We start from the raw sequence: 44958 nt of genomic DNA on the forward strand, positions 1-44958 counted from the left end.
ACCGTTCCCTCCCCGAACTGTGAAAATCTTACCCTACGGCAAGAGGGGGCAGGTTTAGAAGGACATATACGGACGTAGGGCGGACAAATTCGGTCATATCTTGCGGTCACTCCCGTGTTTCCGTAGCATGACTGCTTTGGGAGAGGGCATGCATTCTGAATTTGGCCAGTTGGCACCGCCAGAAGTGGCGCAGCATTCAAAGGTTCCACCACACCTGTTGCGCTATCTGTTACAGGAGCTGGAGCAGCGCGGCATCGCCGCAGGAAAGGTGCTGCCTCATACATTCCTGGGCCAGAATACTGACCCTTCGGTGTTTCTGTCTCACGAGGCCCGCCTGACCTATCAGCAAAGCCGCCTCATCATCCTCAAGGCGCTGGCGTTGACGGGAGATGAAAGCCTCGGCCTTGCTGTCGGCTACCGTCAGTCCATCACCTCTCTCGGGCTCGTCAGCCTTGGCGTTATGGCAAGTGCAACGGGAAGAGCTGCGCTCGAGTTCGGCATCAAGTACCACCGCCTGACCGGAAGCATGCTGGAGATAGATTTGGAACCTGCAACCGATAATGCAATCACGATGATTGCGCGCAGCCGGTTCCATGAGCCAGTGTTGCTCACGTTCTTTGTGCAGGAACTGTTTGCCGCCATGGTAGGCGTTGTCCGTTTCACAACTGGAAGCAAGCAAGCCATTCAGCGTATTGAGATGATGCAGGCACCACCAGCAAAGAAAAGTCTCTATCAGGAGGTACTCGGACCATCTGTCAGGTTTGATGCGTCACGAAATGCAATATTTTTTGACGCAGAGCACCTGCAACGTCCACTGGCAACCGCAGACAGGTTTGTTGTGCAGGAAGTTGAAAAACTTCTGACAGGCATGATGCAGGAAGAAAGCAACCGTCTGGGCTTCCTTAAAACCGTGGAGGAAGAAGTCCGCCGTGGCCTGAAAAACAACCCATCTATCGAAGAAATTGCGGGTGGGTTCTCCATGGGTGAACGTAGTTTTCGGCGCAAACTAGCCGCTTTTCAAGTCTCCTTCCGCAATATCCTCTCGCAGATCCGCCAGTCGCAAGCCATGGAGCTGCTCTTATGGTCGCGCTTGTCATCTGAACAGATCGCAGCAGAGCTTGGCTACTCGGATCCGAGGGTGTTTCGAAGGGCATTTAAGCAATGGACAGGTGAGACACCAAGCCAGTTTAGAAAGTCCGCAATTCAACTGTGAATGGTACATACCGCACCAAAAGTCCCATTGGGTATCTCAACGTTATTTTATATTCTCCGAAAATTCCTTATAAAGGCGCAGGAAGCACATGTTGCACTGCGCAATTCTGAAAGACAAAGAGTGGCTTTCGGTGAGGTCGCGCAAAGACATAAGTCTGAAAGCACAGGCACAAATCGAAACCCAATAATAATAAGCGTACTCCGGTTTGGGGATGAACAGGCTGGCAATGAGTGCGCGGGATAACAAAGAATGAAGGCAGTTGGATTGCTCCAGACAAAGAGCCAACTGCTTTGGATGAACGAAACGGGCACCTAAAACAATGTCTCATACATCTGCAACTCGGCGGAAAACCATTAAAGACATCATGAAGGCAAAAGGTCATCACAAGCTGGTCTGCCTTACTGCCTACACTGCGCCAATCGCACAGATGCTGGATGAGCACTGCGATCTGCTGCTGGTGGGAGATAGCGTCGGTATGGTGCTCCACGGCTTGCCAGACACGACAGCTGTCACGCTGGATATGATGATCATGCACGGCAAAGCCGTTATGCGTGGCTCTCAAAATGCGCTTGTTGTCGTTGATATGCCTTTCGGCTCCTTTGAAGAAAGCCCACAAGCTGCATATCGCAACGCATTGCGCGTGATGCAGGAAACCGGCTGTCAGGCAGTCAAGCTGGAGTATAACTCCGCTGCGCCTGAAACCATCCGCTTTCTCGTAGATCGCGGTATTCCCGTGGTGGCTCACATCGGTCTGCGTCCGCAGTACCTGCATGTGGAAGGCGGCTACAAGGTTGCTGGCAAAAGCGAAGAAAGCCGCAAAGAGCAGCTGGAATGCGCACGTCAGGTGGTCGATGCTGGCGCATTCTGCGTTGTGGTTGAAGGGACCAAAGACGCAGTCGCCCGCGAAATCTCTGACAGCGTACCAATCCCGACCATCGGTATCGGTGCTTCCGTTGATTGTGATGGCCAGATTCTCGTCACCGATGACATGCTCGGCATGTTCGACAAGACCCCAAAGTTCGTGCGCAAATACGCTGAGCTGAAGTCTCAGATCGAGCAGGGCGTGAAGTCATTTGCAAACGATGTTCGCCGCGAGCAATTCCCGGCTGAGAACGAAACCTACTAGACCAGATAGGAACCGTCGGGATCCATAGATACCACTAAAACTGCTGAATGATCTTGGCGGTTCAGCTCCCTAAAATTTGGAAATGTCAGCCCCCCTCAACAGTATGATATGGTGTGGGGACTGGCATGACTTGGCTTGGGGGAGCGAACGATGCTTATTCTGGTTTTCGGAGCGTTACTTTGTGTGGCAGCCCTTGCTGTCTATACCTTTTGGGGTGTCCTCAACATTCAAACACCAACCAACGGCCCGTCAATCATGTTTGAAGGCCGCCGAGGCACTGCGTTGTTGGTGATTGATGTTCAAAGTGACTTCACCAAGGAAACAAGCTCTCGGAAATGGGAGCCAGACTACCTGCAGGCCCGCATCAACTACATAAATGCGTTGGGTGAGTTGGCACGGGATAAAGGCTGGTCCGTCATCTCCATTCGCCATGTATATAAGGGATGGTCCACCAACTTGTTGGTCCGGCTCCTTGGAGGAGGCTTGGGGGCAAAGGGCTCTGATGGCCTTCAGATGGATCCACGCCTTACTATTGAGCCTGATCTGGATCTCGTAAAATCAAAGAGCGATGCTTTTGGTGAGCAAGCGTTCTCCGAGTTCCTAAAAAATCACGAAGTTGACCACCTGATTGTGACAGGTCTGGATGGCAATGCCTGCGTCAAGAACACAACAATCGGTGCGCTTAACAGAGGATACCGCGTCGAACTTTGCGACCCCGCCATTCTTGCCCAAAATCAGAACGCATGGAAACTGCAGAAGGAGGCACTGCAGGAAATGGGCGCCGCCGTCTCATGGGATATTGTTGAGAATGAAGCTGATCTTATAACAGAGAAAGACCCAGCTTAATCAATCAGTTTGCCATCCTTATCAAAGAATGGGTGTTGACCACCAAAGTCGCCGATAAAGCTCAGATGGTTGATCAGTTCTCCCTCACTCCAGCGGAAGATACGCACCGCAGGCGGGTCCATAACAAAGCCAGGTTCCCCGTGCGGGTCCAGATCAAGCGTCACCTGATGACCAGAGGCAGGGCAGATGCTCACCGGAATGCCGTTCTTGAAGACCTCGATCGCCCGGTGCACATGGCCACAAGCGATCTGTCGTATTTGCGATTGCCCTGTAATAACAGGCCAGAAATCCTTATCAGCGCGCATCAGCATGATGTTATCCATGTGCTGAATACCAGTCTTGAAAGGCGGGTGATGCATGAACACCAAAGTCGGCTGATCTTTGTGGGCTTGCAGCTCATCGCGCAACCATGCTTGCTTATCAGCATCAAAATGGCCGTCATGCTTGCCCGGAATGGTAGTGTCTAATCCGATAATGCGCAGGCCATCCTTCTCGATGGAAAACTGAAGCGCACCCTCGGATGTTAGGTAGTCATGATCCGCAAACGCATCACGCATTGTATCTCGATGGTCGTGGTTGCCGGGCATCACATAAAACGGCATTTCCAGCTGATCAATCTCTTGCCGGAACAGCTCATACTCATCCGCATTGCCCAAATCCACCAGATCGCCGCTGATCACCACAAAATCCAGTCGCGGATGGAATGCGTTCAGATGCGCAACGGCCTGACGCAAATGAGAGAGTGTATCAACACAGTTATAGGCGAACTTTCCGCCAGCCTTGATGTGAATGTCGGTAAGCTGCGCGAAGATCATGTGTGGTACCTCAAAAATAGGCTGCAAGTCAGAAGAACTCAAAGAGACGAATAAGCCTGCATCAGCGGAAATTGCGCTGCTGACTAATCTTAATTACCTCAAACAACAAGTGAACTTTTCATGACACGAGCATGGTTGCAAGGCATTAGTCTGAACAATCAGAAGGCGTGATCAGGCGAAGAGCGCAGCATGGCCACAAAACTCTCACATATTAGCGTCTGCTTGATTTGCTCATTTTCGCCAGTTTTAGGCAATAAAATCGCCAAACTGCGGGTTTTGACGCATTGAAAGGATTTTTAAAACATATCACAGTACACCCCTGAAATATGAGAGGCGAATTTTCGGGAGATATTCGGCTCAGAACAGTTTCGAGCCGTAGCGGAGGAGGAACCGCGAGCGGTTCATTGGGAGAAGGGCGTGCTATGGGGATAGCACGCCCTTATTTTTTGTCTGGGCCTGTTAAATGATCAGACTTCTCAAGGCGTAAGAGACCACTGCGATGGAGGCAACGCCTGCCACCCAAAGGGCTGCAAACCAAAGCAACCGCTTCCATAAAGGTTGGTCAATTTCGCCGGTTTTATCGAGGCTCATCAGTGATACCCTTCCGTTGATTTGATCTTGCCACGGAACACGTAGTACGCGTAGGCCGTATAGGCGAGGATCATCGGGATGAGGATGACCGCTCCCACAAGCAGGAATTTCAGACTGCTGTCAGGCGCTGCTGCTTCCCAGAGGGTGTAAACATTTGGCACCACATACGGGAAGATGTTGATCCCAAGTCCCACATAGGTCAGCAGGAAGATCACCAGTGATGCGAGGAACGGTGTGTAATCCGCATCGTTCATCAAAGCTCGCCACAGCACCAGCGTGGTGACTGCCACAAGAAGTGGAACCGGGAATGTGTAAAGCAGATACGGGAAGCTGAACCACTTCTCCATAATGCTCTCATTGATGAACGGCATCCACATACTGACCAGCAGAAGGAAGCCAATCAGGATAAGAGCGGCGTACTTTGAGACGCGGCGGAAATGCGCTTGTGGCACGCCTTCCAGCTTCATCACGAGCCATGTGGCCCCCAGCAGGGCATAGCCGGCGATTACGGCAAAACCGGTCATGACAGAAAATGGCGTCAGCCAATCCCACCAGCCGCCGGCATAAGTGCGGTCAACCACATCAATGCCTTGCACAAGCGTGCCAAGCACCAGTCCCTGACAGAACGCTGCAACGATAGACCCCGCAAAGAAGGATATATCCCAGAAAGGCCTGCGCTCAACAGATGACTTGAAGCGGAACTCAAAGGCGACACCTCTGAAGATCAGCCCGATCAACATGCCAATAATCGGTGCGTAGACCGCAGGCATGATGACCGAATAGGCCAGTGGGAACACGGCAAACAACCCACCGCCACCAAGGACGAGCCAGGTTTCATTCCCATCCCAGACAGGTGCAACACTGTTCATCATCAATGTGCGTTCATCAGCATCTTTGGTGGTCGGGTACAAGATCCCGATGCCAAGATCAAAGCCATCCAAAATCACATAGGCGAAGATCGCGACTGCAATCAGAAAACCCCAAATGAGCGGATAATCAAGAATCATGGGAACGATCTCCCTCATGTGGTTGCAGGGCCTGTGCAGGAGTGATGCCAGCGGTTCTGACAGGTACGCCTTCCTCAACGCCCTGGCTTGCATCCGGAGATTTAGCCATGGACCGGAAGATGTAGAAGATACCAACGCCAAAGACGATACAGTACACTGCTACAAAGATGACCAGAGACGCCCAGACAGCTGGTGCTTCAACCGGGGATACGGATTCCGACGTCCTGAGCAGCCCGTACACTGTGTAAGGTTGGCGGCCAACTTCCGTTGTTGTCCAACCAGCTATGACAGCGACGAAACCAGCAGGCCCCATAACGATGGAAGCTCGCTGAAGCCATTCACTCTCATAAAGCCGGCCACGGATCCGAGACCATAGGCCCCATACGCCAACCAGCAACATCAAGACACCAATACCAACCATGATGCGGAAAGACACAAACACGATCGCTGCCGGTGGCCAGTCTTCCCGTGGAAACTCATTCAAACCAGGGACAACACCATCGAGGCTGTGGGTCAGAATAATGCTGGAGAGATAAGGGACTTCAATCTTGTACTTTGTTTCTCCAGCTTCCGTATCCGGCCATCCAAAGAGGATGAGCGGGGCAGGGCCCTGAGAATCAAAGTGACCCTCCATAGCTGCAATCTTGGCAGGCTGATGCTCCAGAGTGTTGAGGCCGTGATAGTCCCCGGCAAGCATCTGGATTGGCGTGACAACAATCATCATCCACATGGCCATGGAGAACATCACCTGCGCCGCCGCATTAAAGCGGTTCTTCAGCAGATGATAGGCACCCACGGCACCAACCACGAAGGCGGTGGTCAGGTAAGCTGCCAGCACCATATGCACGAGCCGATAGGGGAAGGAGGGGTTGAAGATTATCTCCCACCAATCGGCGGGCACAAACTGGCCCACGTCATTCATGGCGTAGCCTGCTGGTGTCTGCATCCAGCTGTTGACGGAAAGAATCCAGAAAGCGGAAAGGGCGGTGCCAATGGCAACAACCACAGTGGCAAAGAAGTGCAGCTTCTTGCCCACGCGGTTCATACCAAACAACATGATACCGAGGAAACCAGCTTCCAGGAAGAAGGCAGTGAGCACCTCATACCCCATGAGCGGCCCAATGACCGATCCGGTTTTGTCTGCAAAGGCAGACCAGTTGGTGCCAAATTGATACGCCATGACGATGCCGGAAACGACACCCATGGCAAAAGATAGTGCAAAGATTACGATCCAGAACTTGAAGACCCGCAAGTATACATCGCGACCTGTCCATAGCCATAAGCCTTCAAGCACGGCAAGAAAACTCGCCAAGCCTATAGTAAAGGCCGGAAATATGATATGGAACGCGATTGTAAAAGCAAATTGGAATCGAGCTAGATCAACTGCTAAACTGTCCATGTGACCACCTGTCGATGGGATGTGCTAATTTTAAATCATGGAATTCCGTAGCGGAACACTGTTAATAATTATGTTTTTTCCGCGATCCATGACCAGTGCACCCCAAAAGATAGGGCACTTGTCTTTGCTGTAGTAACTGTTTCCTTGAAAAAGTGAGTTGCATTAGGAGCTATGCGCTATGCAAAGTGTCGCATAATTTCTGCTTATGCCCGATCCGACATAGCACTATCCAGTTTGTATTAATTCTAATATTTCGTTTTGCCATGGAATGATGGCTGCACAAACCAGTAAAGCAGCAGCAAACCACCTAGAATCGGTATGAAAGCGATCAGCAACCAAAAGCCAGATCGATTGATGTCATGCAGCCGCCGCACGGCCACAGCCAGATTGGGCAGGAAGAGCGCGATGCTCAAGATGGAGCTCAACGGGGCCCCGTCCTGTACACTGCCCGCAGGCAATCCCAGAGTAGGGGCGATCACAAAATTATCGATTAGGTGAGACGCAACCATCACGATGAAAACGAACAGTGCCCACCACCAGTATTCGGATCGCGGTGCGCGGCCTGTGAACTGCACATACTTCTTGAAACAAGTTCTGATAGCTCGTTCAAAGGTCATCGCGTCCTCATATTGTTGCTCTGCTGCGCTCGCAGCCTGAATGCCAGAATGCCAAGGAACACAAACTCTCGGCAATCACTGAGATGTTGCGGAATCACTGATAACGGGCAATCACAACTTCTCGGGATGGCAGGATGTGAAGATAGAGTAAGAACACCCAGCCTATGATTGGCAAGAGCCAGAGAAATAACCAAAACCCGGAATAATTCACATCATGAAGGCGACGAACGCCCACGGCTAACCCCGGCAGGAGCAATATAGCTGAGATGATCAAACCTATTGGCTGCGTGGTGTGCTGATTGCTCTCAGGAATTTGCTGAAAAAGACTTTCAAGGATCAACCCGTCAACACCAGCTGCGAGCATGCTCATAATGACGCTGAAGAGGACCCACCACCAGAACTCAGAGCGGGATGCACGACCATAGAAGTGAGCATACTTCTTGAAACAGGTTCTGACAGCTTGGTTAAAGGTCATCGCATCCTCACGTTAATTGCCAAATCTATGACGGTCCGAAGGTCAGAATGCCAAGCAACGTGTTTCAACTGCAATTACTGAGATGCAAGGGGCCTGTGACTGTGGTTCAATTGAAAGCCCAAATGCAAAACAGGAGAGCAAAGAACCGGTCTTTACTCTCCTGTTTGTGTTTATTTGCTTAAGCAGAGCTTACTGTTTGAGCTGATACTGAACCGTCGGCGCAAAGCTGCATCCCCCACAGGAGCTTGCACAGCTGCTGGAGGCGGAGCTTGAGGAGCATCCCACTTCCTCAATGCGCCCCAATGCTTTGAGTTGAGAAACCATGGCCATGGCAAAATCACTTGGGATGTTCATATCCTGAGCGATCTCGCCAACAGTGGCACCGCCACGCTTTGCCAAAACACCTTCGATTTGCTGCAACATTTTATTCTGCGGCCTCCAGTGCTGCCTGATGCGCAATGGTGCTCTCTGCTTTCTGACGCATGAAGACCAACACACTGGCAATTGCAGCCAGCAGTCCAATGATCCAGAGCGCAGAAGACGTTGGATGGCGAGCAAAGGTGCCAATCTGATAAGCCAGAGAAGCGCCGGAATAGGCCAGCAAGGTGGTCCAGCCTGCCGCAAACAGAGCCCAGTTGCGACCAACCTCACGCCAGATAGTTGCCAGAGCTGCAGTACACGGAATGTAAAGCAGCACAGCAACCATGTAGGCGAATGCACCAACCTTGCCGTCAAAGTGCGCTGCAAGTGCAGTGAACAAGCCAACCTCAACCTCTTGCTCTTCTGCAGCCACATTGAAGCTGGAGGTGTCACCAATATCGATGCCAAGTGGATCAAGCATCTGCGAAGTCAAGTCCACAATGCTGGTCGTGAAGGTATTGATGGCCTCTTGCGCGGTTTCCAGCGGTGCAGGAGCTCCACCTTCTTCATCAGTGGTGACGTAGAGTGTCTGCAAGGTACCAACCACAGCTTCCTTCGCAAAGATGCCAGTGACTAGACCGACTGTGGCTGGCCAGTCATCTTCACTCAGCCCCATAGGAGCGAAGATTGGTGTTACTTGCTTGGAAACCACTGCTAGAACAGAGTTGCCATTGGCCTCGTTGCCAACGTTTCCTTTGAAGTCCACGGAGTTCAAAATGGTCAGAACAGCGACCACCGTGACAATGATCTTACCAGCGCCAAACAGGAAAATCTTCAGACGCGTCCAGACCAACTTCATCACCTGCGCAAACTGTGGCATCTGATAGGTTGGCAGCTCAATCGCAAGACTGGTGGATTGCCCTTTATAGAAGGATTTGGACAGCGCCCAGCCTGTAAAGACAGCAACGCCAACGCCCAGTAGATAAAGCGCGAACACGATGTTTTGGCCATTGACTGGGAAGAACGCAGCAGCAAACAGCGCATAAACCGGCAGACGTGCACCACAAGACATGAACGGCGCCATCATGGATGTCACCACCCGCTCACGCTCCGTCTCAAGCGTACGGGTCGCCACAACAGCAGGTACAGTGCAACCAAAGCCCAGAATAAGCGGCAGGAAGGCACGACCGGGCAGTCCGATCCGGCGCATCAGGCCATCTGCAACCACTGCGGCACGAGCCATATACCCGCTCTGCTCAAGGAAAATCTGACAGAGGAAAAGCAAACCGACGATAGGGGCGAACGTACCGACAGTCTGTAAACCTCCGCCAAGTGCTGTGATCAGCATTTCCAGTGCACCACCTTCAAGCCCAACTGCATAAAGCAGGCTCAACGGCGCCTGAATAAACAAGGCGTCTCCCAATCCATCAAACAGATCGATGAAGTAGGAGGAAACATTAATCGCGATGAAGAACATCGCATACATCGCACCAAGGAACACAAACGGGCCAGCCCACTTGGAAAGCACAAAGCGGTCAATCTTATCTGAGAAGCTGCGCACATCCTGTGGCTCAGGCAGTTCCATCAATTGCGCGAGGGAATAAGCACGATTGAAGTAACTCGTCGCCATCACCAGCTCAGTTGGATCTTGCAGGCGAAGCTCACATCTATTGGAAACAGCTTGAGCCTTCTCCAGCACAGCAGCAGGCACCATCTCACGCGCCAGCTTGTCTCCTTCCATCAACCGATGCGCCAATGGCATGGATTGATCTGACAAGGCCGGAGCCAGTTTGGTGATCTCATTTGCTAGCTCTTTGACAGGCTCAATCAGATCAAACGGGTCTGTCAATAAACGGGAAGGGACATCTGGTGAGCGAACGGCAGTCGACAATTCATCACGCAAACCAGCCAGAGAATGTTCGTCGTGTACTGAAGTTGCGATCACCGGCATAGCAAGTGCAGCTGAGAGGCGATCAGCAGCTGACTGCAAAACACCTGCAGGCCAAAGATCTGCTTTGGTCATCACTGCAACGATTGGCACATCAAATGCGAGGGCCTGCAGCAAAATAGCGAGAGAACGCTCCAGCGCAATCGGATCAAGCACAACGGCCAGTGCAGCCGGGCGATCAGACAAAAGCGCCTGACGGGTAATACGCTCGTCAATTCGGTCATCTTCAGGGGAGGAAAGTGTCGCAACACCCGGCAGGTCCAGCAGGGCGAGCGTGGTGGTCTGAGTCTGGCAAATGCCAGTCTTACGATCAACAGTAACACCGGGCCAATTGCCGATAACCTGACTGCGGCCAGTCAACTTGTTGAACAGGCTGGATTTGCCGGAGTTGGCAGTTCCAAGCAAATGAACTTGGGGTTTGTCTTCACAGCGACAAGAGCCGGTGTCGTGGCAGCTCATTGGCTAACCTCTTCCACCAAAATGGTGTCAGCCAGATCAACGCCAACTGCCACGCGCTGAGAGCCGATGGAAAGGATACGTGCCCGCTTGCCGCTGCCTTCAAAAATAGAAAGTGGACGGTCACTCGTCAGGCCAAGAGAGCGCAACTTCAGGGCATCTGCCCGGTTTCGCCCAAGGCGAACAACTTTCAACTCAACACCTGCACGCGCTTCTGTCAGCGGCTTGGCCTGTACAGGTGGAACGAATGTTTCGCGGTAAGGCGCGAAGACTTCTTTATGGGGTGCTTGCTCGAATGTTTCTCTGGCTAGCAAAGACATCAACGTCTCCAAAATCTTATTTCTTGAAGACATAAAACTGCAATTGCGAATGACTTGCAATGACGGGAATCAAACAAAAAGGGAAGATTCCCGCATAATAGAGTGCTGCTATCACTTTGGAATTATTATAAAAAATGGAATATTACTGTAATTGAGGCAGCCTTGTCACTCTACGCGCTTGTTCTAAAACAGCTTCTTTGGATTTAGCACTATCCAGCCTAACCCAGTGAATCTCGCCCAGGTCGTAACTTTGCTGCAGCCGCACCACCTCAGAGTCTGCATCTGATGCGTCGCCGTGTCGCGCATCAACACGGTTGATAAGCGTCTCCACATCAGCTTCCAGCCAGATCCCCTGAAATTCTGCACCCGTCTTTATGGCAAGTTGCTCAACTGAGTCTCTTTCTGCCGGCTTGCTATAAACCCCATCGATAATGACGGAGTGCCCGGCTGCCAACACCACTTCAGCCCGATGCAGCAACTCAGCATAGACCGTGGCTGAAAACTCTGGTGTGTAGGTTTCCTTGCCAGCAGTCTCCACCTCACCGATCTCCAGCATCTCCTTACGCAAAACATCCGTACGCAGATGTATGGCTCCCGGCATGCGCCCAAGTAAGGGGGCCAGCCCTTGAGCAAGCGTGGTTTTACCAGTGCCGGAAAGACCGCCAATCACACAAAGCACGGGTGGAGTCGGCTCAAGTGCTCTCTGGCAAATCTCAAAATACTCTTGTGCCTGATACTCTGTCTTCCGCCGTGTTTCACCTTCTTGGTGCAATGACGCCGCTGCCCCGATCTTGGCGCGGATCGCAGCTCGCATCATCAGGTAGAACCTTAAGACGCGGATGTCCTCCAGATGCTTTGGCTGTCGCGCCAGCTGGAGATAGGTGTATAGCACCACATTAGCTGCTTCGGGCTCTTTTCGCTCACATAGGTCTAGTAGTAAAAAGGCGAGATCATAAAGAACATCTCCCGTCGCGATCGCATCATCAAACTCAACCGCATCAAACAGAAGCGGCTTCCCGTCATGCATAACGATATTGGCAAGGTGAGCATCGCCATGATTGAGACGCACGAGCCCCAACTCGCCGCGGTCCCGGATCATGCCCTCGATATGCTGGTGCTCTTTGCGTGCAGCTTCGTCCAGTGCCAACACTTGGTCACTGGGAAAAAACTGCGGGAACTCTTGAAATGCCTCAAGGTTTTGGTTGGTGTAATTGAGCAGATCATCAATCCACGGCTGGGCTTCCCGCTGTGTTGTCCGGCTATGGGCATCTACCATCAGTTTCGCTAAGTCTACCGCCAGCTCTCTGCTGATACCCTTTTCCTCAGCAACCCTGTCCAGCCCGAGGTGCTCGTTAAAGCGGTTCATATGGACCACCCATTCAACGACAGCGCCATGACCGGCCAGCTCCAAAGAGCCATCCTGCTCCAACGTGATCGGCAGAGTGCTGCGGTAAATCTGCGGGGCATACTGACTGTTGAGTTTGATCTCGGCTTCACAAGCCGTTTTCCGCTTCTCTAAAGTGGAATAGTCAAGGAACGGAAACTTCACATCCCGCTTCATCTTGTAGGCATCATTTCCAACAAGAAAGGCAATATTGGCATGTGTGTCGATGCGCTTGACCTCTTGCCCCCGGTGCGCCTCCGGAGAGGTGAAAAAGCTGATGATGTCGCTTTGGGTCAGAGTATCCACGTCAAAACTGTCAGCGGTCATGAGTCCATCCATCAAAACTACGCGAAAGCAAACTCTCTGGAGGTGTTGTGCACCTTCAGGCTGCAATTGCCAATCTATCAATCGAGCTTAGGAGGTATTCTAGGGCCATAGATTTATTGTGAAAGTGAAAAACAGGGGTAACTCAACAAACTACTCAATCTGTCATGCAGGCTTCATCATTCACACTGTGTTTTGCCCAGTTCATTCCATCTAGGAATAATAAAGAGAAATACTGCAGATTTTCACGAGAGCATAATCCGCGTATCTTCGCCTCAATCGAATTAGGACTGGAGTGAGGGATGAGCCAGACAATGCGGACCGGTGGTCAGTTAATCGTGGATGCGCTGGAAGATCAGGGCGCCGAGCGTGTCTTCTGTGTGCCGGGTGAGAGCTATCTTGCTGTTCTGGATGCGCTGTATGATGCCTCCGTTCCAATAACCCTGTGCCGTCAGGAAGGCGGCGCGGCCATGATGGCAGAGGCTTGGGGTAAAATGACCGGCAAGCCGGGCATTTGCATGGTGACACGCGGTCCGGGTGCAACCAACGCATCTGCTGGCGTGCACATTGCGCAGCAGGATTCTACTCCGATGATCCTGTTTGTCGGCCAGATTGCTCGCGATATGCGCGAGCGTGATGCCTTTCAGGAAGTCAATTACCGTCAAATGTTTGGCAGCATCGCCAAATGGGTTGCTGAGATTGATCAAGCGGACCGCATCCCGGAAATGATCTCTCGCGCTTACCATGTCGCAACATCAGGCCGTCCCGGTCCTGTCGTTTTGGCCTTGCCAGAAGATATGCTGATCGAACTGGCCGAAGCACAACGTGTTCCGGCTATGCGCCCAATTGAGACTTATCCGTCCAATCATCAGATGGAAGAGTTTCAACAACTGCTGGAAGGGGCCGAGCGTCCATTCTTCATTCTCGGCGGTTCCCGCTGGTCAGAAGAGACCTGTGACACCTTTAAGGCTTTTGCTGAAAAGCCCAGTTTGCCGGTTGGCGTATCGTTCCGCCGCCAAATGCTCTTTGACAACGGCCATACCTGCTACGCTGGTGATGTGGGCATTGGCATCAACCCGAAGCTCAAAGCTCGCATCGAGAACTCAGATCTCATTGTTCTGCTCGGCGATATCCTCTCCGAGATGCCAAGCCAGTCTTATTCCATGCTGAACATTCCAGTACCGGCACAAAAGGTCGTTCACATCCATCCGGGTGCAGAGGAACTTGGGCGCATGTACATGCCAACGCTGGGTATCAACGCCAGCCCTGCAGGCTTCTGCGAAGCTCTGGCAGAGTTAGACATAAAGCAGCAAGCTGGCTGGAAAGCACAGGTTGAAGAAGCGCATGCGGATTATCTGGCATGGTCAGGTGCTCGCCCAACGGTGACGGGTGATCTGCAAATGGCTGAGGTGATGGAGTGGATTGAGAACAACCTCGATGACTCCACCATCTTCACCAATGGTGCGGGCAACTACGCCACTTGGGTGCATCGCTTCCATCGCTTCCGCAAATATAACACGCAGCTGGCTCCAACCTCCGGCTCAATGGGCTATGGCCTACCAGCAGCCGTAGCAGCCAAGCTCAAGTTCCCTGAGCGTGATGTGGTCTGTTTTGCGGGTGACGGATGTCTGCAGATGACCATTCAGGAGCTGGGTACTGCAGCGCAGGAGGGTGCAAACATTATTGTAGTTGTTGTCGACAACGGCATCTACGGCACAATCCGCATGCATCAGGAACGTGAGTATCCAGGGCGCATCAGCGCAACCACACTGCACAATCCAAACTTTGCTGATGTTGCAAAAGCCTATGGCTTCCACTCAAGCACAGTGAAAACGGCTGATGAGTTCGGTCCCGCCTTTGAAGCTGCAAAAGCAAGCGGCAAGCCAGCTCTGTTGCATCTGCATCTGGACCCAGAAGCGATCACGCCAATCCGTTCGCTGTCGCAGATCCGCGAAGCCTCTATGGCGACCAGTTAATCTGAAAATATCGGAGACGGTGATCTAACTCATCGTCTCCCGATCAAGCGTAGTGACGTCCAGAACAACATCCGCAAGCGCATCATCATCAGGAGAGCGCTTTACGCGGAAGCCGAGACTGCGGCACATATCCAGCATGGTGGTGTTCTCGCGTAAAACCTCGCCTTTGACGGTCTGGATACCATCCACTTTCGCATAACGAATAATCAACTTCATCAAAACCCAACCAAGGCCCATGCCTTTGAGGTTGGACTGAACCATCACCGCATACTCGCCCTCAGTATGGTCTGGGTTTGCATGAAGCCGGACTACTCCCAAAATATCGCCCGTTTCAGGATCAATAGCCGAAAATGCCATAGCCCGCGCATAGTCCAACTGCACGAGACGAGCTAGAAACGTGTGCGAGAATTCTTTGACTGGAGCAAAGAAACGCAGGCGCAAGTCTTCAACCGAAACCTTCTCAAAGAAGTTCTTCAGTTTGCCTTGGTCTTCAGGTCGGATTGGCCGGATCAGGATCGTCTTACCGTCCTTCAGCTTGTGTGTGTGTTCCCATTCAACAGGGTATGGCACGATAGACAGGCGAGATGCGCCTTGTCGTCCCGGACGTTTTTCCGGAGCACTGATCGCGACACGCGCATCAAGGACAACAATGCCATTCTCATCGACCACAACTGGGTTCAGATCCAGCTCCCGCACTTCCGGGAAATCAACGGCGATTTGAGAGAGCTTCACCAAAAGGTGCTCCACCGCTGCAACGTTGGCAGACGGTCGATTACGGAATCCCTTCAACAGCTTGGCTGTGCTCGTACGGGAAATCATTGCCTTGGCGAGGTTAAGGTCAATCGGCACTAGATCAATCGCCCGGTCACCAACCACCTCAACGGATGTGCCGCCTTTGCCAAACACGACCACAGGACCAAACACCGGATCATCTGCAAGGCCAGCATAGGTTTCTAATCCAAACCTGCGTGTCACCATTGGTTGGATTTCAACACCGGTAATGTCAGCATGCGGGTAGGAGTGCTTCACATTGCCAAGGATCTTCTCAAAAGTTGCTTTCACGCCAGCAACGCTGTCAACGCCAAGATGCACGCCGCCAACATCAGATTTGAAGGTTAAATCAGGGCTGCTGACTTTAAGAACAAGCTGATCATGTTTGTCGAACAAAACCTCAGCAACCTTGGCAGCTTCCTCAACGGTTTTGACCAGATGCAACTCTACCTGATTGACTGAATAGGCTCGCAGAAGTTCCCGCGTCTGCAAAGGTGTAAGCCACTTCTGTCCATTCTCCAGCGCAACGCGGATAGTCTCTTTCGCCAGCCGCAAGTTGGGCTTATAATCGCTGGGCAGGCTGTCTGGGACAGCAGAAAGATGATCCTTTGCTTCCTTGTATCGAACCAGATGCATAAAGGAACGAATTGCGCCAGACGGGCTTGGATAACAAGGCACACGCGCTTCATCCAGAACCTGCCGCGGAATATTGGCACCACCAGCCAGCGTAGTCACAAAAGCCTGATGCTTGCCAAGCCGTTTGCGATCTTCTTGACCGGCCTCAGCAAAGGCTTTTGCAACCTTAGAGAAATCTTCAAATGCTGTTGGTGCAGCTATCGCCAGCACACCGTCAGAGTTCGGGTCTTTCAAAAGAGCGCTGATACCCTCTTTGAACTCTTCAGGGCTTGCTGCTTCAGGCAAGACCATCGGATTGTCCGGCCGCGCGTCAGTCCGTGTCAAAGAGCACAGCTTCTCTTTGGTTTCCTCACTGATAGGAGCCAGCTTGCCACCAACCTTCGCAAGGCGATCAGCAGCCAGCGTTGCCAGACTACGACCATTCGCGATGATAGAAAGACGCCGCCCCGCTGATGGAGCAACACGGGTGACAGTCTCTGCTGCTTCAAACATCTCATCTAGGTCGTAAACACGAAGCACGCCAGCACGCTGCAAAGCGGCATCATAAACAGAATCGCGCGTTGCCAGACGGCTGGAGTGGGCGGTACCTGAAATGTGTTGGTCACGGCTCGCACCACTGCGAATAACGATTACTGGTTTAGACCGGGCTGCCGCCCGTGCAGCTGACATAAACTTGCGCGGGTTTGCAATGGTTTCAAGGTGCACAAGGATCGCTTTGGTCCGATAATCCTGCGCGTACCAGTTCAGCAAGTCAGAGACGTCTACATCCAAACGGCGGCCAAGAGAAACAACGCCGGAGAACCCGATGGAGTTAGCTTTGGCCCAGGACAATGTGGTGTTGAAGATGGTGCCGGAGCGGGAAATAAGCGCCAGCTCCCCCTTCAAAGCTTGCTCGCTTGTCAGGAGCGTAGAGAGCTTGGAATGCGGGGAGGCGATCCCGAGGCTACCCGGACCGAGAATTCGAATATTGTATGGATGTGCCGCTTTCAAAAGCGCATCAAGATGTTCATCGCGCCAGCTGTCAAAGCCGCTTGCGGGAATAACCACTGCGCGTGTGCCTTGCTCGCCGAGAAGCCTGATGTCATCTGCTGCTGTAGTATGATCTCCCAGTAAAATGGCAAGATCTGCTTTGCCATCCACCTCTGGAATAGAAGCGATACTCCTAAATCCATCTGCCGAAGTTCCGGACAAGCCAATAAACGCTCTTGGACCAGAAAAACCGCAACCGACAAGGCTGTCGATGAGACGCTGCAGGACCACCTCCTGCTTGCTGTTTGGGCCAACAATGGCAATAGAGCGTGGAGAGGTCAAACCCTCTAGATTGCAGATCGTCATAGCGCATTTCCCGTCAAACTCTGTAGAGTTTTAGGTGCTGTTACTCGGGTATTCAGTTCAGACCAATGTCCCTCATAATGGAGTTGAAGGGCGTTTGATCTTCAAAATAGAAGAGAGGTGCGACAGCAAAGCGACACCTCTCTCCCTTTCAAAATGAGCAAGGATCGGGAGACAAAATGGGATGTCCCCCGACTAAATTAGTGAGCCATCAGAACTGGAATAGTCATAGAATGCAGAATGTCACGGGTCGCTCCACCTACGAGATATTCACGCATACGGCTGTGACCGTAACCACCCATAACAAGCAGATCTGTTCCACTTTCTGAGACATAGTTGAGAAGCGCATCACCAACAGCGATTGGTGGGTTGTTGATCACATCAACATTGATCTCCAGATCGTGGCGAGCAAGATACGTTGCAATGTCGGATCCTGGTTCACCTTCAAGAGGCAGACCTTTGTTCACGATCACGATTGTAACGTGCTCTGCCATTTCCAGAATTGGAAGCGCTGCATGCACTGCACGTGCTGCCGTTGCGCTGCCATCCCAAGCCAAAACAACTTTCTTCGGCTTAAAATCACCTTTGGAGATGAATGGAACGATGAGCGTCGGCACGCCAGATTCAAACAGCAGACCTTCGATCAGCATTTCGCGCATTGGTTCAGGTGCTTCAGGGTTGTCCTGACCAATCACAACCATGTCGCTCAAGCGGCAATGACCCATGATGGATTCAAGGCTTCCACCGGTGACGATCTCTTCCACACGAGTTTCAGTGGAGATGCCAGCGAGTTCTGCATAGCCTTTGAACTTCTCAGTAGAAGTCTTGGCAGCATCGATGGCCTGATTTTTAGCAACCTGCAAATAATCGGTTGGCATTGGTGCAGCCAGAAAACCGGGCACGATTGGCTCGAATGCCAGCGCAAGCCCCGTCGCATGTGCACCTGCCTGACGGGCAAATTCAACAGCAACCTTAGATGCTGTTTGATCGCCGTTCAGGTCTGTAATGGTGAGAATGTCCTTGATTGCCATAAGCCTTGTCTCCTTGCCCTCTATTTCTTAGCGGTACGGGAGGTTGTCCCTCACCTGAAATATTAGGTCAGCATTGCAATAGCTGCTTTGATCCTTGTCAACCTTAATCATTGGGATAAGGTTTTGAAAAATAATGCAGTTTCACTATTATTATAAGTAAGGGAGTGTAAGGTAGCCTAGTTTCGCTCCAAATAGGTATACTTAAAGTCTTTATACTTTAGACAAAGAATAACTCATTGGCTGAATAAAAGCAGAGTTTTTATACACTTGCACCCTGCAAAGATATTTTGAACGAATGAACCTTGGGGCATGTGAATAGTCATTAAATCTTCGAATTACTAAGGTTTATTACTGAGAAAATTGTGATATTTCTATATCTGACGGAATTCAGGGAGGGGCTGGATTTGCGCCTATTGCAAGGACGGCCAATTTATTTTTGGGAGTTTATAAATGAAAAATCTTAAGGTTGCGACAGCTGCGCTCGCAGTAACAATGGGCTCCGCATTTGTAGGCGAAGCTCTGGCTGCGGATGTGACCTGGAATGTCTCATTATGGGGCAAACGACGTGCATTTACCGAGCACGTTGAAAAGCTAGCTGAAGAAGTGGCAGTACGCACAAACGGCAAATTCGAAATCAAGCTGCATTACGGTGGAGCACTCTCCAAATCTCGCGAAAACCTTGATGGCATCTCCATCGGTGCGTTCGAGATGGCACAGTTCTGTGCATCTTACCATGCAGACAAAAACCCGACATTGACCACCACCGATCTGCCATTCCTCGGCGTGCCGGATCTGGAAACTCAGGTAAAGGTAGATTTTGCGCTCTACAGTCACCCTGCAGTTCAAAAGGACCTGGGTCGTTGGAATGCAAAACTACTGATGCCATCTCCAATGCCGCAGTACAACCTGCTGGGTAAAGGCGATGCACCTGCAAAGCTGGCCGACTTTGAAGGCATGCGTGTGCGTGCTCTTGGCGGCGTTGGTAATGCGATGAAGACCATTGGCGCTGTTCCAACAACCGTAACAGCTTCTGAGGCGTATCAGGCGATCGATTCTGGTACCGTGCAGGCCGTTGCTTTTGCACCTCACGCACATCTGTCATTCAAAACGGTTGAAGCTGGCAGCTGGTGGACCAACAACCTGAACCCAGGCACTGTGAGTTGCCCGGTTGTCGTCAGCAAAGACGCCTACGACATGCTGTCACCTGAATTCCAGAAGGCTCTGGATGAAAGTGTAGTCCCTGCAGTTCAGCACTACCTGGACACCTATACAAAGGTCTACGATAAGTTCTATCCAGCTCTGGAAGCAAACGGTGTAAACCAAATATCCTTTACGGAAGAAGAGCTTGAGGCTTTCAAAGCTATTGCCGGTAAGCCAATCTGGGACACGTGGGTTGAAGACATGTCTGCAAAGGGTCTTCCAGCAGCAGAACTGCTCACGCTCGTACAAAACACAATTGCAGGTAAGTAATTACCTATCAAAAGGCGCACCCTGTTTGGTGCGCCTTTTTTGTTCCGATGGGGCTGCTCATCGGAGGATTATTTAAGGGCCTGCTCGAATGTACTCGCTCAGAGCAGGGCACAACATTTCTCTTAAAATCGGGCTGATAATATGTCCAAATCAAACGGCCCCGCATATCCCAAGTCGGATATGGCCTATCTCCGCTTTAATGGTGTATTGGGGAAAATCGAAAACCTGTTCAATCTCATTGCTGCGACGTCCATCCTCGTCTTGATGTTGCTGGCTGTCGTTCAAGTCGCTGGACGCAACTTGTTCAACCAGCCCGTACCCGGTTTTATTGATATTACAGAGCAAGCCATGGCCGTATTCGCGTTCATGGGCATCGCTTATTGCCAGCGTGTTGGCGGCCACATCCGTATGGAGTTGGTAATCGGCGTCTTCAAAGGCCGTACTCAGTGGATTGCAGAGTTCCTTGGCGTGCTGGCAATTCTGCTCGTTGTATCGGTATTGATGTATGGCTCCTTCCTGCACTTTGATCGTGCATGGACCTTTGGGGACAGCACGATGGATATTTCCATCCCGACCTGGCCGTCCAAGTTTATTGTTCCACTTGCATTGTCATTGTTGTGGCTTCGTCTCGTTCTTCAGCTGTTTGGCTACTCCCGCCTGATCATCAACCCGTCAGCCTCAGTATTGGATTTGCCACACGTGATGGATGCTGCTCAGCATGCAAAAGCTGAGATTGAGGAGACATTCCATTCTGCTGAAAACGGAGAAGAAGGGCCTGAAATGAGAACACCTGCCCATGGAGGTGCATCATGACCCCGTTTGATATCGGTCTCATCATGACCGGGATGCTCTTGCTTCTCGTCATCATTGGTGTTCGCGTTGCCTTTGCGGCAGCGTTCGTCGGCATTATGGGCATGGTCGCGATCTTTTCCATGCGCCTCGGGTTTGAACGCGGTGTCATGACCGCTGCAAAAATGGCTGGCACGATCCCGCATTCCAAGTCTGTGACCTATGCACTGTCCGTTTTGCCCACCTTCATCCTGATCGGCTTTCTGGCCTATTACGCTGGCCTGACAAAGCAGCTGTTTGAAGCCTCAAAACGCTGGCTGGGCTGGCTTCCGGGCGGTTTGGCAATCGGAACTGTCTTCGCCACAGCAGGTTTTGCGGCTGTATCAGGCGCATCAACCGCAACTTCCGCTGTGTTCGCCCGTGTTGCGATCCCTGAAATGCTGGAGGCAGGCTATTCCAAACGCCTCTCTGCAGCAGTGGTTGCAGCTGGTGGAACATTGGCCTCGCTTATCCCGCCAAGTGCGATCCTCGTGATCTACGCCATTTTGGTGGAAGAGAGTGTTGGTAAACTCCTCATGGCAGGTTTCTTGCCCGGTGTTGTTTCCGTTCTCATCTATGCAGCCATCATTTACGTCATCGCTGCATGGCAGGGCGGAGCACCCGCCATTGGTGGCTACAGCTGGAAAGAGCGCTTTGAATCTGTACCTGGCACGTTCCCTATCATTGGCGTGATCCTGATCATTTTCAGCAGCCTCTATTTTGGCTTTGCGACACCAACAGAAGCTGGTGCATGTGGCGCGTTCGTGGTGTTGTTGGCTGCGTTTTACAAAGGCATGCGTACCAAGCAGCTTTTCCTGGCCCTTCACGAGACAGCAAAGCTGACGGTGATGATCTTCACGCTCATCTGGGGCGTACTCGTCTATGTCCGTTTCCTCGGCTTCGCAGGCCTTCCGGATGCATTCCGTGAGTTCATTGTTGCACTCGATTATCCACCAATGATGATCATTGTTTGCATTCTGCTTGGGTATGCTGTGCTTGGAATGTTCATGGATGCAATCGGTATGCTGGTTCTCACTCTTCCAGTAGTCTTCCCGGCGATCATGGCACTGAATGGTGGTCTCGATGTCAGCGCGGCAGAAAGCACACTCGGCATGTCCGGTGCAGCCTGTGCAATCTGGTTCGGCATCATCGTTGTGAAGATGGCAGAGCTCTGCTTGATTACACCGCCCATTGGCTTGAACTGTTTCGTGGTCTCCGGTGTGCGTCCAGACATTCCGGTTCAGGAAGTCTTCCGCGGCGCGACACCGTTCTTTGTAGCGGATGTGGTGACCGTAGCTGTCTTGGTGGCCTTTCCGGCAATCATCACCTTCTTGCCATCCTTGATGTAAAATGGATGATCAATTGAGATAATGGGAAACCCCGGTCGGTGGACCGGGGTTTTTTATTGCGCCATACTCTGTGGTTTCCAACAAAGAGCATTGCCATGAAAATCAAAAAATTATCCAATCAACATCAAGAGGTAGTCTGGTCGTTCTTGATGAACCACGTCTACAGCTCAATGTTTTTGCTCAACAACATCGAAAAAGCGGGCCTTGAGTACACGAGTGAGCTCTACTCGGGAGAGTATTGGGGCGCTTATGATGAAGCCGACGAGTTAAAGGGTGTTTTGGCACAGTTCTGGAACGGTAACTTGATGTCTCAGGCACCTGACTTGAACGCTCTGGAAACTCTCACCACGTACTTCCGTGAAGTTGTTAATCGCCCGGTTGCCGGAATGGTTGCTGATGGTGAGCAAGCCAGTTTTGTGTTGAACAAACTGAACTTTCCCGCAAATGCCTATAATACCAACCGCAGTGAAGGCCTCTATCAACTGGCCTTGGAGGACCTGCAACTCTCTGAGAAATCAACTAGTGATCAATTCAGTCTGATTGCAACATCAGAAGCTGATGCGTCATTACTGTTCGATTGGCTAAAAGCGTATGAGCTGGAAGCCTTTGACGGTGAAGCCAGCGAAGAGCATGACAAACACATCACAAATCGCGTAATGGAAATGCAAAAAAGCGGCAATGCATGGGTCTTGCTGGACAGAGAGCAACCTGTTGCGCTGAGTGGGTTTAATGCAACCCTCGCAGAAATCGTGCAAGTTGGCCCTGTCTGGACACCACCAGAACATCGCAACAATGGATATGCCAGAGCCGTCGTTGCACTCACACTGGATCTTGTGAAGAAGCAAGGTGTACGGAGATCGGTTCTGTTCACCGATAATCCCGCGGCAGCAAAAGCTTATGAGGCTATCGGTTTCAAGCAAAACGGAAGCTTCCATCTTGCCTTGCTTAAGGAGCCTGTTGAGTTATCGAGTGTCTCAGCCTGATCTTCTTTAGGGGCGCTCGAAGTGACGCATACCCCAACTCTCTCGGATATTGATTTCTACCGAGGTTCGATAGCATCCAGAAACCCATCTCCTTTGCAAAGCAGCAGCGTGAGCCAGTCCACGCAATCGGAGAAATTAGGCACTCCGATTGTAGCAATGCCTGGTGAAGGAGGTGGTAGCTGGATGAAGCTTGAATTTAAGTTCAAAATAAAAAAAGCACGGAACAGACTGGTACTCTAGTTCCGTGCAATTCTAAAATAAGCCATCGGGAAAGGGGGCGGTAGCTCCCTTTCTCTTCCTCAATATAGTCCTGATCTCTTAATCACGCAATAATGAGGATATAGTGGGTATTCCACCGTAATAACTTCTAAAACAAGCTGCCTTGTGCGTCTGGATCAACCACACTTTTCTTCTTTCTCGGAGCGGGTTTAGCCTGCTTTGCTTTCGTCTGAGCCACGTGTTCCTCTAAGTTCTTTGGAGGAGAAGTTGGCTTCGCAGTAGCCTCCACGACAGGTTCTGACACCGGCTTTACTGCTCGTGGTGGTGTTGGTGTTACACCACCTCCATCAGCCACAGCTCCAACAGTACCGCCCTTCATCTCCAGCTTCAGGGCTTGCCCTGCCTGAACCTCTTGAGCGCCGGCCAGTGGAACATCATTCTCATCACGCACCACAGCGTAACCACGTTCGATCACTCGTTCATAGCTTAGTGATCCTAAAAGTCCGGCAGAGTTGGTGAGACGTAAACGCTGTCGATGCACCTGGTTGGAAAATGCTGCAATGGCTCGACCTTTCAAGACCTGCAGCCGCTCGCGGCCTTGCGCAACTTGCCGTTCGAGTGTGATTGGACGCAATCCGGAAGAAACTGCTGTCAAAGAGTTCCGGTGGATTTGCGTGTTCATCTTCAGGCCGTGCTCAAGACGACCTGCCACCATATCAAAGCGCTGGCGTGGAAGAGCGAGAAGGTCTCGTGGAGCAGGAAGTGCAGCACTTGCCGCCCGCAGTTCTGTTCGGCGCGTTTGGATCAAGCGTAACAGACCCGTTGAAAGACGGCGAGATAAATCATCTACCTGAGCCGTCATCTCAGCCTTTACCGGAACTGCAAACTCAGCCGCACCAGTTGGTGTTGGTGCGCGCACATCGGCGGCCAAATCAATCAGTGTCCAATCTGTCTCGTGGCCAACAGCTGAAATCAGTGGGATTTGAGAGTCTGCTGCCGCACGAACCACAGCTTCATCATTAAAGCCCCAGAGGTCTTCAATCGAGCCACCACCACGCGCAACGATCAGAACGTCAGGGCGTGGGATCGCTCCGTTTGCCTCAAGTGCGTTAAAACCACGAATACCAGCAGCAACTTCGGAGCCGCAGCTCTCACCCTGAACGCGAACTGGCCAAACCAAAACATGCAGAGGAAAACGGTCACTGATGCGGTGCAAAATATCGCGAATAACCGCGCCAGTTGGGGACGTAACAACACCAATCACGCGTGGCATACGTGGTAAGGCAACCTTGCGCTCTTCTGCAAACAAACCTTCTGCCGCCAGTTTGCGCTTGCGTTCTTCCAGCAGTGCCATCAACGCTCCAGCGCCAGCTGGTTCAAGGCTATCAATCACCATCTGGTACTTGGATTGCCCGGGAAAGGTGGTGATTTTACCCGTTGCAATGACTTCAAGACCTTGCTCTGGCTGAACTTTGAGCCGTGAAGCATTACCACGCCAGATAATGCCGGAAAGCACGGACTTGTCGTCTTTTACATCAAGATAGATATGCCCTGAAGCTGGTTTGCTCACACGACCCAACTCGCCCCGCACACGGATATAACCAAACTTGTCCTCAAGCTCGCGTTTGATATCACCGGAAATCTCGGAGACGGTATATTCAGCAATGTTGGAGCGCTCAGACAATGTCAGACTTCTTTCATATGCGGCAAAAAGTAAACCATTCTCTCTTAGTGTAGCCCGCGACAATTGCAAAGGGGAACCGTGAGAAGCGCTTCCACCTGTTGAGACATTGAGTTCTCACCAGCAAATCTTTAAGCGCAAAGTGGCATCTGCCGTGTGCTTGGCATATGGTGCCCCCATGTCCCGCTATGAGTTTCGCATGCAACGCTTATTTGTCGATCAAGATCTCCGCGCAGGCCTTCAATTGGAGGCAGACCGCGCACAGGCCAACTACCTTCTGAATGTCCTTCGCATGAAGGAGGGAGGCGATGTGCTCGTCTTCAACGGCAAGCATGGAGAGTGGCGGGCTCAGATACTGCCGACGGGGCGTAAGTCCTGTCAGCTGATTGTGACTGAGCAGCTGCGTGAGCAGACACCAATGCCAGACTTGGACTATCTGTTTGCACCGCTGAAACTGGCGCGTCTGGATTACATGGTTCAAAAGGCCGTGGAGATGGGAGCAGGGCGCTTACGCCCGGTGCTCACCCAGTTCACCCAAAACCCAAAGGTGAAGCTGGAGCGCATGGAATCCAATGCGCTTGAAGCCTGTGAACAGTGCGGCGTGCTTTCAATCCCCTCCGTATTGGAGCCGCAGCAACTTAAGAAACTTCTTTCTGCGTGGGAGCAAGAAGAAGGTGATCGTCAGATTATCTTCTGTGACGAAGGCCATGGGACGCACAATCCGTTGGAGGCACTGAAAGATGTTCCTAAAGGACCTCTGGCCGTATTAATCGGCCCGGAAGGCGGTTTCTCTGAGGAAGAGCGTGCGCTTTTGCATAGCAAACCATTTGTACATGCTATCCCGCTTGGCCCACGGATTTTAAGAGCAGACACAGCTGCCGTCGCGGCTTTGGCCGTTGTTCAGGCAAAATTGGGAGATTGGTTCTAAGGTACCTCTAAATGGAGGCCTGAATGGACCTGAACAACAAGACTGCTAACGCTGAAAAGCAGCCCCAAAAAGAGAGCTCAAAAAAGAAAGACCGCAAGAGATGGCGCCTGTCCATCTCCGCCGTCTTCAGCATTGGTGCGGCGATGCTGCTGGCCTTAATTGGCGGTTCCATGCTCCTTTATGTATCTGATGCCACAAACCGTCAGACAACCGTCATTATGCGCGAAACTGGGGCTCTCATTGTCGAACGTGGTCTTGAGGTTGTTGAAGATTTCTTCCGTAACGAAGAACGGATGGGGCTGCTGGCAGCTGAAGTCTTGTCAGACCCACTGATCTACAACGCGCCTGTTGCTTTGCGTGAGCAGTTGATTTCCATCCTGTCCCGCCAGACCAACATTAAGCGGATTTCCTACACCTTCCCGACGGGGCGTCAGATTTCAGTACAGCTGGATCATGCGGACCAACCGGTTCAGCAAGCGATGGTCATGCCTCCTAATGAACAGGATATGGAAGTTGGCAATCATCGCTGGGCTCCGCCGTATTATGATGAGGGCATAGGCGAAACGTTTATGCAGTTTGCCGTCTACATTAGAAATCCAGTCGACAATACAATCTCTAAACTCACGTTGGATTATCCAATATCTCTACTCGGTCAACTGATGGCTCGTATCAAATGGCGGGCTTCTCAGATTCCGTTTATCCTTTATGGGCGAGATCAAGTGTTGGCGAGCTCAGAACAAGCGTTTCTGAGCTTCAAGCCGAGCAAGGCAAAGCCGATCCCATTAATCTCAGATCTGCAGGACACACCTCTGAGCAATATCTGGTCCGAAAATGCCAATCGCAGGTCTCTCAACACCAATTATAAAGCCCACATCGACACAACCACCCATGGCACCTATCTGTATCTTTATGACGACCTGAGAAACGGAAATCGGTTCCCTATAATCATCGGAAGCTATGTATTAGCGTCTGAGTTCAGTGTTCCGTTCGAGAACTTGCACAAAATCTTTGTTGCAGCCACTGCTTTTCTGGCTGTCGGTGTGCTTCTTATGTTTTTGATTGGTCGAAGACTTGCAGGACCATTTGTGGCTCTTGGAACGCAAGCAAATGCAATCAGAAAATTGAACATGGAAGGGTTGAATGCATTACCTAGGTCGCGTCTTAAAGAGGTGGATCAGGCAAACCAGGCTTTTAACTCAGCAGCTGTAGCCCTCAGCGCCTTCTCAAGATATGTACCAAAAGACCTTGTAAGAGTGTTGTTAGAGCGAGAGTTCGAAGGCCTCAACAGCACCGAGCTGCGTGAAATGACAATCCTTTTCTCTGACATAGCCGGGTTCACAGGCGTTGCCTCCAAGCTGACAGCGGAGGAAACTACGTCCTTACTTAATACCCATTTTCAGGAGCTTGCGGATTGCATCAGCCAAACCCATGGAACCATCGATAAATACATCGGTGATGGATGCATGGCATTTTGGGGTGCACCGGAAACTATGGAAAACCACGCGCAATCAGCCATTGATGCGGTACGCCTCATTGCGCAAAGGTTGGAGACAGAGCTTGAAAGCGAAGAAGGGGCGATTGAGAAGCCGCGATTGCGCATTGGCGTTCACACAGGAACGGTGGTTGTCGGCAACATCGGCGCGATTGAGCGGATGAACTATACTGTGGTCGGAGATGCCGTGAATGTGGCCGCGCGCCTTCAGGAGCTTGGAAAGAAGGTTGATCCGGAGGCCAGAGTGATCGCCCTTGCCAGCAACGCGACTGTGGACCATCTCAGTGATAAATCTCATACGAACCATTTGGGAGACTATCAGTTGCGTGGGCGTGAGGAGGCAGTTGATGTCTACCGGATTGTTTAGTGCGGGTACCACTATTGAACCCAGTTCAATCAAATTTCGTCTCTTAGACATAATAATTGCAGAATACTACATCCAAAATTAGGGAACTGACGTTACGTCTGTTGAGTGATTAAATAGCCGTGAGAAGCTTACGAGGGGAAAACCTCATGTTACGAAACCCCAATAACAATATGTTTTCCCTTATGGAAATGTTCAGCCAAAATTATGCAAAAGCCTATAGGGACTATTGCGAAACCAGCCACGGCTTAATGCCCTTTATGCAGACAGAGAGAACGCCCTCTGGAAAGTCGGGAACAACATCTGCTGGTGTAGCCGAGTTTCCATACATGAATTGGGCTGATCCGTCTAAGTGGCAAGGGATGACCGGGTTGCCACAACAGGCAATGCTCTCTCAAATCATGAGCATGTTCTCAGGTGATAAGAACATCAGTGCAGCCATGCAACGTCATCTCAACCGCAAAGATGCCATGAATGTCGAAAGCTGGATGGAGTTGATGCCGATTCTGTTGATGCTATCCTACGGCAACATGCTGAAGAATTATCTGGCAGGGCCGCAGCGCACTATGATGGAGGCCTACTTGCAAGGCTTCGCAAAAGGGTGTCCAGAGTTACATCAGGACACGGATGCTGCTCGTAACCCAATCTTGGATGCACAGGAAGCTCTCTGGTCGCAGATGATGCCCTTAGAAAATCCGATGCTCGAATTTTGGACAAATGCTCTGCAGGGCACAAGCTCAGCTTCAGGTGACCAAAATGAGGCACCAGAAGAATCTAAAGCGCAAAACACGCGAGCCAAGAAGTCATCATCTCCGGAAAATGGATCAGGTCCTCGGGCCCACCAATCTAATGTGAAGGAATCGCCTGTATCATCCTTGTCCGGAGGTTTGGCAGCAATGCAACAAGCCCAGGGCGAAGCTTGGCAGCAATATTGCAACGTTTTTTGGCCAACTCGCTCACATAGGTAACAATTTATCACATATACCTGAGGATAACTTTTTGTGATAAAGATCACGAATTGAGGAAGTTGTTTACTGCAATTTCCTCCGTTTCCGTTCAGGCCGAGAGTTCAGAACTAGCCTGATCGTCCAAGCTAACAAAAAATTACATGAATTAATCTAGCATAACTCTCTATCCTAGAGAGAATTACTAGATATTTTTTATATCGTAACTCCAGATTGATTGTTCTCTTTCGGTTTTTATTTTGACTATTGGATTCTTTCGAGAGTCTAATCGAATATAAGAGCAAGTTTGATTATATTAATTATTGTTATGAGTCACTCTAAGCTCCCTAAGAGAGGGAAAAGACTGCGATAATAAAGTATTATATTCCAACTCTCGGTTTTCTTTCCACCAGTTTGCTGTATATTCATATCAAATTGTTATGGATTGGGGACATGACAGCACTATTAGACTTAGATTCTCTGCGAACTCTGGTAATGATTGCGGATACTGGGAGCTTCACACGAGCAGCAGAAGAACTTGATAAAACGCAATCAGCGATTTCCATGCAAATGCGTCGCATGGAAGATAAGCTTGAGCGCACGGTCTTCCGGAGAGAAGGGCGGCACTCAAAACTGACAGAGGATGGTGAGCTATTGTTGCGCCATGCCCGTCAGATGCTGCGTTTGAATGACGAGACTTTAGCTATGTTCTCGGAGCGTGAAGTGACCGGTAAGGTTCGTCTTGGTCTTGCGGAAGGCATTGACGAAACCAGAACTGCAAAGATCATTTTCGAGTTCTCTAAGAACAATCCAAAAGCTGAAGCATCCATCGTCTGCGCACCGGCAGCAGATCTTCGTAAGGCTTTGGGAGAAGGCAAACTGGATCTTGCCATCATCGGCAGCCTTGCAGACGAAGCTGAAGCTGGTGAGGGGAGTGTTCTTTCCAGCGAGCGTCTCGTCTGGGCAGCTGGTAGCAATTTCAAACTTGCCAGTGAAAGAGAACTGCCATTGGCTGTTGGCTTGGAACAATGTCGAATTCGAAAAGCAGCTGTTGAAGCGCTTGAGGATGACGAACGCGCATTCCGTATCCAATACAGTTCAAGCAACCCAGGTCTTGTTGAAATGACAGCAGCAAGCGGTATGGCGATCACAATTCAGCCGCGCTCATCTCTTGTTGCATCTGATGCTGGGCTGCTGGAACTGGAAGGCCTGCCGCAGCTACCAAACTACGTGGTCAAGCTGGTTCGCGGTAAGGAAAGCCATTTCAAAGCAGCAAACGCTTTGAGTGATTATCTGGCGAAGTCCTTTGAGAAAACCGCAGCCTCTGCCTGAGTGGCTTGCTAAGAATATGTTCCGTTTATTGGAAAAGAAAAAGGGCCTGCGCAATGCAGGCCCTTTTCATATGTGGGTGATGAATTTTTGGCGGTTCAATTAGGGGTAGAGCCGCCAATTGAGGCTCCCACAAAAATTATGCGCGCTGGCGGCGCTTTTCCATTTCGGCGCAGCGGCGTTCACTGGCGCGAATACGCAGATGCCAACTTGGGTCTTTGCCATCACCTGCAGAAAGCGCGCTGAAAACGTCATCACGGGTAATGCCGATGTCGTCCAGCATACGGTCTTCCAAGCGTGCAAGCTCAACCATTGCGCGACGATCCTGGTAGTGTTTCCAGAGCTTTAGAGGCAAAGCTGTCAGCAGGTGCAACGTGTGAGCCAACGTCAGTGGTTCAAAGGTGCCTGAATTAGCGCGATTTGGGTTGCGATATTCAGAAGGGGTAGGGAATGCAAGCGTCATGGTATTACTCTCCCGTTTGGATAGGCTGCTCTGGCCATCCATTGGAACTGGTATAGGGGGTTAAAAAAAGAGGGAACGGTGTCGTTCGATGCGTCAAATATCACCGAAAAGTTGTAGACAAACAAGAGAATGTTTTCGATTGAAATCCATTCAAGATCGTGATTGATTGATCATCGTTAAATGGGAGGGAGCCCATGCCTTATTCGATCGATGTTGATCAATTGAGAACATTTCTGGCCGTCGCAGAATTGGGAAGTTTTACCAAGGCTGGCGATGCCGTACATAAAACTCAGTCCGCTGTTTCCATGCAAATGAAGAAGCTTGAAGAGCGTATCGGACAACCAATATTTGTGAAAGACGGACGTAACTCTAGGATAACAGAACACGGAAGACGTCTTGTCGAATATGCGCGGCGCATGGTTGCTTTAAATGATGAAACGCTCTCTGCGTTTCATGAACCTGAGATCGCCGGGCGAATCCGGTTAGGTTTACCTGATGACTACGCAGAACGACTGTTGCCACAAGTACTTGCAGCATTTAATCGGCTGAACCCTTGCATCAATTTGGATGTGGAATGTTCCAGCTCTAACGAAATTGGGCGACGAATCCAAAAGGGTGACCTGGATGTGGGAATCGTCACAAGCGGTGACTGTACCAGTGTGCCGGGACAGATTGTGCGCCGTGAGCCTCTTCAATGGATTGGCTCTCGTGAGCATATCGTCCATGACCAGCGCCCATTGCGCCTTGCGGTTGGTCCAACAACTTGCTCATGGAGACAGGCAGGCGTTGCTGCGCTTGATCATCTGAACGTTCAGCATCAGGTGGTTTATACCAGCGCCAGCGCCGCAGCTCTTGCTGGTGCTGTGAATGCCGGACTGGCCATCGCGATCCTGCCAGCCAGTGCGTTGCGTCAGGGACAGCGTATTCTTGGAGAAAAAGAAGGCCTGCCACCACTGCCACCTTGCGACATCACCATCATCAGATCTCAAATGGCAATTGAGCCGGTTCATGATGCGCTTTGCCATCACATCGTGGCGTCCATTGGTAACGTCACGATGGAGTATAACGGAATGGAAACAGAAGCCGCTGAATAAGCGACTTCTCTACTGAAGTGCTTTAAGTCCGGTGGTTCAACACCCCGGGCTTATTTTTTGGCAGAACGACTGAGCACGATCCAGTTCCCACCCAAAGCAAACAACAAGCCAAGAATGGATGTTGCAGTCCAGGTGTAACCTTCCATCGCGGTGGAAACGCCAAGCGCCACAATCGGGAACATCACTGTCGCATAGCCTGCGCGTGCAGAACCGATCCGGCCGAGCAATGTCAGATAAGCCCCAAAGGCAACGATGGAACCGATGACCACCATATAAAGGAAGCTCCAGATAAACTCCGGCGTAAACGGAACCTCAAAGCTGGCACCTTGTAGCAGGCCGTTCACACCAAGAAGGACAGTGCCGTACACCATACCCCATGCACTGGCTGAGATAACCGAGATCTTTTTGGCAGTCGCACGTGCAGAAACGATGTTGCCAAAACAGAAGCTTAAGGTCCCCAAAGCACATAGACCAAGCCCACCCAACGCTGCGATGTTCCAGGTACTGCCTGCAATCTCTTGATAAAACATCAGACAAATACCCGAGAAACCAAGAACAGCCCCAACCACAAGCGCACGGCTTACCTTCTGTTTGAACAGAACGAAGCCAAGTACGATGTTGAACACGGATGCAAGCGAAAACACCACCGACAGCAAACCTGATGGCAGCTCTCGTGAGCCATGATAAAACAAAAGGAAGTTGGTTGAAAACAGCAGCAGACCAAGCCCTGCAAAGCTCAGGTGAGCCCGCAGCGGAAAGGCCATCTTATGGCCACCAAAGATGGCCCAGCCCCACATTAAGACTGTTGCAAACAGAAACCGCCAGAAAAGTGCAATCTCAGGGGTAATGACCGCCTGCAACTTCAAGGCGTACCAGCTGAAACCCCACGCAAATACGGTTGTGCCATAAAGGGCGAGATCGAACATACTAAGTGCTTGAGGCTTTTGAGAAATAGCAATGCCTGCATCAACGTCGCTAGCACTTGTCATGAAATATTCCTGCCAATTCAAAGTGTTCCAAGCAACTTCCTGCATGAAATCGCGAGATGAAACAAATGAATAAACGTCATCTATTCATTTGAAAAGCGAATGATTTAGAGGTCTATAGGTCAGTATTAGAGATTAAAGATGCCCCATTTCGGGCTGTAGCCATCTCTCAGGATCGCAATGATCTGCGGCGGCGTAATAAGAGTAACGTCCTCGGGTAACTTTCGGTCAGCCGCCGTATATCCCTCAAAGCTCCAGCTCCACCATTTACGGTTCCTCAGAGCATAAAACCTGTCGCCACAATGAACCACAGTACCTTCCGGCCAATCCTCGTGCGGATTGATCTGCGGAAGGGAAACAGGCGATTTCTTGTGCCCGCACCGTTGGGAATGCAAAACCAGATCCATTTCGTCAGAACTTGGCGGCACCTCTAATCCTTCGCAGCATTTCCAATGCTCAGCAAAGCGCCGTGCATCCTCTTTGCGGCAAAAGAAACAAGGCCGATGGCCTGCTGCCAGCGCAGTCACCTCGTCAAAGAAGAAGAGTTCCGTATAAAACTTGCCCCAGACATCGCGGTGCCAGTCTTTATAGGTGGTAGAGCAACACAGCCACCTGCGAGAGGCATGCGTTCGGCCAGTCAGTTTCTGCGTCTCTGGATCATGAATGCGGCCACCACGATTGCCCATGAACATGCCACGGGCAGGGACAGCACACAGCTCACCATTGGGAGCAACACGGTTTTGCAAAGGCATAACAACAAGCTCATGTAAATAGAGAGCAGCTTTTGGCACACGAAAGAGCACAGCGCTGCAATAAGGAAAGATGACTGGAGCTAGGTTATCTGCTCAGTAGGAAGATGCCAAGAGCGGGGATCAAAAAGAAAATGCCGACCACATAGCTCGCAGCCACCACAAATCGGCGTGCACCCAAGTCACCAACAAACTCAGCAAGGCGTACAGGCAGATAACGCGTGAATGGCAAACTGTAGATCAGCACAACACCCAGTACATTGTAAACCAGATGAACAATCGCGATCTCAAACGCCAGCTCTCGCTGACCAGTCACAGCAAATGCAGCCAGAATTGCCGTTAAACAAGTGCCAATATTTGCGCCAAGTGTGAACGGATAAACCTGCTTGGTTGTCAGAACGCCGGAACCCGCCAGCGGAACAATCAAGCTGGTTGTTGCTGAAGAAGACTGCAGCAGCAGAGTAGCGACCAGTCCGGTGAAAATGCCGGAGGATGGAGCGACAGACGTCATCGTCTCAGCCAGACGACTTGCATGTCCGGCAAGCAGCAGCTTGAGCAGTTGACTTACAAACGTGATGCTGACAACAATCATCACAAAACCAATTGCCGCAATCACGAGGCCGTTCCACGGTTGCGCCAGCCCATAGGCCAGCTCACGGATTTCTCCAATGAGAGGTTCAGTTAAATAATTGACGAAGTTGAAGTTTGCGGTAATCAGATTGTCGGCAGGATCGAGCGCCGTAAAGAAATCACCAACAGCCATAGCAATCTTCTGCAAAAAGCCAAAGGCCAGCTCCAGCGGTAGAAAGATCAGCAGGCAAATCAGGTTGAACGCATCGTGAACCGTCGCCGCACTAAAGGCGCGCCGGAAATCTGCACGGTCCCGTGCGTAGCCAAGGCTTACGAATGTGTTGGTGAGTGTCGTTCCAAAGTTGGCTCCAATCACAATAGGAATGGCAATGGAGATTGGCATTCCTGCCGCAACCAAGCCAACCACAATGGACGTGGTGACAGAAGAACTCTGCACTAAAGATGTGGTGAGAACGCCAACCAGCACGCCTGCAATTGGATTGGTAGCATAGGAAAAAATCTGCTCGGCTGTCTGATGACCAATAGCAACAAAGCCCGCTTCAATAAGGCCAACAGCACAAAGAAGAAAATAGATCAGGAATCCAACAGAGATCCAGTTGAGCAAACTTATGCCCAGTGGCATGTGGTGCTCATCCTCAAGATAGGGCTCGTCGTTGTTCAGGGGATCTTTTTGCACCGACATATCCGTCTATAAAAGTTCACCACGACATTTAGCCGTATCTTCTAACACCAGTAGCACAACCTAGGAAATCACCAAGGCTTTCGTTGACCGCCTCTGCATTTGCAGGGTAAATACTCAAGCTAACTACGGTATTTTACAGGTCAATCACCTGCATCCTATTGCTCACAGATCGGCTAACTGTCAACATCTGCCGGGTGTGATTCTGCCAGATTTTTCTACGTGGTGGCCAAATTTTCCTTGGAGGGGACATACCCGATGATGAAGAAATTTAAACTAGCATTAGCAACTCTTGCTCTATCTGTCGGTTTCGGAGCAGCAGCTTCCGCTACGGATCTGCCAGATCTGAAGGGCCGCACCGTTGTTGCAGTGACTGAAAATGCATACACACCTTTGAACTTTGCAGATCCCAAGACCGGTGAAGGCATCGGTTGGGAATATGACGCGTTCAATGAAATTGCAAAACGCCTCAACATGAAGGTCGACTGGCGCTTGGCCTCATGGGACAGCATGATTGAAGCTGTTCGTCAGGGTCAGTTTGATGTGGGCATGGATGGTATCACCATCAACGAAGAGCGTGAAAAGCAGATCGACTTCACCGATCCTTACATGACCTCCGAGATGTTCATGCTGGTGCGGGCGAATGAAGACCGCTTCGACAACTCAAAAGCTTTTGCTGACGATCCAGGCTTGTTGGTTGGCGCGCAGCCGGGCACCACAAACTTCTACACCGCTGTTTATGCTGTGTTGGATGGCGATGAAAATAACAAGCGCATCCAACTGTTCGAAACCTTTGGCGCTTCTGTTCAGGCATTGCGTGCTGATGATGTCGACATGGTGCTGATGGATGCAACTGCAGCAGCAGGCTACATGGGTGCATCGCCAGACAGCTTTAAAGTGGTTGGCGGTCCAATCGGCTCTGAAGACTTTGGCTTCATTCTGACACCAGGTTCTGATCTGCGCGAGCCGATCAACGCAGCACTCAACTCGATGCGCGAAGACGGCACTATGGATGCCTTGAACCAAAAATGGTTCTTTGACTATAAGTCCAAGAACTAACAAGAGCTTAGTTGATTTGGCGTGCGGGCGGCGCTCGCCATTTCTATTAAAGGCATTACAAAAGATTTCTGGACCTCATCAAGAAATCCAAAAACGAGATTTAAAGGAAACGCGATGGGCATGCGTTCTGCCACAAGATCCCGGTTGAACAAGCTTCCATGGTGGTTGCTCGCATCATTTGTTCTCGCAGTTTTCTTTCTCTGGCTCATCGCCGCAAATGGTGATTATCGCCAGATCTTTGAGACCCTTCTCAGAGGTGTTGGCATCACCCTGTTCGTCACCTTTGTCTCATTCATCATCGCGAGCATCGTAGGGCTCGTCATCGCGTTAGGGCGTGGTTCCAAACACCGTGCCATTCGCGAGTTGTGCTCGTTCTACACCGAGATCATGCGCGGTGTACCCATGTTGGTGCTGCTCTTCTACATTGCTTTTGTCGGTGCCCCGCAAATGGTTGCAGCTTACAACTGGATCATGGGGCCGTTGATTGAATGGGAGATCGTCGACAAGCTGCGTGTCCGCGACCTCTCCATGCTGTGGCGTGCGATCATTGCACTATCCATCGGCTACTCTGCCTTCATTGCGGAGATTTTTCGCGCAGGTATTGAGAGCGTGGATGACGGTCAACTGGAAGCAGGCCGGGCACTTGGCCTTTCCAGATGGCATACGTTCCGCTTCATCATCTGGCCGCAAGCATTCAAGAACATCCTGCCGCCACTTGGAAATGACTTCATCGCACTCATCAAGGAAAGTGCGTTGGTTTCCGTGCTTGGTGTGCAAGATATCACCCAGCTTGGCAAAATCTATTCTGCCTCCACATTTCAGTTTTTCGAAACTTACAATGTGGTTGCGTATCTCTACCTCATCATGACAGTCTCGCTGTCTCTGGTCGTTCGCGGTTTGGAACAACGCATGAAGCGAGCCTTTGAAAACGAAGCTTAGAACCCGTCCTTAAGAAGCCCACAGAGGCTTTAGGTCGGATTTCTACAAAACAATGATAAATGCGGCATGCCCAACAAAGAAAGCACAGCTGCTTATGACAGGAAGTTGGAATGACCGTTCTCGTTATTGAAAACTGCGAAAACGTAACGCTTGGCCTGTTGGGACAGGCGCTGGATCACGCGAAAATGCCCATTGATCTGCGTGTCATGACACAAAATGATCCGCTTCCCACTGACATCTCAAAGTTCAACGGACTGGTTGTTCTGGGCGGCTTGCAACATGCCAGAGCGGATGAAGAGTTCCCATTCCTGAAAGATGTGTGTGACACGATCCTTGCATTTCACGAAGCCGATAAACCAGTGATGGGCATCTGCCTCGGGAGCCAGTTGATCGCACGCGCATTCGGCGGTGAGAACATTTTGGGCAATCCGGTGGAAGCTGGCTGGCTACCACTGCAAGTCTCAGAGCAAGGCAAACAAGATCCCGTCATCTCCGCCTTCGAGGAAGACGACCACATCTTCATTCTGCACACAGACACTTACACTCTGCCAAAAGACGCCGTACATCTGGCATCCAGCGAGATGACACCCAATCAGGCCTTCAAAATGGGCCGCGCCACATACGCCATCCAGTTCCATTTCGAATGCTCTGTCGATCAGGTGAACCATTGGAACGGCTGCTTCCATGGCCCAATCAACGAACTGGTGCCGCACTGGAACGAAATTCTGGAAGAGCAGGGCCCAAAGTTCGGCCCAAGAACCGACGCGTTGGGACTGGAAATCTCCCGCCGCTGGATTGCTCTGCTGTAAGAAGAGCGAGTAGAAAGAAACGTACTTGTGCCTGAGTAAGCTCAATTAGAAAACAATGACAGGAAAGCCCCCGCAGAAAACTGCGAGGGCTTGAAGCCTTCGATTATTCAGCAGGCCATTTCATCTCGCCCATCACCACCTTGGCTCCAAGAGCAAGGTCACTGGTTCTGCGCTCTTCCAGTGCAGGAAACTCTGCTTTCATCAATGTCACCAGTTCTTCAGAGTTTTTCGCAAGAGCTGCATTCTTCTCAACCGCAGCGATATAGGCTTTTGTGAACGCAATAGAACCCACCGTCTGGCTGTTGGTCTTGCCCATAAAATGACCTGGGATCACACGTTTCGGATTCAGAGCAAGAAGATCATCAAGGCTCTTCTGCCAGTCTTCGCGTTTCTCTGATGTTGGGTTATCAGCCTGCCAGATATGAGAGTTGTCAAAGACAAGTACCCCACCCAGAACAGTGCGTTCTGAAGGAACCCAAAGGCTGGTGTGAGATGGATCATGTCCCTCAAGACCAAAGATCTCAATTGGTGTTCCATCCACTTTGAGCTCGTTACCGCCAATCGCTTCTGGAATGACCAAATCCTGAGGTGCATCTTCTTTCAGGATCGGCCCCCAAAAAGCAAACTTGCCTTCAATAGTGGCTTTGATCTTCTCGACAGTAGGCTGCGTGGCAATAATCTTGGCATCAGGAAATGCTGCGCGCAGCACATCCAACCCGAAGTAGTAATCAGGATCACCATGGCTGATATAAATGGACGTCAGTGTTTTACCGCTCTCCTTGATGATTGAAATCAGGTTTTGAGCATCACCGCGTTGAAACTGCGCATCTACCAGAACAGCTTCGCTTGGGCCTTCAATCAATGTGGAGGTAACAGGGAAAAGACCTTCATCACCCGGGTTGTAGACCTCAAAAGTTAGGGCGGTCGTATCCTGAGCATAGGTTGCAACAGGCGCAAGAGTAGCGGTTGCTGCAAGGCTTGCAGCAAGAGCAAGAGATTTAATCATTTGTTTTCCTTGGGGTTAAAGAGCAGGAAAATCCTGCTGAATGCTGTGAGAGAAGCTGTTCAAAGCCCCCATTAGCTGTTCATGAGAGCCGAAAAGCAGATCAGAGGGCAGCAGCATGCGTTCGCCGTGTGCGTCTGCAATAAGTGCTGGTGCACCACGCCCACCCATCTGGTTCAAAACCATCTGGCCATGAGCAACACGCCGTGCGGTCTCTGCTTCAACAGACGTCATATGGCTTTGAAGCAGGGCAGCTGCATCTGCAAAGTCTGAACCGGAGAGCAGGCCTACCAGCAATGAAAGATCAGTGATGTCTTCACCAGCCACATACCGCGCTTTTTGGATGAGTTTCAGCGCCTCTGGCCCTCGTGCTGGTTCTACGATCGAGTATGCGGTCATAGCGAGTGTCGCAAATGTTGAATCTAGTGCTTGCCCGTCACCATTCAGGGCCTGACTTTGATAAGCACTGCTGAAAGTCTGCCCTGTCAACTTTGCAATCTTCTGGTCAGAAGCCCATGCATAAGAGGCAAAAGAACGATCCAGAGGCCGAGCACCAGCACCGCTAAACAGGCCCGCTGGTAACATCTCAACCTCATAGTCCTTGGCCAGATCCGTCAGTCTGGGAGCTGCACCGTAGCACCACCCACCTAGCGGGTCATAGATGTAGAGGAATGAGTGCGTCATAGGTTTCTCCTTGTTGCAGAGGAACCTAGGGCAACTTGACTATCGGTAGAATGCAGATAATTTTGACATACTGTATGAAAAATAGAGACAATTAAATGAGCCTCTACAATCTCAACCGCCTCCGCCACTTTGTTGAAGTCGTCGAAAGTGGCTCCTTCACTGCAGCGGCGAAAAAGCTCGGTCTGGGAAAAGCCATCGTCAGTCACCAAGTCGCAAAACTGGAAGAAGAGCTCGGTGCAGCCCTATTGGTGCGCACCACACGCTCTCTTCAAATGACAGAAGCAGGGCAGCGGTTTTATGAAAACGCCGCAGAAATTCTTGCTCAGGCGGAACGTGCGGTACAGGAACTCCAGCAGGAGCAGGAGATTCCCAGCGGCTTGCTCACGGTCACAGCGCCAGAAGATTACGGCCAGTGCGTCGTCGCCAGAGCGCTCATGCGATTGAGGGTGAAATATCCAAAAATCAGGGTCAATGCGGTCTTTACGGACGAAAAACTGGATCAGCTTAAAGAGAAAATAGATGTCTCTATTCGTGTTGGTTGGTTAGAAGACAGTTCTGTTATTGCAAGAAAAATTGGCAATTTTCAGCAATATACTGTGGCATCGCCGCAATATGTCGAAGGAATGGGACCAATCACAACACCAATGGATCTGCAAGATAAAGACTGGATCTACCACTGCAAGCTGCCAGCAGGAGTGTCATGGCGGTCAGATAAAGGGGAGGAGGTGCAGTTTGTGCTCCAAAACCCGCCAATCACAGTCTGGAACACACTGACTTCGCATGCATGTGCCCTCAGTCACGGTGGCCTGTGTCTCCTCCCATCCTTTCAGATCCGCGAAGATCTGGCATCAGGCCGCTTGCAACGCGTGTTGCCCGACTGGCACCATAAAGAAGGTGGCATTTACGCGCTCTTCCCAAACAGCCGCTTTCGTCCAGCCAAGACCAAGGTGTTTGTAGAAGAATTGATAAAGGCGCACAAAGAAGTTCGCGATGTATTCTAAGACGAGCGCTGGCGCTAAACCCAGGTCTTCTGATGCAGTTGGCACATCCGGTTGATCAACCACTTACAGGCAGGCGCTTGCGCCTGTTGCTTGCCCCAGACAAGAGAGACCTTGTTGAGAATAGCATTCTGCTGAAAGTCATAGGAAAGCTCTTTCAACTCACCAGCCTTCACCTCATCATCCACCATCTGCGCTGGCAACTCTGCCCAACCCACGCCGCCATGCACCATATTGTGCGCCACGCGCGGGTTGTCCGTAATCAGCAGATGCGGTCCTTTCTGGCGAGAAAACTCAGGTGAGTTCCGATCAATCTCTGTCTCAGAAATAATCTGTCGGTATCCCCGTAAGTCCACCAGTCGGACTTCTTCCAACTCCGCCAGAGGATGGTCCTTGTGGCAAACTGAAATCCGGTGCTCAAAACCAAGTCCGCGGAAGTGGTAGCCTTCCTTATAAGGGTGCCGTTCGATGATAATCCCCAGTTGAGCGCTCTCTTCCGTCAGCCTGGAAAACACATCGCCAAAAGAGGCGGTCTGAACGTGCAGTTCCACCTTCGGAAACTGCTTGTCGAAATCATGAAAAACATCTTTAATTTCAGATACATAAGTTCCATATTCAAACACGACTTTGAGGCTGCCTTCCGCTCCCTCACAAAGGGCGCCCGCCTTCACAAGCAAGTCCTGCCTGCTCTGCAAAATGGATCTTGCATAGTCCAGCAATGAAACGCCGGAAACTGTCAGCTCTGCACGGTAGCTGCTGCGATCAAATAGGTTTGATCCGAGGTCGATCTCCAAATTGGAAATAGCAGCACTTACAGCAGATTGTGCCTTACCCAACCGCCGTGCCGCAGCAGAAAATGATCCTAACTCCGCGGCAGTCACAAACGCTTCCGATTGGTCAATACTGGGCATCTAACCTCAACATGATCTGAAATTATGATGGAGTTCAACTTTACTGCATAGATCAAACTGATCTTTATGTCACCCAAATTTGCGAACAGAAAGGATTGACCATGCGAAGAATAATCGGGCTGGCAACGGCAACAATGATTGGCTCACTCATGACTGCAGGCCTTGCCATGGCACAATCAGCGCCATGTGAGACCAAACTGCCAATCGATATTCCATCCAACTGCGATGCCATCGAGATTATTAAACCAATCGAGAAACTGGAGAACTTCCGGTCTCTGACTACCTCAAAAGATGGCCCGGTTTTGAAGCCTCAGCTGATCTTCCGCTCTGACCAGTTGGACAACTTGACTGAAGCTGATCAGGAAAAGTTGAGCGCATTGGGCATCGAAACCATCATTGACCTGCGCGCTCTGGATGAGTTGGACAAGCACCCCAATAAGCATATCTCCTCCGTTGATTTTAACATCAACCTACCAATCGGTTCAGATCCGGCAGACATCGCCAAAATCATGCCGCTGGACGTGGCCTCTCAAATCCGTCCGCTCTGGTTCAGTGGTAAGTTTGAGGAGATTGACCAGCTTCTCAAAGACCACGATATAGACATCTACCACATTCGGATTGACCGCTATAAGGACTTCGCCCGCAAGTTCACGCCGCAGATCTCACGTTTCATGCACGTGCTCTTGGAAGAGCAGAACTACCCGCTCATGTTCCACTGCGCTGGTGGCAAAGACCGCACCGGTTATGTTGCAGCAGTACTGATGTTGTCTCTCGGCTTTTCCGAGGAAGATGTCATGCGTGACTACCTCACCACCAATCTCTACACCTTTGATGAACTCAGCAAACTGGTCGCAAACGGCCCACATTCCCTGCGCCCAACCTTTGGTGCTCACAAAGAGCAGATCACTGCTGCGCTGGCAGCGATGAAAGAAGACTACGGCAGCTTTGAGAACTATCGCCGCGATGCGTTGGGCATTTCTGACGAGGAACTGGCCCATATCAAAAAGAACCTGCTGGCAGACCCAATCTAAGGCCTCCCAGCACCCCTCGTGCTGCCTTCCTCTAACGCTGGCGGCACGAGGTTCTTCAGGCCCATTCCACTAAGGGCTTATTTGCGTCAGAAGGCATATCCAGCTTAGACTTTCCTTATGTTTTTAAAGGGAATTTCATGACTATATTATCCTCATTGATTGAACGTGGATACTTGGGTTTTGCTTCTAATGAAGCCAAAGATAATTCACCTATTTATGAAGAATGGGCGACACATATAGCCGGCTCGCCAATCTTCCACGATTTCCTGATGCTTTTGCCGGAAGCCAAACAGCAACCCAACCTCCTTTTTGCGGCTATAAGATGGGTTACAGGACGCATTCCTGAAGTGGCAGAGCTGGATGAAATTCTGCAACGACATAGCGCTGCCATCAAACAAGAGATGATGAAGCGCAGCACGCAGACCAACGAAGCTGGCCGTTGCGCTGTTCTTCTTCCACTCCTCGCCCGCCTCCCACAACCACTTTCATTGATCGAAGTCGGTGCGTCCGCGGGTCTCTGCTTGCTGCCCGACCGCTATGCCTATGACTACAACAACGGCGCACACACACTGGCGCCTGAGACGAATTCACCCGATACACCAGTGTTGCATTGCCAGGCGGCTGGTAATGTCCCTCTGCCAACCAAACTACCAGAAGTCGCCTGGCGTGCAGGGGTGGAGTTGAACCCGTTGAACCTTCAGGATGAGGACACCTCAGCATGGCTCCAAACGCTCATCTGGCCGGGGCAGGAGGACCGCTTACACCGCCTACAAAAAGCAACCGTAGTGGCAAAGCAGCAGAAAATCCAACTCGTTAAAGGAGATCTTCTCGCTGATCTGCCAGCCTTGCTGGAGCAAATCCCAGCAGGCACTACATCAGTGGTCTTCCATAGCGCCGTCCTCTACTACATCCGAGACACGAGCAAGCGGGATGCTTTTGTCGATCTGATGCTCAACTCCAACGCTCACTGGATTTCTAACGAGGCCCCCGGTGTCCTTCCTCAACTCGCCGACAAAGTCTCCGGCCCGCGCCCTTCAGGCCGCTTCCTCCTCTGCGAAAACGGCACACCCCGTGCCTGGACTGGGCCGCACGGGCAGTCAGTAGAGTGGATCGAGTAGAGGCTTGCTAAAAGCCTCTGCACACCATCACAGCATTTAGCTCCAGTTTGAGGGAAAATACGTAAATTCTGGAAATCATTCGTTTGAGAGGGCGTAGTACTTTACTGAAAGCGTGAAAAATACTGGTGTTCGCCTCATTAAATAGTTGGTGGGAGGCAAACACTCATGCTTTGGAGTTGATGGATGCCCCCGCAAACACTGAGCAAACAAGAGCATAAATGGGCCAACGACATGGCTCGTCACTTGAACCTGACCTTTGCTGAAGAGGGGGGCGAGCAGGTCGGACAACATCACCAAGCCGACGTTGTGAACGCTCCTACAAGTCTACTGGAAAAACTCGCTTCTATGGAGAAAGCGGCAGATGCTCTGTACGCAAACACGGAGTTGATCAAGAACCAAAGCGCTGTTTTCTCACCTTTCAAAAAAGCAGGTCAGTCTGCACGCTCGGGTATTGCAGCTGCACGAAAAGAGCTGAAAGGCCGAAAGCCCCAAAACGCGGAGGCGAGGCTTTCCAAAATTCAAGAGAATGTTTCCTCTATGGAGCAGCTCATTGCTGTTGCTCAGTCCAACCATAAAGGTTTGGAAGCGCAGATCCCCTGGGTGAAGGAAGACCTCGCTCAGCTGGCGATTGAATTACCTATTGTTGATAGCCTTGCCATTGCTAAGAAGATCCCGAGCAAAAGGCACAAGAAATTCCTCAGTCTTGATCAAGAAGCCAACGGCTTGATCAGTGAAGCAGAGACGCTTTGTGAGAACTTTCAGGTGGATTCTGCGAACAAGATCCTGAAGAAACTCAATAAAACGCTTCAGAACTATCAAAAGGAAGTCAATTGGCTGCACGCTCTGCCCGAAGTTACCGGCGTCGGAGCTAGCGAAAGTCCACATGTGTCCAAACTCGACAAACTCGGCGCAGTATTTATGCGAAAAAAGTCCCAAGAGCATAAAGTTGAGCTGGTCAAAGCCGAGCCGGACGAGAAGACGAAGGCCTTTCTCGAAACTTGGGAACGAGAGAACTTCACTGACCCCGCTGCAAGACCAGACCTGCAAAAGCGAGGTGGTTGTGCTGCGCCATTCAAGTTTATTGTGCGTACTGGTTCCATGGATGATTTTATCAATCAAAAAGGCTGCTTTTCAGCTCAGGGAACCGAATATCTAGACAATAAAGATGGGATTTGCACCTCTGTTGTGAGTGACGAAAAGTGTTTTGTATATGGCGCTTTTGGTGTGGTTCTGGATGTAGCACCGCAAAACGTTCTGGTCTCCAGCCCTGATGATCTCATGAGTGAGCTCAACATTGGCCGCAAAGACAAAAAAGACCGAATGGTCAACGTGACACAAGAGGAGAATGAGAAGCTTCTTGATGTGCCTGATCATGTGCGTAACGGTTATCTCAGAAAAGAACTGGACAGATACCAACACGATAAGCGACAGCTGGACTGACCTAAAGAAAATGGAGAGCCTCTGTCTCACTATTTCTTTTCTGTCTCTCGAACGCGATTGGCAATTGATAGCCTAACGACGAGTGTCGCCTGATTGGATTGTAAAAGCCCTCAATGTAAAGGCCAAGTGCCTTTTCTGCCTTCTGACGAGTCTGAAAGGTAGTTCGCCACAACATTTCAGACTTAATGGT

The 44958-nt window shown here is 50.9% G+C and carries 42 protein-coding genes (1 of these 42 running past the window's edge); 20 read left to right on the forward strand and 22 right to left on the reverse strand.

The window, feature by feature from the left end; translation table 11 throughout:
- Window positions 1–2: a 2-nt sliver of an NAD(P)/FAD-dependent oxidoreductase gene (locus PsAD37_RS06110; RefSeq protein WP_063295393.1), read on the reverse strand. It extends 1381 nt beyond the left edge of the window; only 2 of the gene's 1383 nt are visible here; its start codon straddles the left edge of the window (only 2 of its three bases are visible, at window positions 1–2); the stop codon falls past the left edge of the window.
- 146 nt (window positions 3–148) lie between these two features.
- Between PsAD37_RS06110 and PsAD37_RS06115 the strand changes: the two genes are divergently transcribed.
- The 3 genes from PsAD37_RS06115 (at window position 149) to PsAD37_RS06125 (ending at window position 3185) form a co-directional block, all read left to right on the forward strand.
- Window positions 149–1213, forward strand: coding sequence for an AraC family transcriptional regulator (locus PsAD37_RS06115; protein ID WP_084407668.1), 1065 nt, complete (start codon window positions 149–151; stop codon window positions 1211–1213).
- Window positions 1214–1532: 319 nt separating this feature from the next.
- Complete coding sequence (panB, locus tag PsAD37_RS06120; RefSeq protein WP_063295395.1) at window positions 1533–2339, forward strand: 3-methyl-2-oxobutanoate hydroxymethyltransferase; 807 nt, start codon at window positions 1533–1535, stop codon at window positions 2337–2339.
- 150 nt (window positions 2340–2489) lie between these two features.
- Window positions 2490–3185, forward strand: a complete 696-nt coding sequence (locus PsAD37_RS06125) for a cysteine hydrolase family protein (RefSeq protein ID WP_063295396.1) — start codon at window positions 2490–2492, stop codon at window positions 3183–3185.
- Here the strand turns inward: PsAD37_RS06125 and PsAD37_RS06130 are convergent.
- From PsAD37_RS06130 to PsAD37_RS06170, 10 genes are all read right to left on the reverse strand, one after another.
- Window positions 3182–4000, reverse strand: a complete 819-nt coding sequence (locus PsAD37_RS06130) for a phosphodiesterase (RefSeq protein ID WP_063295397.1) — start codon at window positions 3998–4000, stop codon at window positions 3182–3184. The two genes, PsAD37_RS06125 and PsAD37_RS06130, sit on opposite strands and share 4 nt — an antisense overlap.
- A 459-nt stretch (window positions 4001–4459) precedes the next feature.
- Window positions 4460–4591, reverse strand: a complete 132-nt coding sequence (locus PsAD37_RS27985) for a DUF2474 family protein (protein WP_152986720.1) — start codon at window positions 4589–4591, stop codon at window positions 4460–4462.
- Complete coding sequence (gene cydB, locus PsAD37_RS06135; protein WP_063295398.1) at window positions 4591–5598, reverse strand: cytochrome d ubiquinol oxidase subunit II; 1008 nt, start codon at window positions 5596–5598, stop codon at window positions 4591–4593. The genes PsAD37_RS27985 and cydB overlap by 1 nt, the downstream gene beginning before the upstream one ends.
- Window positions 5588–6997 (reverse strand): cytochrome ubiquinol oxidase subunit I, encoded by a 1410-nt coding sequence (locus PsAD37_RS06140; protein ID WP_082826948.1) that lies wholly within the window; start codon window positions 6995–6997, stop codon window positions 5588–5590. Before PsAD37_RS06140 ends, cydB begins: the two co-directional genes overlap by 11 nt.
- 245 nt (window positions 6998–7242) lie before the next feature.
- Complete coding sequence (locus PsAD37_RS06145) at window positions 7243–7614, reverse strand: DUF805 domain-containing protein (protein ID WP_063295399.1); 372 nt, start codon at window positions 7612–7614, stop codon at window positions 7243–7245.
- A 94-nt stretch (window positions 7615–7708) separates the two neighbouring features.
- The gene (locus PsAD37_RS06150; protein WP_063295400.1) at window positions 7709–8089 is read right to left on the reverse strand and encodes a DUF805 domain-containing protein; all 381 of its coding nucleotides are present in this window, start codon (window positions 8087–8089) and stop codon (window positions 7709–7711) included.
- A 189-nt stretch (window positions 8090–8278) separates the two neighbouring features.
- Window positions 8279–8512, reverse strand: coding sequence for a FeoC-like transcriptional regulator (locus tag PsAD37_RS06155; protein WP_063287111.1), 234 nt, complete (start codon window positions 8510–8512; stop codon window positions 8279–8281).
- 1 nt (window position 8513) lies between these two features.
- Complete coding sequence (gene feoB / locus PsAD37_RS06160) at window positions 8514–10856, reverse strand: ferrous iron transport protein B (RefSeq protein WP_063295401.1); 2343 nt, start codon at window positions 10854–10856, stop codon at window positions 8514–8516.
- Complete coding sequence (locus tag PsAD37_RS06165; protein WP_063295402.1) at window positions 10853–11173, reverse strand: FeoA domain-containing protein; 321 nt, start codon at window positions 11171–11173, stop codon at window positions 10853–10855. The genes feoB and PsAD37_RS06165 overlap by 4 nt, the downstream gene beginning before the upstream one ends.
- A gap of 142 nt (window positions 11174–11315) precedes the next feature.
- Window positions 11316–12884, reverse strand: coding sequence for a bifunctional aminoglycoside phosphotransferase/ATP-binding protein (locus tag PsAD37_RS06170; protein ID WP_208991726.1), 1569 nt, complete (start codon window positions 12882–12884; stop codon window positions 11316–11318).
- A 299-nt stretch (window positions 12885–13183) separates the two neighbouring features.
- On the opposite strand from PsAD37_RS06170, the gene PsAD37_RS06175 reads away from it, so the two are divergent.
- On the forward strand, window positions 13184–14857 hold the full coding sequence (locus tag PsAD37_RS06175) for a thiamine pyrophosphate-binding protein (protein WP_063295404.1): 1674 nt from the start codon (window positions 13184–13186) through the stop codon (window positions 14855–14857).
- 24 nt (window positions 14858–14881) lie between these two features.
- Here the strand turns inward: PsAD37_RS06175 and PsAD37_RS06180 are convergent, their stop codons facing one another.
- Both PsAD37_RS06180 and PsAD37_RS06185 read right to left on the reverse strand, forming a co-directional pair.
- Window positions 14882–17599, reverse strand: a complete 2718-nt coding sequence (locus tag PsAD37_RS06180; RefSeq protein WP_063295405.1) for a GNAT family N-acetyltransferase — start codon at window positions 17597–17599, stop codon at window positions 14882–14884.
- A 197-nt stretch (window positions 17600–17796) separates the two neighbouring features.
- A complete protein-coding gene (locus PsAD37_RS06185; protein WP_063295406.1) occupies window positions 17797–18627 on the reverse strand; it encodes a universal stress protein in 831 nt (276 codons plus the stop codon).
- A gap of 450 nt (window positions 18628–19077) precedes the next feature.
- Here PsAD37_RS06185 and PsAD37_RS06190 point away from each other — a divergent pair, with 450 nt between their 5' ends.
- From PsAD37_RS06190 to PsAD37_RS06205, 4 genes are all read left to right on the forward strand, one after another.
- Entirely contained in the window at window positions 19078–20097 is a 1020-nt protein-coding gene (locus PsAD37_RS06190; protein WP_063295407.1) for a C4-dicarboxylate TRAP transporter substrate-binding protein, read from the forward strand.
- A gap of 141 nt (window positions 20098–20238) precedes the next feature.
- Entirely contained in the window at window positions 20239–20910 is a 672-nt protein-coding gene (locus tag PsAD37_RS06195; protein ID WP_063295408.1) for a TRAP transporter small permease subunit, read from the forward strand.
- Entirely contained in the window at window positions 20907–22274 is a 1368-nt protein-coding gene (locus PsAD37_RS06200) for a TRAP transporter large permease (RefSeq protein WP_057463773.1), read from the forward strand. Before PsAD37_RS06195 ends, PsAD37_RS06200 begins: the two co-directional genes overlap by 4 nt.
- A gap of 95 nt (window positions 22275–22369) precedes the next feature.
- Window positions 22370–23257 (forward strand): GNAT family N-acetyltransferase, encoded by an 888-nt coding sequence (locus PsAD37_RS06205; protein ID WP_063295429.1) that lies wholly within the window; start codon window positions 22370–22372, stop codon window positions 23255–23257.
- Window positions 23258–23624: 367 nt separating this feature from the next.
- Here PsAD37_RS06205 and xseA read toward each other — a convergent pair whose 3' ends face one another.
- The gene (xseA, locus tag PsAD37_RS06210; protein WP_063295409.1) at window positions 23625–25160 is read right to left on the reverse strand and encodes an exodeoxyribonuclease VII large subunit; all 1536 of its coding nucleotides are present in this window, start codon (window positions 25158–25160) and stop codon (window positions 23625–23627) included.
- 196 nt (window positions 25161–25356) lie between these two features.
- Between xseA and PsAD37_RS06215 the strand changes: the two genes are divergently transcribed.
- The 4 genes from PsAD37_RS06215 to PsAD37_RS06230 all read left to right on the forward strand — a co-directional run bounded on the left by PsAD37_RS06215 (window position 25357) and on the right by PsAD37_RS06230 (window position 30217).
- Window positions 25357–26085 (forward strand): 16S rRNA (uracil(1498)-N(3))-methyltransferase, encoded by a 729-nt coding sequence (locus tag PsAD37_RS06215; protein WP_084407673.1) that lies wholly within the window; start codon window positions 25357–25359, stop codon window positions 26083–26085.
- Window positions 26086–26108: 23 nt separating this feature from the next.
- Complete coding sequence (locus tag PsAD37_RS06220; RefSeq protein ID WP_063295410.1) at window positions 26109–27944, forward strand: adenylate/guanylate cyclase domain-containing protein; 1836 nt, start codon at window positions 26109–26111, stop codon at window positions 27942–27944.
- A gap of 146 nt (window positions 27945–28090) precedes the next feature.
- Window positions 28091–28909 carry a hypothetical protein gene (locus PsAD37_RS06225; RefSeq protein ID WP_208991727.1) on the forward strand — a complete coding sequence of 273 codons (819 nt, stop codon included), beginning with the start codon at window positions 28091–28093 and terminating at the stop codon, window positions 28907–28909.
- Window positions 28910–29338: 429 nt separating this feature from the next.
- Window positions 29339–30217, forward strand: coding sequence for a LysR family transcriptional regulator (locus PsAD37_RS06230; protein WP_063287123.1), 879 nt, complete (start codon window positions 29339–29341; stop codon window positions 30215–30217).
- Window positions 30218–30353: 136 nt separating this feature from the next.
- Here the strand turns inward: PsAD37_RS06230 and PsAD37_RS06235 are convergent, their stop codons facing one another.
- Window positions 30354–30677, reverse strand: coding sequence for a DUF1127 domain-containing protein (locus PsAD37_RS06235; protein ID WP_063295412.1), 324 nt, complete (start codon window positions 30675–30677; stop codon window positions 30354–30356).
- Between the two features lie 194 nt (window positions 30678–30871).
- On the opposite strand from PsAD37_RS06235, the gene PsAD37_RS06240 reads away from it, so the two are divergent.
- Window positions 30872–31771 (forward strand): LysR substrate-binding domain-containing protein, encoded by a 900-nt coding sequence (locus PsAD37_RS06240; RefSeq protein WP_057463767.1) that lies wholly within the window; start codon window positions 30872–30874, stop codon window positions 31769–31771.
- 50 nt (window positions 31772–31821) lie between these two features.
- On the opposite strand, the gene PsAD37_RS06245 is transcribed toward PsAD37_RS06240, so the two are convergent.
- The 3 genes from PsAD37_RS06245 to PsAD37_RS06255 form a co-directional block, all read right to left on the reverse strand.
- On the reverse strand, window positions 31822–32760 hold the full coding sequence (locus tag PsAD37_RS06245; protein WP_063295413.1) for a DMT family transporter: 939 nt from the start codon (window positions 32758–32760) through the stop codon (window positions 31822–31824).
- A 125-nt stretch (window positions 32761–32885) separates the two neighbouring features.
- Window positions 32886–33509: a hypothetical protein gene (locus tag PsAD37_RS06250; protein ID WP_063295431.1), complete on the reverse strand. Its 624-nt coding sequence runs from the start codon at window positions 33507–33509 to the stop codon at window positions 32886–32888.
- Between the two features lie 85 nt (window positions 33510–33594).
- A complete protein-coding gene (locus tag PsAD37_RS06255; protein ID WP_193778223.1) occupies window positions 33595–34779 on the reverse strand; it encodes a Na/Pi symporter in 1185 nt (394 codons plus the stop codon).
- A gap of 258 nt (window positions 34780–35037) precedes the next feature.
- Here PsAD37_RS06255 and PsAD37_RS06260 point away from each other — a divergent pair, with 258 nt between their 5' ends.
- The 3 genes from PsAD37_RS06260 (at window position 35038) to PsAD37_RS06270 (ending at window position 37583) form a co-directional block, all read left to right on the forward strand.
- A complete protein-coding gene (locus tag PsAD37_RS06260) occupies window positions 35038–35835 on the forward strand; it encodes a transporter substrate-binding domain-containing protein (RefSeq protein ID WP_208980525.1) in 798 nt (265 codons plus the stop codon).
- Window positions 35836–35949: 114 nt separating this feature from the next.
- Window positions 35950–36774, forward strand: coding sequence for an amino acid ABC transporter permease (locus PsAD37_RS06265; RefSeq protein ID WP_063295415.1), 825 nt, complete (start codon window positions 35950–35952; stop codon window positions 36772–36774).
- A gap of 110 nt (window positions 36775–36884) precedes the next feature.
- Window positions 36885–37583, forward strand: a complete 699-nt coding sequence (locus PsAD37_RS06270; protein ID WP_063295416.1) for a type 1 glutamine amidotransferase — start codon at window positions 36885–36887, stop codon at window positions 37581–37583.
- Window positions 37584–37686: 103 nt separating this feature from the next.
- Here PsAD37_RS06270 and PsAD37_RS06275 read toward each other — a convergent pair whose 3' ends face one another.
- Both PsAD37_RS06275 and PsAD37_RS06280 read right to left on the reverse strand, forming a co-directional pair.
- Window positions 37687–38589: an MBL fold metallo-hydrolase gene (locus PsAD37_RS06275; protein ID WP_063295417.1), complete on the reverse strand. Its 903-nt coding sequence runs from the start codon at window positions 38587–38589 to the stop codon at window positions 37687–37689.
- Between the two features lie 15 nt (window positions 38590–38604).
- Complete coding sequence (locus tag PsAD37_RS06280; RefSeq protein WP_063295418.1) at window positions 38605–39270, reverse strand: DsbA family protein; 666 nt, start codon at window positions 39268–39270, stop codon at window positions 38605–38607.
- Between the two features lie 95 nt (window positions 39271–39365).
- Here PsAD37_RS06280 and PsAD37_RS06285 point away from each other — a divergent pair, with 95 nt between their 5' ends.
- Window positions 39366–40271, forward strand: coding sequence for a LysR family transcriptional regulator (locus PsAD37_RS06285; RefSeq protein WP_063295419.1), 906 nt, complete (start codon window positions 39366–39368; stop codon window positions 40269–40271).
- Window positions 40272–40285: 14 nt separating this feature from the next.
- On the opposite strand, the gene PsAD37_RS06290 is transcribed toward PsAD37_RS06285, so the two are convergent.
- Window positions 40286–41179 carry a LysR family transcriptional regulator gene (locus PsAD37_RS06290; protein WP_063295420.1) on the reverse strand — a complete coding sequence of 298 codons (894 nt, stop codon included), beginning with the start codon at window positions 41177–41179 and terminating at the stop codon, window positions 40286–40288.
- 101 nt (window positions 41180–41280) lie between these two features.
- Here PsAD37_RS06290 and PsAD37_RS06295 point away from each other — a divergent pair, with 101 nt between their 5' ends.
- The 3 genes from PsAD37_RS06295 (at window position 41281) to PsAD37_RS06305 (ending at window position 44768) form a co-directional block, all read left to right on the forward strand.
- On the forward strand, window positions 41281–42210 hold the full coding sequence (locus PsAD37_RS06295) for a tyrosine-protein phosphatase (protein WP_063295421.1): 930 nt from the start codon (window positions 41281–41283) through the stop codon (window positions 42208–42210).
- A 137-nt stretch (window positions 42211–42347) separates the two neighbouring features.
- Window positions 42348–43328: a DUF2332 domain-containing protein gene (locus PsAD37_RS06300; protein WP_063295422.1), complete on the forward strand. Its 981-nt coding sequence runs from the start codon at window positions 42348–42350 to the stop codon at window positions 43326–43328.
- A 183-nt stretch (window positions 43329–43511) separates the two neighbouring features.
- Window positions 43512–44768, forward strand: a complete 1257-nt coding sequence (locus tag PsAD37_RS06305) for a hypothetical protein (protein WP_063295423.1) — start codon at window positions 43512–43514, stop codon at window positions 44766–44768.
- Between the two features lies 1 nt (window position 44769).
- On the opposite strand, the gene PsAD37_RS27405 is transcribed toward PsAD37_RS06305, so the two are convergent.
- Window positions 44770–44958 (reverse strand): IS3 family transposase (locus PsAD37_RS27405; protein WP_153039681.1); only part of this gene is annotated, 189 nt, incomplete at its 5' end.

The organism is Pseudovibrio sp. Ad37, from assembly GCF_001623075.1.
Taxonomy (GTDB): domain Bacteria; phylum Pseudomonadota; class Alphaproteobacteria; order Rhizobiales; family Stappiaceae; genus Pseudovibrio.

Bases quoted from the DNA above. Each gene is read 5' to 3' on its own strand.
- PsAD37_RS06115 (WP_084407668.1), top strand. From the start codon at position 149: ATGCATTCTGAATTTGGCCAGTTGGCACCGCCAGAAGTGGCGCAGCAT.
- panB (WP_063295395.1), top strand. From the start codon at position 1,533: ATGTCTCATACATCTGCAACTCGGCGGAAAACCATTAAAGACATCATG.
- PsAD37_RS06125 (WP_063295396.1), top strand. From the start codon at position 2,490: ATGCTTATTCTGGTTTTCGGAGCGTTACTTTGTGTGGCAGCCCTTGCT.
- PsAD37_RS06130 (WP_063295397.1), bottom strand. From the start codon at position 4,000: ATGATCTTCGCGCAGCTTACCGACATTCACATCAAGGCTGGCGGAAAG.
- PsAD37_RS27985 (WP_152986720.1), bottom strand. From the start codon at position 4,591: ATGAGCCTCGATAAAACCGGCGAAATTGACCAACCTTTATGGAAGCGG.
- cydB (WP_063295398.1), bottom strand. From the start codon at position 5,598: ATGATTCTTGATTATCCGCTCATTTGGGGTTTTCTGATTGCAGTCGCG.
- PsAD37_RS06140 (WP_082826948.1), bottom strand. From the start codon at position 6,997: ATGGACAGTTTAGCAGTTGATCTAGCTCGATTCCAATTTGCTTTTACA.
- PsAD37_RS06145 (WP_063295399.1), bottom strand. From the start codon at position 7,614: ATGACCTTTGAACGAGCTATCAGAACTTGTTTCAAGAAGTATGTGCAG.
- PsAD37_RS06150 (WP_063295400.1), bottom strand. From the start codon at position 8,089: ATGACCTTTAACCAAGCTGTCAGAACCTGTTTCAAGAAGTATGCTCAC.
- PsAD37_RS06155 (WP_063287111.1), bottom strand. From the start codon at position 8,512: ATGTTGCAGCAAATCGAAGGTGTTTTGGCAAAGCGTGGCGGTGCCACT.
- feoB (WP_063295401.1), bottom strand. From the start codon at position 10,856: ATGAGCTGCCACGACACCGGCTCTTGTCGCTGTGAAGACAAACCCCAA.
- PsAD37_RS06165 (WP_063295402.1), bottom strand. From the start codon at position 11,173: ATGTCTTTGCTAGCCAGAGAAACATTCGAGCAAGCACCCCATAAAGAA.
- PsAD37_RS06170 (WP_208991726.1), bottom strand. From the start codon at position 12,884: ATGACCGCTGACAGTTTTGACGTGGATACTCTGACCCAAAGCGACATC.
- PsAD37_RS06175 (WP_063295404.1), top strand. From the start codon at position 13,184: ATGAGCCAGACAATGCGGACCGGTGGTCAGTTAATCGTGGATGCGCTG.
- PsAD37_RS06180 (WP_063295405.1), bottom strand. From the start codon at position 17,599: ATGACGATCTGCAATCTAGAGGGTTTGACCTCTCCACGCTCTATTGCC.
- PsAD37_RS06185 (WP_063295406.1), bottom strand. From the start codon at position 18,627: ATGGCAATCAAGGACATTCTCACCATTACAGACCTGAACGGCGATCAA.
- PsAD37_RS06190 (WP_063295407.1), top strand. From the start codon at position 19,078: ATGAAAAATCTTAAGGTTGCGACAGCTGCGCTCGCAGTAACAATGGGC.
- PsAD37_RS06195 (WP_063295408.1), top strand. From the start codon at position 20,239: ATGTCCAAATCAAACGGCCCCGCATATCCCAAGTCGGATATGGCCTAT.
- PsAD37_RS06200 (WP_057463773.1), top strand. From the start codon at position 20,907: ATGACCCCGTTTGATATCGGTCTCATCATGACCGGGATGCTCTTGCTT.
- PsAD37_RS06205 (WP_063295429.1), top strand. From the start codon at position 22,370: ATGAAAATCAAAAAATTATCCAATCAACATCAAGAGGTAGTCTGGTCG.
- PsAD37_RS06215 (WP_084407673.1), top strand. From the start codon at position 25,357: ATGCAACGCTTATTTGTCGATCAAGATCTCCGCGCAGGCCTTCAATTG.
- PsAD37_RS06220 (WP_063295410.1), top strand. From the start codon at position 26,109: ATGGACCTGAACAACAAGACTGCTAACGCTGAAAAGCAGCCCCAAAAA.
- PsAD37_RS06225 (WP_208991727.1), top strand. From the start codon at position 28,091: ATGTTACGAAACCCCAATAACAATATGTTTTCCCTTATGGAAATGTTC.
- PsAD37_RS06230 (WP_063287123.1), top strand. From the start codon at position 29,339: ATGACAGCACTATTAGACTTAGATTCTCTGCGAACTCTGGTAATGATT.
- PsAD37_RS06235 (WP_063295412.1), bottom strand. From the start codon at position 30,677: ATGACGCTTGCATTCCCTACCCCTTCTGAATATCGCAACCCAAATCGC.
- PsAD37_RS06240 (WP_057463767.1), top strand. From the start codon at position 30,872: ATGCCTTATTCGATCGATGTTGATCAATTGAGAACATTTCTGGCCGTC.
- PsAD37_RS06245 (WP_063295413.1), bottom strand. From the start codon at position 32,760: ATGACAAGTGCTAGCGACGTTGATGCAGGCATTGCTATTTCTCAAAAG.
- PsAD37_RS06250 (WP_063295431.1), bottom strand. From the start codon at position 33,509: ATGCCTTTGCAAAACCGTGTTGCTCCCAATGGTGAGCTGTGTGCTGTC.
- PsAD37_RS06255 (WP_193778223.1), bottom strand. From the start codon at position 34,779: ATGTCGGTGCAAAAAGATCCCCTGAACAACGACGAGCCCTATCTTGAG.
- PsAD37_RS06260 (WP_208980525.1), top strand. From the start codon at position 35,038: ATGAAGAAATTTAAACTAGCATTAGCAACTCTTGCTCTATCTGTCGGT.
- PsAD37_RS06265 (WP_063295415.1), top strand. From the start codon at position 35,950: ATGGGCATGCGTTCTGCCACAAGATCCCGGTTGAACAAGCTTCCATGG.
- PsAD37_RS06270 (WP_063295416.1), top strand. From the start codon at position 36,885: ATGACCGTTCTCGTTATTGAAAACTGCGAAAACGTAACGCTTGGCCTG.
- PsAD37_RS06275 (WP_063295417.1), bottom strand. From the start codon at position 38,589: ATGATTAAATCTCTTGCTCTTGCTGCAAGCCTTGCAGCAACCGCTACT.
- PsAD37_RS06280 (WP_063295418.1), bottom strand. From the start codon at position 39,270: ATGACGCACTCATTCCTCTACATCTATGACCCGCTAGGTGGGTGGTGC.
- PsAD37_RS06285 (WP_063295419.1), top strand. From the start codon at position 39,366: ATGAGCCTCTACAATCTCAACCGCCTCCGCCACTTTGTTGAAGTCGTC.
- PsAD37_RS06290 (WP_063295420.1), bottom strand. From the start codon at position 41,179: ATGCCCAGTATTGACCAATCGGAAGCGTTTGTGACTGCCGCGGAGTTA.
- PsAD37_RS06295 (WP_063295421.1), top strand. From the start codon at position 41,281: ATGCGAAGAATAATCGGGCTGGCAACGGCAACAATGATTGGCTCACTC.
- PsAD37_RS06300 (WP_063295422.1), top strand. From the start codon at position 42,348: ATGACTATATTATCCTCATTGATTGAACGTGGATACTTGGGTTTTGCT.
- PsAD37_RS06305 (WP_063295423.1), top strand. From the start codon at position 43,512: ATGCCCCCGCAAACACTGAGCAAACAAGAGCATAAATGGGCCAACGAC.